Here is a 41,143-nt window from a genome sequence, read left to right as displayed (position 1 = left end):
GAAACCGAGCTTGGTGTCGTGGACCTTCTGGAAGACGTCGCGGTACTGCGCGCGCAGCGCCATCACCGCGCTCATGTCCACCTCGTTGTAGGTGGTCAGCATCGCCGCGGTCTGCTGCGCCTGGACCAGGCGCTTGGCGATGGTCTGGCGCAGCCGGCTCATCGGCACGCGCTGCTCCGGACGTGCGCCCTCGAACACCGGCGCGGCGGGCGCCGCCGCGGGCTTGGCCGCCACAGGCGCCGCCCCCTTCTTCGCCGAGCCGGATTCCACCGCGGCGAGCACGTCCTGCTTCAGTACCACGCCGCTCTTGCCGCTGCCGTGGAGCTTCTCGATGTCGAGATCGTGCTCGGCGGCCAGCTTGCGCGCGGCCGGCGAGAGCCACTTGCTGCCGACCTGCTGGGCCTCGTCTTCCTCGGCCGCGGCCGGCTCGTCGCCGGCGGCCTGGGCGGGAGCCGCTGCCGCCCCGCCTTCTGAGAACAGTGCCAGCACCTCTTCCGAGGCGACCTGGGCGCCCTCCTCGACCTTGATCTCGCTGAGCGTGCCGTCGGCGGGAGCGACGACCTCGAGCACTACCTTGTCGGTTTCGATATCGACCAGCAGCTCGTCACGCTTGACCGGCTCTCCCGGCTTCTTGTGCCAGGTGGAGACGGTGCCCTCGGCGACCGACTCGGGGAAGCTGGGGGCTTTTATCTGGATTGCCATGTGGTTTTCCTTGCACGGTTTCTTGCCGCCGATCTCGGCGATGAATCTGACTGCCCACCGCGTCCACCGGGGCGGGGCGCCCGGTGGACGTCGTGGACTGGGCTTCCCGGCCTCAGCCCTCGAAAGCCGCAGCGACCAGAGCCTTCTGCTGCTCGACGTGAACCGCCATGTAGCCCGCCGCCGGTGCCGCCGCTGCGTCACGTCCGGCGTAAGCGAGTCGCGCGCCGAGCCCGGAGCGATGCCCTTCGAGGACCTGCCGCAGGGTGCTCTTTATCGCGTACCAAGCCCCTTGGTTGCGCGGCTCTTCCTGGCACCAGCACACCGACGCGAGTTGATCGAAGGGCGCCAAGGCCGCGGCCAGGCTCTGCTCGGGGAAGGGATAGAGCTGCTCGACACGGATGATCGCCACATCGTCGCGCTTTTGCTCCTGCCGATAGGCGGCAAGGTCGTAATAGACCTTTCCAGCGCAGAGAATCACCTGCTTGACCGCGGAGGGTGAACGCTCGCCCTGGTCGGGAATGACCATTTGGAAACGCCCCTCGGCCAGCTCCGACATCGTCGAGGTCGCGTCCTTGTGGCGCAGCAGGCTCTTCGGCTGCATCACCACCAGCGGCTTGCGCAGCGGGCGCACCACCTGGCGGCGCAGCAGGTGGAACATCTGCGCCGGCGTGGTTGGCGCCACTACCTGCATGTTCTCCTCGGCGCACAATTGCAAAAAGCGCTCGAGTCGCGCCGAGGAGTGCTCCGGTCCCTGGCCTTCGTAGCCATGCGGCATCAGCAGGACCAACCCACACAGCCGGCCCCATTTGCTCTCGCCGGAGGAGACGAACTGGTCGATCACCACCTGGGCGCCGTTGGCGAAGTCGCCGAACTGCGCCTCCCATGCCACCAGCGCATTGGGCGTGGTGGTGGCGTAGCCATATTCGAATGCCATGATCCCCTCCTCGGCGAGAAAGGAGTCATGGATGGTGAATGTCGGCTGCCCTTGCTCGAGGTGCTGCAGCGGCACCCAGGTGCTGGCGTCGGTCTGGCTATGGATCACCGCGTGGCGGTGGGAGAAGGTGCCGCGCCCGCAATCCTGCCCGGTGATCCTGACCGGATGGCCCTGGTCGATCAGCGTGGCGTAGGCCAGCGTCTCGGCGAAGCCCCAGTTGATCGGCACCTGCCCAGTGATCATCTGGCGCCGGTCTTCATAGACCTTGGCCACCTGGCGCTGCATCACGATCGGCTCCGGCACCGTGCACATCTTGGTGGCGAGCTCGGCCAGCCGCTTGGCATCGAACGAGGTGTCGTAATCGCCCGACCACTCGTGGCCCAGATAGGGCTTCCAGTCGACGAACAGCGATGGATTCGGCTGCTGGACCAGTGAGTTGACCACATGGCTGCCGCTGTCCAGGTGGCCTCGATAGTCGTCGGTCAGCCGCTGCGCGTCGGCTTCGGAGATCACTCCGGCCGCGATCAGCTGCTCGGCATAGAGCTCGCGGGTGGTCTTGTGCTGCTTGATCTCGGCATACATCAGCGGCTGGGTGCCGAACGGCTCGTCGGCTTCGTTATGCCCGTGCCGGCGATAGCAGACCAAGTCCACGACCACGTCCTTGTGGAACCGCTGGCGATAGTCGAGCGCGACCTGGGAGACATAGAGCGCCGCTTCGGGATCGTCGCCGTTGACGTGGAAGATCGGCGCCTGGACCATCTTGGCGATATCGGTGCAGTACTCGGAGGAGCGTGCGTCGTCGGGGCGCGAGGTGGTGAAGCCGACCTGGTTGTTGATCACGATGTGCACGGTGCCGCCGGTCCGGTAGGCACGCGTCTGCGACATCTGGAAGGTTTCCATCACCACGCCCTGGCCGGCGAAGGCGGCATCGCCGTGCACCAGTATCGGCAGCACCTGGTCGCCGCTGGCGTCGCCCCGGCGATCCTGGCGGGCGCGCACCGACCCCTCCACCACCGGCGAGGCGATCTCGAGGTGCGAGGGGTTGAAGGCGAGCGCGAGGTGGATCTCGCCCCCCGGGGTCATCACGTTGGAACTGAAGCCCTTGTGATACTTCACGTCGCCCGAGCCACGGGCGAGCACCTGCTTGCCGTCGAACTCGTCGATCAGCTCGGCCGGGCTCTTGCCGAGCACGTTGACCAGCAGGTTGAGGCGGCCGCGGTGGGCCATGCCGATCGCCACCTCTTCGACGCCGTAGCCACCAGCGCGCTGGATCACCTCGTCGAGCATGGGGATGAACGACTCGCCGCCCTCGAGGCCGAAGCGCTTGGTGCCCGGGTACTTGCTCGCCAGATAGCTTTCCAGCCCCTCGGCGGCCGAGAGCCGCTCGAGAATGTGCTGGCGCACCTCGGCGGAGTAGTCCGGCTTGCCGCGCACCGACTCGAAGCGCTGCTGCAGCCAGCGTTTCTCCTCGGTGTTGACGATGTGCATGAACTCACAACCGATCGAGCGGCAGTAGGTCCGTTCGAGCGCCTCGACAATCTCCGCGAGCTTGGCCTTGTCCTTGCCGATGAACAGCGAGCCGGTCTGGAACTCGGTGTCCATGTCCGCTTTGGACAGCTGGTGGAAGGAGAGATCGAGATCGGGCACCGGCTCCGGCTTGCGCAGGCCGAGCGGGTCGATGTCGGCGCGCTGGTGGCCGCGGAAGCGGTAGGCGTTGATCAGCTGGAGTACGCGTACCTGACGCTTGGCGTCGTCTTCTCCCTGGGCGCCGATGGGACGCGGGCCGAGGCGCCCGAGCTGCTCGAACTGCCCGCGCACCGGGGCGAGCGGAACGTCATGACTGGGGCTGCCATCATAGCGCGGGAGGGTATCGAAGTAGCCGCGCCACTCGCCGGGAATCGAATCGGGATCGACGAGGTAGCGCTCGTAGAGTGCTTCGATGTAGTGCGTATTCTCCCCATTGAGATAGGAGGTACCGGACAGGTATTTGAGTTTGCCTTCTTCCATCTTGAGTCACCCGTGACGATGTAAATGACGATCGGATCCGGCCGTTTTGGTTCAAGCCGCGGCGATGCTCCAAGGACGCAGAGCGACGCGCATGCCAACCGGACCCGCAACGATCTATCGAGTGGAATCGCTCAGATCCACCCCAACCAGTGCCAGTAGGTCAGCGCGAGCAGCAGCATCAGCGCGTAGCCGATCAGCGTCAGGTAGATGCCCGTATGAATGAACTGCCGGCTGGTGAAGGTCTCGGTGCCGATGCAGACCATGTTCTGCGGCGCATTGATCGGCAGGATGAAACCGAAGCTGAGGACGAAGCCGAGCAGCATGCTCATGCCCAGTACATTGATGTCGCCACCGATGTGGCTGAGTACCGCGATCATGATCGGCAGCATCGCCGAAGCCAGGGCGGTGGCGCTGGCGAAGCCAAGGTGGATGATGACCAGGAAGGCGGAAAGCGCGGTGAACACCATGAACGGAGACATCTGTTCCATGCCGAGGCTTGAGACCAGCAGCTGTGCCAGCCAAGCGCCCGCCTGGGTGGTCAGCATCGCGGTGCCGAGGCTGATCCCCGCGCCGAAGACCAGCACCGTGCCCCAGGGGATCTTGAGCTGCACGTCGCGCCAGCTCATCACCCCGATGCCCGGCATCATCAGAATGGCCAGCCCGACCAGGGTGGTAGACGAGGTGTCGAACGGATGGAGCTTGCCGCCGGTCGACCAGACCACCAGAAGGCACAGCATGACGCTGAGCAGGAACTTCTCCGAGCGCGACAGCGGGCCCAGCTCGGCCAGCTGGCGCTTGACCGTGTCGGTACCGCCTTCGATGGTTTCGGCCTCGGGGGGCATGACCCGAAGAATCACGAAGTAGACCACCACCGTCATCAGGACGCTCCAGGGAGCCCCCGCCACCAGCCAGTCGGTCCAGGTCACCGACTCACCGATGATGTTCTGCATGAAGCCGATGGTGAGCAGGTTCTGCGCCGCAGCGGTCATGATCCCAACGTTCCAGACGCTGGTCGCCTGGGCGACCAGGATCATCAGCCCCCCGGCAAGCTTCGAGCGCTTATCGACGCCGAAGGCGGCGACCGCACCCAGCATGATCGGCACCACGCAAGCCACGCGGGCGGTGGCGCTCGGGACCAGGAGGCTCAACACGATGGTGACCGCCAGCGCCGCCAGCAGCACACGCTTTGGGCGGGCACCGAAGCGCGAGAGGGTGATCAGCGCGATGCGCCGGTCGAGGCCGGTATGGGTCATCGCAACGGCAATGAACAAAGCGACGGCTACCAGCAGCAAGGCGGGACTGGCAAAGCCGGTGAGGCCCATGCCCAAGGCCCTGCTGGTGCCGATGATCACGCTCGGGTCATCGATCGACGGCGCCAGGCCGATCAAAAAAGCGATCATCGCAATGATCGTCAACGCACTCACCTCATAGGAGAGCGACTCGCTGATCCACACGATCACCGCGAAGACCAGGATGGCGAGCATTCGCTGACCTGCGACCGGCAGCCCCTCTTGCTCGGGAAGCAAGATGATCACCAGCGCGGCGATGATGGCCAGGCATAGCCCCCATGGCACTTTTCGCAGGAAACTGTCTGATTGTCTTGCAGTGTCGGTATTCACGGCGGGATCCCTTATTGGCGATTTCTCATTTCGCTCAGCGAATGGACGTGTCTTATTGGATAATAAGAGTCGATGCTCAAGATGGCGGCAATGTGACAAAACCGCACACATCGTACGGATTATGTTTTCATTCAGCTACCGCTTATGATTCTTTAGGTAAAAAAACCACAAAAAACATTTAACATCCCGTTAATGCAGAGAATGTCAGCATTTTTTTGGTTTTTTTACTACGTAAAATCAAAGAAGATCTCCGTGACTGGACAAGCACGTCGCGCGCATTCGAATGCCGTGCTTCAGCGCAGCCCTTGGTCGCCATGGTCTCGATGTGATCGGTGACGCAGAGGTCCTAACCGCGGGATTAATCCCGCTAATTCGCGCGAAGGAATCATGCCTCACCGGCAGCCTCATGGGGAGTATCAATGGATTCTCAGATAGACAATATGGGGAATCGATGGCTTGCCATCTCGGTTTTTTGGCAGGTACATCGGAATACCTGACGCCAAAGCCTTCGAGACACTATAGGATCGAATACCGACTTTCTTTGATCTGGCTCAATTTTTAATTTACCTCGACCATCCACAAGAAAACATCACCACTGCCACATACACTGCCTCCTGCTTTTCTCGATCATATCGATGAACAACGGACATAATTCCCCCGTGTTCTCCCTATGTGGATGCAATCGCGCTGATACCCATCTACCCAGGCGTAATGAAACGAGCCGATGGACGAACGACATCCCCGCGCCGGCGGCGGGAATGCGGATCGTGTTCAGGGTCCAGTTGGAGCGAGTCGGTGAGCGGATGGTGAGCGGATGGTGAGCGGACCGGTCGAGATCACTGCTTCCCGGTCGCCGGGCAAGCGCTGAGGCAATGCCAATATCCGGCCATCGCCTCAGCCCGGTACGCCGCCGCTAGGAGTCGCCGGTCAGCTTGTCCTGCGTGCTGGTTTCGAAGTCGGAGGCGGCATGGCGCTCATGCAGCTGGCTCGAGGGCTCGCCAAAGACCCGGTTGACCATACGTCCACGCTGGACGGCCGGACGTTCACCGACGGCTCGGGCCCAGCGCTGAACGTGCTCGTAATCCTGGGTGGAGAGAAACTCGGCCGCCTCGTACAGCCAGCCGTTGACCAGGCCGCCGTACCACGGCCAGATGGCGATATCGGCAATCGTGTACTCACTGCCGGCTACGTACTCGTTGTCGGCGAGCCGCTTGTCGAGCACATCGAGCTGACGCTTCACTTCCATCGCGAAGCGGTCGATCGCATATTCGATCTTGACCGGCGCATAGGCATAGAAATGGCCGAAGCCTCCGCCCAGATAGGGCGCGCTGCCCATCTGCCAGAAAAGCCACGACAGGCATTCGGCGCGTGCGCCGGCCTCGGTCGGCAGGAATGCCCCGAACTTCTCTGCCAGATACAGCAAGATCGCCCCGGATTCGAAGACCCTGATCGGCTGCGCGCCGCTGCGATCCATCAATGCGGGGATCTTGGAGTTCGGATTCACCGCGACGAAGCCACTGCCGAACTGGTCTCCTTCACCGATGTTTATCAGCCAGGCATCGTACTCCGCGCCGCCATGACCGAGGGACAACAGCTCCTCGAGCATCACTGTGACCTTGACGCCATTCGGCGTGGCCAGCGAATAGAGCTGCAGGGGATGGCGCCCGACGGGAAGCTCCTTGTCGTGGGTCGCACCAGAGATCGGTCGGTTGATGTTGGCAAAGCGACCACCGCTCGCCTTGTTCCAGGTCCACACCTTCGGCGGCACGTAGTCGAATGAATCGGTCATCGTTGGCTCTCCTCGCACTCAAGGGATCGTGCCCAAGGGGGATGGCGGCAATCAGCGCCGGCTCATCCAAGGCTCCGGGTCGAGGCTCGCATTTAAACGGTACGAATTCCAGGCTGCTCGAACATAGCGAAAGGCTTACCGCTCTTTGCATCGTTTTATGCATCGCCCGATGGACGAGCGAACGAGCGGCGAGCCATTCTTCGAGCGCGCTTTCTGCAGATCGGCCTCAGACACGCCAATCGGTACCGCGGTGCATCGCCCCGACCAGGAGATCGCGCATCGCCTTGGCGGGCCCGGAGAGCTCCCTCTCCCTGGCCCACGCCACGCCGACCTCCATGTCCGGAACAGGATCGATCAGATCGATCTGCTCGACCCGCTGCCCCTCCAGAGACCAGGGCCGGTAGACCATGTCGGAGAGCACCGCGACGCCGGCGCCGCTGGCGACCATGCTGCGCACGGCTTCCACCGACGAGGTGCTGAAGATCGTCCTCGGCTTGAGCCCGGCCTGCACCCAGTAGCGCATCGCCGTCTTCTCGGCCTCATCGACGTTGAGCATCACGTAGGGATGACCGGCCACCTCCGCCAGGCTGACCTGGTCACGCTCAAGCAACGGATGGTGGGCGCCGACCCAGAGCCGCCGGCGCGATCGCAGCAGTGAGTGGTGGTCTAGACTGGCCTGGCGGCCGAGATTCGAGGTCAGCACGATGGCGAGGCCGAAGACCCCGTCGACCAGTCCGGCCTGGATGGTGAGCCTCGGGGCCTCGTGAAGACGCACTTCGATCTCGGGATAGCGGCGGCGAAAACGCGCCAGCAGCGGCGGAAAGAAATAGCCCGCGACGGTGTAGCTCATCGCGAGTTCGAGGCGTCCGGTGACCGTGCTCGGCATTTCCGGCCCGAGGTCGAGCGCTTCGGCGGCTGCCTGCAGCACCCGCTGGGCCTGGCGCAGGAACCGCTCACCGTGCAGGGTCAGCTGCATCCCCTGGGCGCTACGGCGAAACAGCCGGACCCCGAGCTGCTGTTCGAGCTCGCGCACGGCGGTGGTGATCGAGGACTGGGAGACGTTGAGGTCCACCGCCGCCTGGCTGCCCTTGCCGCTTTCGGCGAGGCCGACGAAGTAGCGAAGCTTGCGCAGGGTCAACTCATTCTGCATCCGGCCACCTTTTTCGGATTTTCCGAAAACACGAAACAAAAGCTAATTATACAAAACACCTCCATGGCGGCGCATAACTTCCCCATCGACCGGATGGAGAGCCCCATGGGAGCCCAAATCGACCTCAACGCCGACATCGGCGAACGCTTCGGCCACTGGCACCTTGGAGACGATGTGGACGCCGAGCTGATGGCGCTGATCACTTCCGCCAACCTGGCCGCCGGCTTCCACGCAGGCGACCCCAGCGTCATCGATGCAAGCCTGGTGCTGGCCCAGCGCCACGGCGTCGCCGTCGGCGTCCATCCAGGCTTCGGCGATCTGGTCGGCTTCGGCCGACGCCACATCGACGCCAGCGCCGCCGAGCTGGTCAACGACGTGCTCTACCAACTCGGCGCAGTAGCCGCCCTGGCCGCGCGGCGCGGACTGGCCCTGCACCATCTCAAGCTGCATGGGGCGCTGTTCATGCATGCGGCCCGCGACCAGCCGTTCGCCGAGCTGCTGGTCGAGGCGCTGCTGCAGGCGGCGCCGGGGCTCCCGCTCTACTGCCTGCCGGATTCAGCGCTGACCCGCGCGGCGCGCACAGGCGGCGTCAAGGTGGTGCGGGAGTTCTACGCCGATCGAGATTACTCCCGCGACGGCTCGATCGTATTCGTCCGCAGGGTACCGCGGCTCGATCCCGAAGCCGTGGCCGACAAAGTGCTCACCGCCTGCAGCGAAGGCGTAGTCGCCAGCGTCGATGGCGAGCGGGTCGAGGTCGAGTTCGAGTCCATCTGCCTGCATAGCGACACGCCCGGCGCGCTCGAGATCGCCCGCGCGGTCCATCGACGGCTCACCGCTGCCGGTATTCGCCTGGCGGCGGTCTGATCGACGCCTTGCATCGCTGATCCCGCTTGACCCCATTCCAATACCAACGACCAGGAGTCGAAGAGCTATGTCCCGCATACCCGTGCAAGCCCCCTTCCCCGGCGTGTTCTATCGCCGCCCCTCGCCAGAAGCGGCGCCGTTCGCCGAACCGGGCGAATCATTGGGCCCGCAGAGCGTGATCGGCCTGCTCGAGGTGATGAAGCAGTTCGCCGAGATCACCGCAGGCGACCACGGCAGGCTGGTGCAGTTCGAGGTCGAGGATGGCGCAGTGGTGGAGGCAGGCCAGGTCATCGCGGTGCTGGAAGGCGGGGATGCGTGATGATCGAGCGTCTGCTGATCTGCAACCGCGGGGAGATCGCCGTACGCATCGTTCGCGCCGCGCGCGAGCTCGGCATCCATAGCATCGTCGCCCACAGCGAGGCGGACGCCGACGGACTCGCGGTAAAGCTCGCTGACCAGGCGGTCTGCATCGGGCCGGCGCAGGCGGCGCTCAGCTATCTCAACGTCGAGGCGATCATCGCCGCCGCCGCCCTGACCCAAGCCGACGCCGTCCACCCGGGCTACGGATTTCTCGCCGAGAGCGCCGAGCTGGCGGCCGCGGTAGCCAAGGCGGGACTGTGTTTCATCGGACCGGACGCAAAGACGATCGCACGCATGGGCGACAAGGCCTGCGCTCGGCACGAGGCGAGCCTTGCCGGGGTGCCTGTCGTCCCCGGCTCGCAGCCACTCGATGACGATCTGGACCAGGCCGTGCGCATCGCCGGGGAGATCGGCTACCCGCTGTTGATCAAGGCGAGCGCGGGCGGCGGCGGCCGTGGCATTCGCAAGGTCGAGAACGCCGAAGAGCTGGTCCGCCAGCTGCCCCTCGCCCGGGCCGAGGCCCGCACGGCGTTCAAGGATGAGCGTGTCTATCTCGAAAAAGCGATCGATCGCGCTCGTCACATCGAAGTGCAGATTCTCGCCGACGGCGAACGCGCGGTGCACCTGTTCGAGCGCGAGTGCTCATTGCAAAGACGACGCCAGAAGATCCTCGAGGAGGCGCCCTGCGCCGTCCTCGACGAGGAGCGACGCCAAGCGCTCTGCGCGAGCGCGGTGAGGCTCGCCGAGCGGATCGGCTATCGCGGCGCGGGGACGCTCGAGTACCTGTTCGATGAAGCCACCGGCGATTTCTTCTTCATCGAGATGAACACCCGCATCCAGGTCGAGCATCCGGTGACCGAGCTGATCACCGGCATCGACCTGGTCCGCGAGATGATCGAGATCTGCGCCGGCCGGCCGCTCGGCTTCACTCAAGCCGAGGTCCAGCGCCGCGGCTGGGCGATCGAGATGCGGATCAACGCCGAGGACCCCGACCGCGGATTCTTCCCCTCCCCAGGTCGGGTGGAGCGTCTCACCTGGCCCGCTGGCCCGGGTATCAGGATCGACAGCGCGCTCTATCCCGGCTACCGGATTCCGCCCTTCTATGACTCGCTGGCGGCCAAGCTGATCGTCCACGCCGAGCATCGCGATGCCGCCCTGGCCCGCGCTCGGCGGGCTCTCGACGAGTTCGAGCTCGAGGGCTTCGCCACCACCGCCGGGCTCCATCGTCGCCTGCTCGACGACCCGCGGGTCCGCGAAGCGCGATTCGATACGCAGTATCTCGAGGCCTGGCTCGCCGGCACCACTGATCAGGAGACCCTCGCATGAGCGCACGCTACAGTTTCGCTGGCGACGAATTCCTCTTCGTCGAGCTCAGCGAGGAGATGAAGCTCGAAGCCTTCTTTCGCAGCATCTCGATCACCGACCGCCTGCGCCGGGAAGCCGTCGACGGGGTGATCGAGATCTGCCCGGCCAATGCCTCCTACCAGGTCCGTTATGATCCCGACCGGCTCGATGGGAACCGGCTCAAGGCGCTGCTCGAACGCTTCGACACCGAGCTCGCCGGCAACCGCCAGCGCACGCTCCATACCCGGGTGATCGAGGTGCCGGTGTTCTATGACGACCCCTGGACCCGCGAGACCTTGATGCGCTTTCGCGACCGCCACCAGCAGCCCGACGCGACCGATCTCGAGTACGCGGCGAGGATCAATGGCTACGACGACACCGCCGCTTTCATCGAGGCGCACAGCGCGACGCCGTGGTTCGTCTCGATGGTCGGCTTCGTCGCCGGCCTGCCGTTCATGTACCAGATGGCCCCGCGCGAGCGGCAAATCCAGGTGCCGAAGTATCTTCGGCCCCGCACCGACACGCCGCGACAGACGGTCGGCTACGGCGGCTGCTTCAGCTGCATCTATTCAGTGCGCGGCGCGGGTGGCTACCAGATGTTCGGCATCACCCCGATGCCGATCTACGACCCCGCCGGCGCCCAGCCGCACATCGATGCCTCGATGATCTACTTCCGCCCCGGCGACGTGGTCAAGTTCACCCCGATCGACGACGCGCGCTACGAGGTGCTCGACGCCCAGGCCGCGCGCGGCGAGTTCGTTCCCCGCGTCATGCCCTACGTCTTCGATCTCGACGGCTATGAGCGCGATCCGATCGGTTACGCAGCCAGGGTCAAGGAGGTTTTCGCATGAGCATCGAAGTACTCAAGCCGGGGCTGCACACCTCGATCCAGGACCTTGGCCGGGTCGGCCACTACCATCTCGGTATTCCGCCCTCGGGCGCGATGGACCAGCTGTCGCTGCGCGCCGCCAACCTGCTGGTCGGCAACCCCTCCGGCGCCGCCGCCTTGGAGTGCGCGCTGATGGGACCTGAGCTTCGGTTCACCGAAGCCTGCCGGGTCGCCGCCTGCGGGGCCGAGATGGTGCCCAAGCTCGACGGCGAGCGGCTGCCGCTCAACGAGGCCTTCATCGCGCCCAAGGGCAGCGTACTGAGCTTCGACTTCGTTCGCGCCGGGGCCCGGCTCTACCTCGCTTTCGGCGGCGGTATCGATGTACCCGAGCGGCTCGGTAGCCGCAGCACCTATGCGCTGGGAGGCCTCGGCGGCCTGGACGGACGCGCGCTGCGCGCCGGCGACCGCCTGGCGCTGCTGCCTTGCTCCTCCCGCATCCCGCTGCGCCAGCTGCCCGAGCAGTGGCGGCCGCGCTTCGACGCCGAGCACGTGCTGCGCGTGGTCCCCGGGCTCTACGAGCATCGACTCAGCCCCGCCGGGCGCGAGCGCTTCTACGCCGAGACCTGGCGGGTCGCCTCCGAGGCCGACCGGATCGGCTATCGCTTCAAGGGCGACCAGCCGCTCGAGTTCGTACCCCGCGAGCCGCCTTTCGGCGCTGGCAGCGATCCATCGAACATCGTCGACGCCTGCTACCCGATCGGATCGATCCAGATTCCCGGCGGCGCCGAGCCGATCATCCTCCATCGCGATGCGGTCTCAGGCGGAGGCTACGCCACCATCGCCACGGTGATCAGCGCCGACATGGATCTGATCGGCCAGCTCCAGCCACACCGCAAGGTGCGCTTCGAGGCGGTCGACCTGCCCACCGCGCTGGAAGCGCGAGGCGCATATCGAAAGCGTATCGCCGCGCTCGAGCGCCACTTCGCGCCTGACTAGTCCCACGCCGGCCGCTCGGGCCGGCTCGTTCCTGCGTGTCCAACCACAAAAACCTCGCAAGGAGTCATCCATGGCCGGCAAAATCTCTGCCCCCGCAGATCCAACCAACGCCCCCGATCATCCCCGCCTCCCCCGGACCAAGCTGATGATGGCCTGGTGGGCGGTATGCAGCGCGATCTTCTACATCGTCGTCGCCGCCGCCATGGCCCGCGCCTATGGCACCGTCAACGCCCTGATCGGCGTGGTGCTCAGCGTGCTCTGCTATACCCTGGTCAATCGCGTGCTGTGCCGCTATGCGATCGCCTCCGGGCTCGACGTGGCGCGCTTCTCGCAGCGCCTGTTCGGCGCCCTGGGCGCACCGCTCGCGACCCTGATCTTCTTCGCCACCGCGCTCTACTATGCGGTGTTCGAAGGCCACGTCATGGCGCTGGCGCTGACCGCGTGGAGCGACGGCGCCCTGCCGATGCCGGTCTCCGCAGTGCTGGTGACGCTGCTTGGGATCGTATTGATCGGCGGCGGAGTCCAGCGCTGGCTGGACAAGTTCAACGGCGTGCTGCTGCCGATCTATGTAGTCGGCATGGTCGCCGCGGTGGCGGTCGCCTTCATCGTTTATGGCTATCCCCAGGGCTGGCTCACCCGGGAGCCCGCGGGCGGCGCCTCAAACTGGGGCTGGCTCAACACCTTCGCGTTCTACATGGGCGTCTGGGTATTGATGATGTTCACCTTCGACTACGCCCGCTTCGGTCGCGAAGAGGACGCCGACTTCCACGCCAAGGTGACCTTCGGCCTGCCGTTCTACCTGATGACGTTCCTGTTCAGCGCGATCATCGGCATCCTGCTCGATGCCACCCTGCCGAACGAGGGCATCTCCGAAGCCTCGCTGGTCACCGGCCTGCTCGAGTTGATGGGTGGCTGGGGGCTGCTGCTGGTGTGGGTGACCCAGAGCCGAATCAATACCGCCAACTTCTATCTGGCCGCGAGCAACCTCGACCACCTGATCGGCGGCGCGCAGCGGCGCTGGAGCAAGCCGGTGAGCATCCTGCTGGTCGGCATCCTCGCCTACCTGCTGATGCTCTCGGATGTGTTCGCCTATCTGCTCCAGGCCTTGGCCTACCAAGGGGTGTTCGTGGTCGCCTGGGTAGGCGTCGCCATCGCCTGGTTGATTTCACCGAGCCGCGGTATGCCCGCGCCCTCGGTCACCCCGCGCCTGGAGCGAAGCGGACTGATCGCCTGGCTGGGCGCGACGGCGATCGGTATCGCGCTGATGTACGCAGGCCCCCTCGCCGTGCTCTCCGCGCCGCTGACCTTCGTCAGTGCGCTACTGCTCCATACCGCCGCCACGCTGTTCTTCCCGCACCGCGTTGCGATCTGAGCGAGACTTCCCGCTTCGGTGCAATACCGGAGCGGGCCAACTCGGACCAGCCGGATCCCCGACTCATATCCCTGGCAGGTGGGCCTGGATATGTCTTGCGAAGGCGTCTACCAGCGGCGAATGGGTCTCCCGGGCAAACTCCACGGTGATCCCGAAGCTGGGCAAGGCAGGCAGGTCCGCCCCGGTAGCCAGTATCTGCAGGTCTCCCGGTACCGCGGTCCGTGTCATCACCGCGATCGCCTGGCCTGAGCGCGCCAGCGCGATCAAACCCGCCAGACTGCTGCTGGCGTAGGCGACATGGTGAGCACGCCCACAGTCGATCAGCGCCTGGCGAGCCCAGGCATGATCCAGATTGTCCGCGTGAGAAAGCGCCAAGGGGAGCGACTCGGATTCCATCACCGGGCAGCCGGGACACCCTACCCAAACGAGCTGCTCGCGACGAATCACCGATGCCGAACGCTCTCCATCCGGCACGGAAACCAGCGCCAGATCGATGGCGTGTCTGGCGAGCTGCTCACGCAGGAGAGAGGTCGGCGCACAGTTCACCTCTACCGAAGCGTGGGGATGGCGGTGGGCGAATCCACGCAGCAGGACGGGCAGGAACACCGCGGCATAATCGTCCGGGCAGCCGAAGCGCAGGGTACCGGCAAACCCCTGGCCCGAGAGCTCGGCCAAGGCCTCGTCATGACAGCGGAGGATGCGCTGGGCATGCACCAGCAGCTGGTCGCCGTGCGCGGTCAGCAGTACGCCACGCCCAGTGCGCTGCAGCAGCGGCTGCCCGACCGCCTCCTCCAACCGCTTCATCTGCTGACTCAGCGCCGCTTGGGTGCGGCCCACGCGGTCGGCTGCACGGCTGAGGGCCTTGGTTTCGGTGATCACGACGAACGAGCGCAGCAGGTCGATATCCAAAGATGGCCGCAAGATATAAGCATTCCTTTATGCTTGCATAAGAACTATTCGTTTTGATGAAACCCCAGGCTCCTCTATCGTGCAAGCACAACGTCACAGCGCCGGCGAGGAAGAGATATGTCGAGGAATCAAGAACCGATCTTCTGGGAAAATGCACGCAGTCACCTGATCCGCTACGGCGGTGATTTCGAGCCACTGATCATCGAACGGGCCGCCGGCAGTTTCGTCTATGACGCTGACGACCGGCCGATCCTGGACTTCACCTCCGGGCAGATGAGCGCAGTGCTGGGCCACTGCCATGCCGATATCGCCGCAGTGATCCGCGACCATGCCAGCCGCCTGGATCACCTGTTCAGCGGCATGCTTTCACGCCCGGTGGTGGATCTGGCCAAGGGCTTGGCCGATCTGGCGCCCGGAGAGCTGAGCCGAGCGCTGCTGCTGAGCACCGGTGCCGAGTCGAATGAAGCAGCCATCCGTATGGCCAAACTGGTGACCGGTGGCTACGAGGTGGTCGGCTTCGCCCAGTCCTGGCACGGGATGACGGGAGCCGCCGCCTCGGCCACCTACAGCGCCGGCCGGCGCGGCATTGGCCCGCCCGCGGTGGGCTCCTTCGCCATCCCGGCACCCAATGGCTATCGACCGCGATTCGGCAGTGGTGATCACTACGGCTGGCGAGCCGAGCTCGACTATGGCTTCGAGCTGATCGACCGCCAATCGAGCGGAAGCCTGGCGGCGTTCATCGCCGAGCCGATCCTCAGCTCCGGCGGCATCATCGAGCTGCCCGATGGCTACATGGCGGCACTCAAAGCCAAGTGCGAAGAGCGAGGCATGCTGCTGATCCTCGACGAGGCCCAGACCGGCATCGGCCGCACCGGCTGGCTGTTCGCCTGCCAGCGCGAAGGTGTCACTCCAGACATCCTCACCCTGTCCAAGACGCTCGGCGCCGGCCTGCCCCTGGCAGCGGTACTGACCACCCCATCGATCGAGGAGCGCGCCCACGAGCGCGGCTACCTGTTCTACACCACCCACGTATCGGACCCGTTGCCCGCGGCGGTGGGACTCAAGGTGCTGGAGGTGGTCGAGCGCGATGGCCTGGTCATGCGTGCCCGGCAGGCCGGGCAGCGCTTGAAGTCCGGCCTGCAGGCGCTCATGGCCAAACATGATTGCATCGGAGACGTGCGAGGACAGGGCCTGCTCCTCGGCGTGGAGGTGGTCAAGAGTCGCCGGACGAAGGAACCCGCCATCGATCTGGGCGTTGCGATCAATCGTGAATGCATGGACCTTGGACTGAGCATGAACATCGCCCGGCTGCCGGGCATGGGAAGCGTATTCCGAATCGCGCCACCGCTGACCGTGAGCGATGAGGAGATCGATCTGGGATTGGCGCTGTTGGACCGAGCCGTTACCCAAGCGCGAGTATGACGCCATGCCAGGATGAACATGTGAGTGGCGTTGTTACGGCCTTTCCCCATGCCTTGCCATATACTCGAAAGCTGAATGTTCCAGGCGGACCGAACGCATGCCGACTCACCAAAAGCTCCGGACTCGTATCCCCGTCACGCTGCTGGTCGGATTTCTGGGCGCAGGCAAGACCACGCTGCTCAGGCGGTTGCTGTCGGATCCACAGGGGGTACGCTTCGGGGTTCTGATCAATGACTTCGGCGCGGTCGACATAGATTCCGAGCTTGTCGTCGAAAGCAGCTCCGATACCGTTTCGCTCTCCAATGGCTGCGTTTGCTGCTCGCTCAGCACCGATCTCGTCGATGCGATGAGGCGTCTTCTCGATAGCCAGCCGACGCCTGAGCACATCATCATCGAGGCGAGCGGCATTTCGCGCCCGCTCCCGCTCTTGGAGGCGCTGGAGGTCGAGGCGCTCGAGCAGCGGATCATCCTGGATGGCGTCTTCTGCTTGGTCGATGGCGCGGCTTTCGACCAGCTCGATTTCGAATCGACTGAGCTAGCCCTGGAGCAGGCGACCGGCGCCGATCTGGTCATCGTCACCAAGTCAGACCTCGCCACGCCGGAGCAGCTGCGGGCGACCGAGGACACTCTGCGTTATGCGCTGCCGAGGATGCGTATGATCCGGGCCAGCGGCGGTGACCTGCCGCGAGATATCCTGTTCGCTAAGGCGGATCACCTCTCGGATTCCATTCGGGCATCCACGCTGAACGAGCGTCATCGAGTCTGCAGCCATGCAGACGATGATCAACGCAATGAACACCGACATGACCATGAACACGATCACGGGCATACCGATCGGTTCGAATCCTGGCATTGGCAGACCACGCAGAGAATCGACGAAGACAAGCTGCGCCTGGCGATCAAGCGCCTGCCCCCCGGGCTTTTGCGCGTCAAGGGCATCTTCCATACGCCGGGCAGGCCCGACGGGCGTCTGATCCTGCAGCTGGTCGGCAAGCGATCGGAACTCACCTACGAACTCAGCGATGCGCCAAAGAGAAGTGCGGCCGTCGCCATCGGCGTCAAGGGTTCGTTCGATCCAGACGTGCTCGAGGAGGTCCTATCGAGCTGCGTCATCGATGAGCGCGCGCTCTGAATCAGTTGCGGAAACCTTGCCTCGTGACCAGGCTCGCCACTACCGTGAGCAGCAGCGTGGTTGCCATCAGAACGAAGGCGATGGCGGCCGCGAGCGGCCAGTTATTCATCTGGAATTGACCGTAAACCAACGGTGCCAGCATACGGAACTCAGGCCCGCCGAGCAGCACGGGGGTTGCATAGGCATTCATCGCCAGGATGAAGGTCAGGATGGTCCCCGCGGCAATTCCCGGCATGGAGAGCGGCCAGAGCACGCGACGAAACATCGTCAGCGGCGGCGCGCCGAGGGAGAAGGCCGCCTCCTCGAGATTTCTATTCACGCTTTCCAGCACGCTCTGCAAGGTCAAGACCATGTAGGGCAGGTTGACGGCGATGATGCCGATGACTACCGCCGTCTCACTGAACATGATCTCGGTCATCGTCGAGGTGATACCAAGATCCATCAAGGTAACGCTGAGGAAACCCTGGCTTCCGAGCAGTGTCATCCATCCCGCCGCGCGCACGGCGTTGCCGACGAATAGAGGAATGACGACGGCGATGATCATCAGGTTCTTGAAACGCGACTGGGTGCGCGCCAACACATAGGCCAGCGGAAACCCCAGCAGGATGCAGGCCAGCGTACAGACGACCGAGATGCGCACGGTGGTAAAGAAAGCGCCAAGGAAATAGGGGTCGGTGAAGAAGTCGACATAGTTGGCCGGGGTAAAGGCCTCCACCATCAGAAGGCGCGGGTCATATTCGTTGAACGAGTAGCGCAAGAGAAACAGCAGCGGCACGATCACCCCGAGCGCCACGAGGATGGTCGCCGGGCCGATCAGGCTGGAGGCGCTGATGACCGTGCCTGAGCGGAGCTGCGAGGATGTATCCACGAGACGTCTCCTATCGATCTGATCGATCCGTTTCTGGCTGATTCATCATCGAGAGGCTTCTGGGCGGAAGCATGCATGCGCTCAAGCTTTGAACACGCGGTCCCACCAAGTCTTCATTTCATTGTCATGGTCGAGCAGGAAACCATAGTCGATGTTCTTGAACAGGGAGACTTCCTGCTCGGTGAAGCCGATCCGCGCACTCAGCTCAGCCGGGACATCGGCGTTGGTGACCACCGGGTTGTACCCCATGTCTTCGGCAAACGCCCTTTGGGCAGCCGGATCGAGCATGGCGTTGAGATAGGCATAGGCGCCATCCAGATGCTGAGCATTCTGAGGAATGGAAAAGCCGGAAACATAAGGGATGGCGCCCTCGCTCGGAACCACCGAGGCCACCTTGATACCGGACTCCTGCCACTGGACGGTCCTGGCTTTCCACATGATGCCGACGTCGATCTCGCCAGCGGAGAGGCCCTGTGCGAAAGCCTCATTGGTCGGATAGATTCGCGCGCCGGCCCTGCGCGCCTCGAGCAGCAGCTCCTTGCCCGGCTCGATATCGGTAATGGCACCGCCAGCCGCCAGCGCGGCTGCCGAAATGGTGTATTGATACTGGATGTCGATGAAACCGAGCCGATTGCCATGTGAAGGATCGAAAGCTTTTGCATAGCTATCGGGTGCATCCACGGCGTCCGGATTGTAGTTCACCACCATCGCCGAATAGATGTGCGGAACGCAGTAATCGAATCGAAAGCCCGGCTGCAGGTTCTGTGCATTCGGAATCCGGCTGTAGTCGATCTCCTGGGTCAATCCAAGTTCATAGACTTGGTACATGTTGGGACCATTGAGCCCTTGGATATCCGTCGACCCACGCGGCAGCCGGCGCTCGGCGATCATCTTGGCCCGACGCTCGGGATCGCCCGCCTGGTCCTGGATGACACGCCACCCCTGGGATATCAAAAAGGGCTGCTCGACATTCTGGTTGAGAAGCTGGGCATAGTCGCCTCCCCAGGTGCCGACGACGACGGTGCCAGCCGCCTGGGCGCGGGTGATCGAAGGCATGGCGAGGGCAGCGACGCCCGCTGCGGCACCGGTGAGCAAGCGACGGCGGTCGATCAGCAATCTATTCATGTGAGCTCTCCGTGCGTTATTGGATTGATTGTCAGTGCACTGCTTCCGGTTGCTTCTCACGCGGCACAGCGAAGATCGCGGCGTTGGATGACCAAGCGACATGGACGCGATTTCCGACCTCAGGCAGACGGACGCCTTCGCCGTTGGCGATCTGGGCGATGATGCGATCAGAAGGCGAAATGCGCACGTGAACGTCGGTAAGGCCTCCCATATAGGAGACGATCTCGACCTCGCCGATGAAAACGTTATCGAAACCCGCTGGGGGTTCGGCCGTCAGTGTGACGCGCTCGGGCCGCAGAGCGAGTACCGCATCGCCTACGAGGCGCCGGCCACAGCGAACGCTCAATCCGCTCTCGAGCACGAGCACGTCCGCCTTCATGCGCCCTCGCAGAAAGGTGGAGCGACCAACGAAACCGGCGACGAAAGGCGTGGCTGGACGCTCGTAGAGGTCGCGCTGGGTGCCGACCTGCTGGATCCGGCCTTCGGCCATCACCACCAGGCGGTCCGCCATGGTCAACGCCTCTTCCTGGTCGTGCGTGACCATGACGGTGGTAATACCCAGGCGCTGCTGGAGATTTCTGATCTCAAGGCGGACCTCCTGACGCAGCTTGGCGTCGAGGTTCGACAGCGGCTCGTCGAGCAGCAGCACGTCCGGCTGGAAGGCCAGCGCGCGTGCCAGCGCCACGCGCTGCTGCTGCCCGCCCGAAAGCTGGCGCGGCAGCCGATCGGCCAGATGCTCCAGCCGCACCAGCCTCAGCGCTTCCAGGATCTTAGGTTCACGCTGCGCCTTGGCGACGCCACGCATCTCCAACCCGAAGCCGACGTTCTGGGCCACGCTCATATGCGGGAAGAGCGCGTAGTTCTGGAACACGAGCCCGGTATTGCGCCGCCACGGCGGCAGCTCCGTGACTTCGCGCTCGCCGATATGGATCATCCCGGAGGTCGGCTCCACGAAGCCGGCGACCATGCGAAGGGTCGTGGTCTTACCGCAGCCCGATGGACCGAGCAGCGTCAGGAACTCGCCGTCCGCGATGTCGAGCGAGACATCCTGAGCGGCATAGAAGTCTCCATAGCGCTTGGAGAGGGTGTCGAGCTGTAGACGAGCCATTTAGACCACCCTGGAAATTTTGACGAAACGGTCGGTGAACAACATCGCGGCCACGACGATGACGATCTGGATTACCGAGACCGCAGCGATGGTCGGATCGATCCGCCATTGCAGATATTGCAGGATCGAGATCGGCAGCGTCGTACGCCCCGGACCGACGAGGAACAGGCTCATCTCCAGATTGCCGAAGGAGGAGACGAATCCGAACAGCGCACCCGCGACTACCCCCGGCAGGATGGCTGGCACCGTGATTCGCCGGAAGGTAGTGAAGCGGTTCGCGCCCAGGTTCATCGCGGCTTCCTCCTGCGCGCGATCCATGCCTTCGAGGCTGGCGACGATGAGGCGCACGATCCATGGAATGGTCAGCAGCACATGCCCCCAGACGAGCCCCCAGAACGACCCGATCACCGGCAAGCCGCTGCGAATCTCGATCTCTACCTGGAAGACGTAGAGGGCAAAACCGAGCACGATACCGGGGACGATGAGTGGCATCAGGAGGATGTTGCTGACGAGCGCGCGACCGCGAAAGCGCACGCGTACCAGGCCGAGCGCAGCGGGAAGCGCAAGCAGCAGACCAATCGCGGTGGCGATCACCCCAAGCTGGGCGGACAGCACGAAAGCGTCGATGAACTGCTGGTTGGTCGCCGCCTGCGAGTACCAGCGAAGCGAATAGCCCTGGGGTGGGTAGGATGGGATCGATTGCAAGTAGAAAGACAGCCAGGTGACGAAGACCAGCGGCGTCAATATGTAGAGAAACGCGATCAGCGCTACCCCATTCAGCACGATGGATCCCAGGCGTCGGCGCCTGGTTCGCGTCCGCAGCGCCTCCCGGGGTGCTCGACGCACCGTGCTCACGCAACCTCCAAGGCGTTCTTGTGGAAACGTCCACCCTTCATGATCACCGACATGTGTCGCCCCTGCCCTTCCAGGAGAGAGACGTCGCGTGTCGGGTCGCCGTCCACCACGATGAGATCCGCCCAGGCTTCCGCCGCGATCGTGCCGAGCCGCCCGGGTCGACGCACGACCTCGGCCGCAATGGTGGTAGCGGAGCGGATCACCTCGATCGGTGCCTGCACCTCGGCACGGATGCTGAACTCACGACTCTGGTCCATGGCCAGCGCGCCGAGCAGATCGGATCCATAAGCGACCTTGACCCCAGCCGCGCCGCACAGCTCGAGCGAGCGGTAACCACCCTCCAGCACCAACTCGTTTTTTTCCAGCATCTCGGCCGGCATGCCGTACTCGGCAGCGCGCTCCTTCATCGCCACATAGGCCACCAGATTGGCCACCAGATAGGCCCCGCGCTCAGCCATGAGAGCCGCTGCCGCCTCGTCTATCAGGTTGCCATGCTCGATGGTGCGCACCCCGTTGGAGACCGCGCGGGTGATCGCCTCGGCCGAATAGGCATGGGCACAGACATAGCGCCCGAAGGCTTCCGCCTCCTCGACCGCCGCCAGTATCTCGTCGGTGGAAAACTGCAGCGAATCCAGCGGGTCATAGGGCGACGCGACGCCGCCCGACACCATGATCTTCACCTGGTCACAGCCCTGGCGCATCTGCTCGCGCACCGCCTTGCGGACGGCGTCCTCGCCGTCGGCCACGAGGCGCAGATAGGCCATTCCGTTGCAGCACGGGCAAGCATAGCCAGGGTTGGTACGTGAGCGTCCGTCACTGTGGCCGCCCGTCGGGCCGATCGAACGGCCGGCAATGAAAAGGCGCGGGCCTGGGATTAGCCCTTTGTCCACCGCCGCTTTCATCCCCCAGTCCGTGCCGCCGGTATCCCGCACGGTGGTGAATCCGCGATCGAGCATCTCACGTAGCCGCCGCGCTCCCCGGGCGGCCGCCAAGGTCAGCGGAACGTCCTCCATCCGCCGCATGTAGACTTCGCTGTGCATCGAATGGACGTGGCAGTCGATCAGACCGGGCATCAGCACCCGACCGCCACAGTCGACGACGTGGGCCGACGAGGTCTCGATCGGGCGATCGGACACTTCGCGGATCCTTTCGCCCTCGACGAGGACCTCGTAGCCACCCCGAGGCTCGTCGAAGGCAGGATCGAGCAGTCGCAGATTCCTGAACAGCAATGCTTGCGCGGTCATGGTGATAGGGCCGTCCGTCAGTCGGATATGCAATCAGTGCAGCCTATTCTTGTACAGCCGCCCGTTTTTCATTATCAGCGGCATGTACCGCCCTTGCCCTTCGAGGAGCCCGAGGTTACGCAGCGGATCCCCGTCTACGACGATCAAATCGGCGAAAGCGCCTGGCGCGATGCATCCAAGCTTGCCCTCCTGACGCAGGACCCTGGCGGCGATGCTGGTCGCAGAGCGCACGATATCGATGGGCGAGAGGACTTCCGCGCGGATACGGAACTCCCGGGACTGGTCCACCTGGAGCTGGCCGAGCAGATCGGACCCATAGGCGACAGGCACGCCGGCGCGCTTGCAGATCTCCAGCGAGCGCAGGCCGCCCTCGATGACGAGATCGTTCTTCTCCAGCATCTCGCCATTCATACCGTACTCGGCCGCGCGCTCTTTCATCGCCACATAGGCGACGAGATTGGCGACGAGGAACATCTCCTTCTCGGCCATCAGGGCGGCCGAGGCCTCGTCGATCAGATTGCCGTGCTCGATCGTGCGCACCCCCGCTCGGGCCGCGCGAGCTATCGCCTCGGCCGAATACGCGTGGGCGCAGACGTATCGACCGAAGGCCGTGGCCTCCTCCACCGCCGCGCGCACCTCGCCCTCGGAGAACTGCAGCGAATCGAGAGGATCGTAGGGCGATGCCACCCCTCCCGACATCATGATCTTCACGTGGTCGCAGCCCTGTCGCATCTCTTCGCGCACCACCTTGCGCACCTCCGATACACCGTCCGCCCGCCCCATGGCGAAGGCCAGCGCGTCACAGCACGGGCAACGCGTCCCAGGGTCGGTGCGACGCCGGCTATCGCTGTGCCCGCCCGTGGGGCCGATCGCGCGTCCGGCGACGAAGATACGGGGGCCATCGATCAGCCCCTCCTCGACCGCAGTGCGAATTCCCCAGTCCGCCCCGCCGGTGTCACGAACGGAGGTGAAGCCACGATCGAGCATGCCGCGTAGCGACTGCATCGCATGCGCGGTCATCAGCGTCAGCGGGATGCTCTCGAGCTTGCCGATCACCACCTCGCTGAGCACGACGTGCACATGGCAGTCGATCAGACCGGGCATCAGCGTTCCTCCACGGCAATCGATCACCTCGGCCGTGTCCGCTTTGATCGGGCGCTCCGACACCTCCCTGATCGTGCAACCCTCGACCAGGAGTTCGTATCCGTCGACGACTTCGTCACCCTCGGGATCGAGCAAGCCGAAATTCCTGAATAGAAGCTGGCCCATGCTATCTCCATGTCCTGGTGTGCCGAGAGCGCTCGTCACTCCGCTAAACGAGCAGCGTTACCTCGGCGCTCGACGCTCGTATCCGAACGGGTCGCCCACGCTCGCACAGGGTTCGGTGAACCAGCGCGGCCCCTCCTCGGTCATGTAGGCACAGTCTTCCAACCGCACGCCGAACTCACCGTAGATGCAGATCATCGGCTCGACGGAGAAGCACATGCCGGAGGCCATGCTGCGCTGGTTGCCCTTCACCATGTAGGTTTCTTCATGCACTTCGAGACCGATGCCATGGCCGGTGCGATGGGGCAGCCCCGGTACCACGTACCCGGGGCCGAAGCCGGCGGTCTCGATGACACGGCGCGCAGCCGCATCGACCTCCTCGCAAGGGTTGCCGAGCACGGCGGCCGCGAAGCCGGCCGCCTGCGCACGCTTTTCGAGCTCCCAAACCTCGCGCTGGCGCGCGTTCGGCTCACCGAAGACATAGGTGCGGGTCATATCGGAGCGATAGCCGCCAACGAAGGCGCCCAGGTCCATCAGCACCATATCGCCATCCTCGAGGGTCTGTGGGTAGTCGACACCATGCGGATAGGCGGTCGCCTCTGCGAACAAGACGATGGGGGCCCCGGCAGGGAGCGTCGCCCCGAGGCGACGATGCGCTTCAACGACGAAATTTTTAACCTCGCCGGTGCTGATTCCCTTGCGCAGGATTCGAGCGGCTGCCTTATGGACTTCGAGCGTGATCGCGTTGGCGATCTTCATCAGTGCAATTTCAGCGTGCGACTTGATCGTCCGGCAGGCAGCCGTGATCGATGCGCCATTGACGAAGTCGAAGCGGCTTCCAGCCCGGTGCGAAAAACCATCGAAAGTGAAGAAGCGAGTTGCCGGATCGACAGCGACGGTGCTTCCCGGCGGCAGGCCCAGGTCCATCAGCGTATCGATGACGAGTACCGACGGGTCCTCGTGTTCCTCCCATACGCGGATGTCGTCGCCGAACTCGAGCATGGATCGGGTTTTGGGCTCCTCGAAGGCCGGGCTCAGGTAGATGATCGCGCCGTCGGCCGGCAGAATCGCGCCGTGCAAACGCTCGCTCGGCTTGAGATCGATTCCAGTGAAATAGAAAAGGTTAGGAGAGGTATCCAGGTAGAGCGCCCCGATCCCCTGTTCGCGCATCAGCGCCTGGGCTCGGACGATGCGCTGTGAATAGTCCTTGCACCCGATAGGCACCGCATCGCCTACCATGCTGGACATCCGCGAAAGCTCCGCCTCGGCGTTCGATCCCCCCACTCCCACAGTCATCGACAGCGCTCCTCTTGGTTGGCGAAGCCACTGGATAGCGGCCACACCATTTCTTTTGCGTCGCTTGCCGTTCACTGCGTATCGCTCGCAGCAGCGCCGTCAACTGCGCACAGGCGGGCCGTAAAGCAGCAGAACATGACGTCTTCTTACTACTCTGCCCGGTCAGCGCGGCATTGGCTTGTGCCGCTTCGTCGCCAAATGCGACGAAATCGGCACAGTCATGACCCGCTGCGATTTCTATGCGGAGGCGATGAATCGTAAGCGCTCCATAACCCCCATCTTCATCTGAGCTATCCGCTAGCGGATGCTGGGCTCCCGTTTTCCCAGTGGAGCCCCGTCATGATGCGTCCGGACACCAAGGTCAAAACCGTCTACCTCTATCCAAAGCCCGTGGATTTCCGTAAATCCATCGATGGTCTGGCGGCCTTGGTGGAGTTGGATATCAAGGTGGCGGTCTTCGACCCCGTGCTGTTCGTCTTCCTCAACAAAACACGTAACCGGGTGAAGATCCTTTACTGGGAACGCAACGGCTTCTGCCTGTGGCTCAAGCGCCTGCAGGCCGAGCGTTTCAAGACCAAGCCCAATGGGCAGGAGCCCTATGCCTGGCTGCGTTGTATCCTCGAACGCCTGCCGTCGGCCAACAGCGTCGAAGACTTCGAAGCCCTGCTGCCGTGGAATTGTCTGACGGCCAGCGCATCCTGATCACAAGGCATCGTCAAAGGAAGACGGGGGTTGTGGAGCGCTTACAGAGGATCTTCAAAAAGAAGACGATTTATTTTTATTGAGCATGTGTTGGCAGCCTTCTTTAGGGCAGGACCGTTGATATAGGCGAGGACGTACTAGTTGCGTGCTCGTCGGTCAGATGAACTGGGATGTCTTAGTAAGTACTTCTAGGTTCAAGGCAGGCATTCTGGTACCACCGGCCCTTCTTCACATGCCGAGGGGTTGCTTGCCGTGCGGCGGCAGAACTCAACGTCCTTCTTGGCCTGGCAATAATTGCTATCCAGGCGCCGCTCGACGCTTCGCGAGGTGGGAGCCGCATCGGGTTGGCAAGTAGCCAGATGAGGTTGTGCTGCGCACATACGATGGCTCGGCTGGGGGGCCTTGAAGCCTGCTGCCTGCATGCAATTCTCTGCTGCTGCTAATTGTTCGGGTGTGCGCGGATCCAGTGGTGGTCGTGCCGGTGAGCTGGGGCTGGCCATGCCGCACTCCAGCAGGGCTTTCTTCACCTCGAGTTGGGAGGCGCCTGGCTTTGCCCAGAGCAGATAAGAGTCCGGTACAGGTTGGAAGGGAGGAGTACTGCCGCAGGCTGTCAGGCTGATGGCGCAGAATAGGCCTGCAAATAGAAGTCGCATAACGAGCCTCTCGCTGAGGATGGTCATATTGGTATTTGTGGATGGGTACTTTCTCGTCATTGAAGATGCCGTTGACACCAATGCGAATCCGGCCGTCCGGACCAGCTTTGAGCGCGAGTTTCTCCTCATCGCTAAGCAGGCGTAGTACGGGCTTATCATTCTCCAACTTGACGCTGCCGTCTTCATTCAGCATCACCTCGTACATCGGGTGTTCCTTGACGAACATGGTGCGGTAGGCGTCGTCGCTGAACTTGAAGGCTTCCACTGCCACGGCATTCTTGATGATGCGTTCTGCCTCGGCCTGCTTTCTTTTCCAGCTCCTTGGGATCGAGGCGCTCGACACCATTGTGGCTACCCGCAACGTCACGGTTGAGGGTGGCGATGGTCTCTTCGCTGCTCTGCCCGGTCTTGTCGAGCTGCCCCTGTTCGTCACAATCTCGAGGGTGCCCGCACTGACTGCAGCGAGTGTGCGTCCGTTGTCGCTTTCACGGGCGTCACCATTGTTCAGCGCTGTACCGATAACCGCCTTGCTCAAGCCGTACTTGCCCTGGATGAGCATATCGCTGCTGAGGTCGATACCGCTGCTGCGGGCGCTGGCACTGGCATCGATGGCCGCCTGGGTGCTGGCGATGACGGCGCCCTTGAGATCGGTATTGCCTTGCACATCGAGGTCGAAGCCACCATCACCGGCGCGGATACCGCTCTGTTCGACCACGCTGGCGTAATCGCCATTGGCCTTAGATCTGGCCAGGCTCAGATTACCGCTCACGATGAATCGGACATCGGCGAGGCGTATTTCGAGGCGATCGGGAGGGAGTAGGCAATCAACGCCCGGCACGGCAGACGCGACCACCGGCATGAATCATCAGAGCGAATCATCGGCGCAAGTCATTGAAGTGACGCGCATGGGGCAACTTCGCTCGAGGTCGAATGGAGCGAGTGTCAGGAGACTTTCTGGGAGGTGTGGAAGGCGAGCGAGGAGCATGCCTTGAATTCGGTCAAGCAAATGGCCCCGTGCTCAGCGGCACGAGACAGGCATCGATCAGAAACTAACGATACTGATGTTAGACCGCTGATATGTCAGGTCGGGGATGGCGCGCCCGAGAGGATTCGAACCTCTGACCCCTTGATTCGTAGTCAAGTACTCTATCCAGCTGAGCTACGGGCGCGTGTCTTACAGTGCTTACATCCATGGCAGCGTGAGAACCGCTAGCGGCTGCCGTGCTCCGGTCGTTTGGCGGAGAGGGAGGGATTCGAACCCTCGATAGAGCTTTTGACCCTATACTCCCTTAGCAGGGGAGCGCCTTCAGCCACTCGGCCACCTCTCCTCGAGCACGGCGCGTATGTTATCCAGTCCTGGCTTAGCTGTCCACCCCAGCCCATATTTTTTTCTAGAAAAACCGTTGTAATTCAAAAACGACCGTCGACATGGAAAGGAATCTGGAAGACACCCGGTCGGTTCAGGCATCGCGGCCCAAACGCTGGAGACGATGCATCTCTTCGGTGTTGGAATCGCCCTCAACCGTAACCCACGGTCAAACGCCCGCCACTACTCCTTTTCAGAGTCGACATCGTTACGCTCGAGCTGGATTCGCTGATAGATCTCTTCGCGGTGTACGGAGACATTCTTGGGGGCATTCACACCAATACGAACCTGGTTGCCCTTCACCCCGAGCACCGTCACGGTGACTTCGTCACCAATCATCAGAGTCTCGCCTACCCGGCGAGTGAGGATGAGCATATGACCTCCTTATCGCAATGAACATCCAGTGCCGACCGCAACGGCTCGCCGCCCGTCAGCGCCTCCGCCCTGACGGGGAGAGCCATTATGCATTTCCAGGCGGGAACGACCAAGCGGTCAACCAACGGCACTTGACGAACTATAGAAGATTTTGTCCAGGCCGAAAGCAAAAGGCACCTCCGTCGAGGTGCCCTGCGTCTCATCCTTCTTGATTCACGTCTTCGCGGTCGAGGCCGAATGCGGTGTGCAGGGCGCGCACCGCCAGCTCCATGAACTTCTCGTCGATCACCACCGAGATCTTGATTTCGGAGGTCGAGACCATGCGAATGTTGATGCCTTCGTTGCCCAGCACCTGGAACATCCTGTTCGCGACCCCGGCGTGCGAGCGCATTCCCACGCCGACCAGCGAGACCTTGGCGATCTGGTCGTCGCCCTTGATCTCGCCCCCGAGCTCGGGGATCACTTTCTGCTCGAGCAGCCGATAGGTCTGCTTGTAGTCGTTCTTGGCGACGGTGAAGGTGAAATCGGTACGGTCGCCGACTGGAGCGACGTTCTGGATGATCATGTCGACTTCGATATTGGCATCGGCGATCGGACCGAGGATCTTCGACGCCACCCCAGGGATATCGGGCGTATTGAGTACGGTCAGCTTGGCTTCATTGATGCTGAAGGCGATGCCGGATATCAGCGGCTCTTCCATGTGAGACGACAAGGGTTCTTCCTCCGCGACGATCAGGGTGCCGGGGCCATCCTCGAACGAGGAGAGCACGCGCAGCGGAACATTGTACTTGCCTGCGAACTCGACCGAGCGAATCTGCAGGACCTTGGAGCCGAGGCTGGCCAGTTCGAGCATCTCCTCGACGGTGATGGTTTCGAGCCGCCGCGCGCGCGAACAGACGCGCGGATCGGTGGTGTAGACCCCATCGACGTCGGTGTAGATCTGGCACTCGTCGGCCTTCAGCGCAGCGGCGAGCGCCACCGCAGTGGTATCCGATCCTCCACGCCCGAGCGTGGTGATGTTGCCATCGGCGTCCACCCCTTGGAAGCCGGCGACCACCACCACCCGCCCCGCGCCGAGATCCTGGCGCAGCTCATCGGTATCGATCTGCTGGATACGCGCACGGGTGTGGGCGCTGTCGGTACGAATACCGACCTGGGCACCGGTGTAGGACGTGGCGGGCACACCGATCGCATGCAGCGCCATCGCCAGCAGGGAGATGGTGACCTGCTCGCCGGTGGAGACCAGCATGTCGATCTCACGCGGATGGGGCTCGTCACTGACTTCGTTGGCCAGGCCGATCAACCGGTTGGTCTCGCCGCTCATCGCCGAGACCACGACCACGATCTCGTGGCCTTGATCGCAAAAGCCCTTGACCTTCTCGGCCACCGCCTTGATTCGCTCGACCGAGCCGACCGAGGTCCCACCGAACTTCTGAACGTATAGCGCCATGATTGTCCTTCTTCGGGTCGAGGCATCGACCGTTTGAACGTTCGACGAAGCGCGACGAACGCGCTTCGTCATGACCGGCGCATGGCATCGACCGCCACACGCCCAGGCGTTTCGCAGCCAAGGTCCGCGCGAGCGTCTGGCCGCCCGACCTCGACGGCGGCCTGCGGACGCTTCTAGGCCAGCTGGCCCTCGAGCCAGCCGGGGACGCTCGCCAAAGCCGCATCGAGGTCATTCGGCCGGCTGCCGCCGGCCTGGGCCATGTCCGGACGCCCACCGCCCTTGCCACCGACCTGGTGGGCGACATGATTGACCAGTTCGCCCGCCTTGAACCGGGAGGTGAGATCCTGGGTCACCCCAGCGATCAGGCCGACTTTGTCCTCACCCTCAACCGTCGCCAGCACGATCACCCCGGAACCGAGGCGATTCTTGAGCTGATCGAGCAGCCCGCGCAGGTCCTTGCTCGAGACGTCCTCGAGGCGCTTGACCAGCAGCGGTACGCCGCCGACCTGCTTCACCTCGTCGAGCATGTCGCCGCCGACCCGGCTGGTGAGCTTGGCCTTGAGCCGCTCCACTTCGCGCTCGAGTTCACGGTTGCGCTCGAGCAGCGCGCCAAGGCGGCTCTCGAGCTGTTCCGGCCTGCTCTTGAGCTCGGCGGCGATGCGTCCGAGCACCTGTTCGGCGCCGCGCAGCTCTTCCAGCGCCGCCTCTCCGCTCAGTGCCTCGATACGGCGCACTCCTGCGGCGACCCCGCTCTCGGCGACGATATGGCAAAGCCCGATATCGCCGGTGCGCGGTACGTGGGTCCCGCCGCACAGCTCGATCGAGAAATCGCCGGTGCCCATGGTCAGCACCCGTACCGCCTCACCATACTTGGCCTCGAACAGCGCCCGGGCGCCCAGCGCCTTGGCTTCGTCCAGGCTCATCAGCCGGGTGGTGACCTCGGTATTGGCGCGAATCTCGGCATTGACCAGACGCTCGATCTCCTCGAGCTGCGCCGGCGTTATCGCCTCGAAATGGCTGAAATCGAAACGCAGGCGCTCCTCATTGACCAACGAGCCTTTCTGCTGCACGTGCTCGCCGAGCACCCTTCGCAGGGCCTCGTGGAGCAGGTGGGTCGCCGAGTGGTTGCGCATGATCCGCTGGCGACGGCCGTCGTCGACCTCGGCCTCTACCTCCGCGCCGACCGCCAGCGAGCCTTCGACCAGCACCCCTTGGTGGAGATAGTGCCCGTCGCGCTTCTGGGTATCGGTGACCTGGAATCGGCCATGCTCGGTGGCAAGCCAGCCGCTATCGCCTACCTGGCCACCCGATTCGGCATAGAAGGGCGTGCGGTCGAGCACCACGGTGGCATGCTGGCCCGCGGCGAGCAGCTCGATCGACGCGTTCTGGTCATCGAGCAGCGCGACGACGCGGCCACGGTCGCGAAGGTTGCCGTAGCCGGTGAACTCGGTCTTGCCTTCGAGCTCGAGCGCCGCGCCGTACTCGACGCCGAAGTTGCTTGCCGCCCGCGCCCGCTCGCGCTGTGCATTGAGCTCGCGCTGGAAGCCCACTTCGTCGAGATGCAGGCCCCGCTCGCGGGCGATGTCGGCGGTGAGGTCGAAAGGAAAGCCATAGGTGTCGTAGAGCTTGAACACCGTCTCGCCGTCGAGGGTGTCCCCTTCCAGGCTGCCGATGGCCTCTTCGAGCAGCCGCATGCCGTTGTCGAGGGTGCGCGCGAACTGCTCCTCTTCCTTGAGCAGCACCTTCTCGATCTGCCCGCGCGCGCGACGCAGTTCGGGATAGGCATCGCCCATCTCGTCGTCGAGCGCTGCCACCAGCTTGTGGAAGAACGGGTCACGCGCACCGAGCTTGTGGCCATGGCGCACCGCACGGCGGATGATCCGCCGCAGCACGTAGCCGCGCCCCTCGTTGCTCGGCATCACGCCATCGCTGATCAAGAACGCGCAGGAGCGGATATGGTCGGCGATCACCCGCAGCGAGGCCTGGTTCAGGTCGCGCTGGCCGGTAAGCTCGGCCGCCGCCGCGAGCAGGTGCTGGAACAGGTCGATCTCGTAGTTGGAGTGGACGCCCTGCATCACCGCGGAGATCCGCTCAAGCCCCATGCCGGTGTCGATCGAGGGATTCGGCAACGCATTGAGGTTGCCCTGGGCATCCTTCTCGAACTGCATGAACACCAGGTTCCAGATCTCGATGTAGCGATCGCCATCCTCGTCGGGAGAGCCGGGAGGCCCTCCCGCCACCTCGGGCCCATGATCGTAGAAGATCTCCGAGCAAGGGCCGCAGGGGCCGGTATCGCCCATCTGCCAGAAGTTGTCCTCGTCGAGCCGCGCCAGACGCTCAGCCGGCACGCCGATCTCGTCGATCCAGATCGCGGCGGCTTCGTCATCGGTGTGGTGGACGGTGACCCAGAGGCGCTCCTTGGGCAGCTTCAGCTCCTCGGTGAGGAAGCGCCAGGCGAGATCGATCGCGTCGCGCTTGAAGTAGTCACCGAAGCTGAAATTACCGAGCATTTCGAAGAAGGTATGGTGGCGCGCGGTATAGCCGACGTTGTCGAGGTCATTGTGCTTGCCGCCTGCGCGAACGCAGCGCTGGGCCGAGGTAGCACGCACGTAGGGGCGCTTGTCGCGGCCGAGGAAGACGTCCTTGAACGGCACCATGCCCGCATTGGTGAACAAAAGCGTCGGGTCATTGTCGGGTACCAGCGAGCTCGAAGGCACCCGGGTGTGGCCGTTGCGCTCGAAGAAGCTCAGGAACGCCTGTCGTATGTCTGCGCTTTTCATCGTCATTCCATGGTTGTTCCGAATAGCCGTTATCGTGCGCGAGACCGTGGTTGAACCGGATGCGGACAGAGGGGCATGCGAGGATGCGCAACGCGGCAGGTATCGAGCCCCCCACGTGCGAAACACCGATCGACACGATAAAGAGGCGCCTAGTATACCGCTTGGCGAGACGGCATAAAGAGCGGCGGGAAGCAACGCAGCGGGCGCAAGCCTCGCGGCAGCGGTGGTCAATCCTCCCAGGCATGCGCCATCGCGCGTCGGCTCTGCTCACCGTCGAAGCCTCGCCCGGCGAGAAAGCGCTGGCGCTGGGCGTACTCCCGCGGGTCGCGGCCGGGGCCATCGAAACGCCGCGCCAGCGCCTGGGAGGCCTGCGTCTCCCAGTCGATCCCGGCTCCCTCCAGCGCGGCCGCGATCAGGCCCGGCGCGATACCGCGTTCGCGCAGCTCCGCCTCGATCTTCCTCGGTCCCTGGAGCCGCTGCACCCTGGCACGCACGAAAGCCTCGCAGAAACGCTCATCGGACTGGAGACCGAGGCTTTCGAGCTCATCGAGCGCCTGGTTCACCTCCTCGTCCTGGTAGCCGTCGCGCCGCAGCCGCAGCGCTATCTCGGCGCGGGAATGCTCACGCCGCGCGAGCATCGCGACGGCGCGTTCATAGGCGGGGATTTCGCCGCCATCGGCGCGGGTCGTCCTCATTGCAGGCTCCTCGGGGGCGGCGCGTGCAGATGGCCAATGACCGCGCCGTAGCGGAAAAAGATCCGGGGCCCAAGAGGGCCCCGGCAGGGAAAAGCATCATCGCCTGCGCCGCGACGGCGCCACGCGCTGGGTCAGAGCAGGTCGTCCTGGTCATCCTCGAGTACGGCGGCGGCGGGTGCCGCCTCTTCCTCCTCGCTGGCCTTCGGCGTACCGAGCAGCTGGGCGCGGATCTGCGCCTCGATCTCTTCCATCATCGTCGGGTTGTCGACCAGGAACTGCGCCGCGTTGGCTTTACCCTGGCCGATCTTGCTGCCCTTGTAGCTGTACCAGGCACCCGCCTTGTCGACCAGGTTGCACTGGACGCCCAGGTCGATCACCTCGCCGGCGTGGTAGATCCCCTGGCCATAGAGAATCTGGAACTCGGTCTGGCGGAACGGCGGCGCGACCTTGTTCTTCACCACCTTGACCCGGGTTTCGTTACCGATCACCTCGTCGCCCTGCTTGACCGAACCGATGCGGCGGATGTCGAGACGCACGCTGGCGTAGAACTTCAGCGCATTGCCCCCGGTAGTGGTCTCGGGGCTGCCGAACATCACGCCGATCTTCATCCGGATCTGGTTGACGAACATCACCAGGCAGTTGGCGTTCTTGATGTGGCCGGTGACCTTGCGCAGCGCCTGGGACATCAAGCGCGCCTGCAGGCCGACGTGGGAGTCACCCATCTCGCCTTCGATCTCGGCGCGCGGCGTGAGGGCCGCGACCGAGTCGACGATGATCACGTCGACGCCGCCGGAGCGCACCAGCATGTCGCAGATCTCGAGCGCCTGCTCGCCGGTATCCGGCTGGGAGACCAGCAGGTCGTCGAGGTTGACGCCGAGCTTCTCGGCATAGCTCGGGTCGAGGGCGTGCTCCGCATCGATGAAGGCGCAGGTCTTGCCCTGCTTCTGCGCCTGGGCGATCACCGAGAGGGTGATGGTAGTCTTGCCCGAGGACTCGGGCCCGTAGATCTCGACGATCCGGCCGTAGGGCAGGCCACCGATGCCGAGCGCGATGTCGAGGCCGAGCGAGCCGGTCGACACCGAGGGGATCGCCACCCGCGGTGTTTCACCCATGCGCATCACCGCGCCTTTACCGAACTGCCGCTCGATCTGAGAGAGCGCTGCGTTGAGCGCCTTGGTACGGTTGTCGTCCTGAGCCATTGAAGGTTGTCCCGATCCTGTTTGCAGTTGGAGCCGGGGCCAGCGCCCCGATGGACGAAGATGCACCGGCGCTGTAGCCAGCCGACGATCTGTTCATATATACAGCATTATAGCCGATTCTCTAAACGCTCGCTACGCCTACCCGCGAACCGCCAGCCGAGCCGCCAGACCCTCCAGCGCGAGCGCCACGGCCTGCAGGCGAACCGCCGCCCGATCACCGTCGAGACGATGGAGCTCGGCCTCCTGCGCGGCCGCGTCGCCCCAGCCGAGCCACACCGTGCCCACCGGCTTCTCCGCGCTGCCTCCGCCCGGTCCGGCGACGCCGCTGATCGCCACGCCCAGCGCCGCGCCGCTGTCGCGGCAGGCGCCGGCCACCATTTCGCGCACGACTTCGGCGCTGACCGCGCCATGGCGCTCGAGGGTGCCGGCGCAGACCCCCAGCATTCGCTGCTTGGCGGCGTTCGAATAGGTGACGTAGCCGCTCTCGAACCATTCTGAACTACCGCTGATCGCGGTGATCAGCTGCGCTACGCCGCCGCCGGTGCAGGACTCCGCAGTGGTGATCTGCAGGCCACGATGCTGCGCCAAGCGACCGACGCGCTCGGCGAGCACCAGCAGCGCCTCCTGACTAGGTAGATCGGCCATCGGATCCTCTCCTGAAGGGGGATTGCGGGCTTCATGATCCAAGTCGAAGGCCCGGTGAGCAAGTCTTGCGCATCCTGATACGACGATGCCCGGGGCCGAAGTCCCAGGCATGCGAGCGAAACCGCGCCGGCGCCTCGATCGACGTAGTCGAGATACACCGTCTTGTTGCGTACGTAGGTCGCGTAGCGCTGCTCGCTACCCTTCCCACGACCTCGGCGTCTACGGCAGGAGCGATCTCTACTTCGCCTGGCGCAAGGCGCAGCTCGCACCCTGCGCCCGGCAGCTGGTCGCACTCGGTGCGCAAAGATCGTTCGAGACGAACCGAAACGGGGACTAGGGCTCCTCTCCCCGCCACCAGCGCAGCAGCACCTCGGGAGCGCGCTCTTCGGGCACGTCGAGCACGGTCTCATCGTCCGCGCGCTCGGCTGCGCTGCGCAGTTCGATACGGAAGTAGCGCTGGTCGCTGCGCCCGGCGTCTGCCGAGCTCTCCTGCGCGCAGCGCTCGAGCATCTCACGCAGCCGCTGGCGAAGCGCCTCGTCGCCGTCGGAGAGACGCAGAAGCCGCGGGCGCGACAGGGCCTTGATCGCAGCCAGGCCGCCCTGGCGAGAGATCCGCACCACGCTGTAGCGATCGAGATCGAACGAACCCTTCATGACCATCCTCCTCTATCAGAAGCGTCCTCAGAGGCATCGACTCGCGCAGCGTTCAAAGCACGCCAACGCCGCGCCAGGCGTCGTCGACCGCGCGCGCCTCGGAGCTCCCGGCGCCGAAACGGCCCTCGGCGTGCTCGATGGTGAGTCGGGCGAAGGCGTCGAAGTCGGCGTCGTTGGCCAGCCGGCGATCGCACAGGGTGTCGTACCACACCGGGCCGACCGTTTCCCAGGCGAGACCGCCGATCGCCACCGCCGCCAGCTGGAAGGCGCGGTTGGGGATGCCGGAATTGATATGCACGCCGCCGTTGTCGTCGCGGGTGACGACGAACTCGCGCATGTGCCCGGGCTGTGGGTCGCGCCCGACCAGCGGATCGTCATAGGCGCTGCCGGGCTCGGCCATCGAGCGTAGGCCACGCCCCTCGATCCGCGCGGTGAAAAGGCCGGCGCCGATGATCCAGTCCGACTCGGTGGCGCTCTGGCCGAGATGGAACTGCTTGGCGAGGATGCCGAAGACATCGGCGATCGATTCGTTGAGCGCACCCGGCTGGTTGGCGTAGACCAGCGCCGCCTCGTGCTCGATCACGCCATGGGAAAGCTCGTGGGCGACGACGTCGAGGGCGATGGTGAAGCGGTTGAACAGCTCGCCGTCACCATCGCCGAATACCATCTGCCGCCCATTCCAGAAGGCGTTCTGGTAGTCCTGGCCGTAGTGCACCGTACCGAGCAGCGCCATGCCATCGCCGTCGATCGAATCGCGGCCGAGTACCTGGGAGAAAAACCGATGCGTAATGCCGAGATGGTCATAGGCCTCGTCGACCGCGGCCTGATTGCTCGGCGGCTGGCCTTCGGCGCGCACCAGCTCGCCGGGCAGCTCCATGCGCTGCTGGGCGTCGAAGATGCTCCGGTCCAGCATCATCGACGCCGCTCGGGTCCCGCCCGTTCGCCTGGGGGCCTGCGCCGGCAGCGGATTGGCGAGCAGGCTGCGCACGTGGACGAGCGTGCTCGACGCGCACGAGCGCTGGCGCACGCTGCCGTGGTCGATGATCCGCGACAGCAGGTAGGGCGGGATGAAACCGGGGCGATATGAAGTGGCGCTCATGGCGTCGCCTCCTCAATCAGCGAAGTGAAACGGCCGGTATCCCAAGACCCGGCCTCGTGCCTTCAAGCATAGTGCCTATCCACCGGATACGTTCGACCCGGGCACTTTCGGCGTATCGCCTCCGCCGGAGCGCGGGTCGGGCGCGTTCTCATCCAGCCAGGTGCCGCACAATTTGCAGTAGCGCGCATCGGCTTCGTGCTTTTCGTGCCCGCAGCCCGGACAGACTTCGTCCGAGTAGCGCTCGAAGTGAATCGAGCGCATCACTTCGGCGGAGAATACTCCGGTGGGCACGGCGAGGATCGAATAGCCCAGCACCATCACCAGCGAGGAGATGACCTGGCCGAGCGGAGTGACCGGTGAGATATCGCCATAGCCGACCGTGGTCAGCGTCACCACCGCCCAGTAGATCGAGCGCGGAATGCTGGTGAACCCCGCGCTGGCCGGCTCCACCAGGAAGATGATCGAACCGAAGATCGACACCAGCGAGAGCACGGTGAAGAGGAACAACAGGATCTTGTGCCGGCTGCGCACCAGGGCTCCCTGGAGCAGCTGGCCTTCGTTGACGAAGCGCGTGAGCCTGAGCACTCGGAATATCCTCAGGATACGCAGGAAGCGGATCACCAGCAGCGCCTGCCCGCCGGGCAGTACCAGGCTGAGCCAGCTGGGCAGCAGCGCGGCCAGGTCGATCAGGCCCCAGAAGCTGAGTACGTAGTTCTTCGGCCGTTCCAGGCAGTAGATCCGCAGCAGGTACTCGAAGGTGAACAGCAGCGTGAATCCCCACTCGAGCCAGAAGAACAGCACGCCGTAGCGTTCATGCAGCGAGGCGACCGTATCCAGCATGATCGTCAATACGCTGAGCACGATGGCGCTGATCACCGCTATATCGAACGCCCTGGCGGGCCGGGAATCGGACTCGAAGACGATATGGAACAGCCTGGCACGCAGGCTCGAGGAACTGCTCGACGGCTTCATTCGACGTTTCTCCTACCAGTGCGGCTTTAGCGTCGCCGTCACCAGCATAGCCAACCAGGCGGATGGAATCGGGCGCAAACAGCGCCAGGGTACCGCCGGCCGCCGCGCTCAGTCGCGGCAGTAGCCCTCTTTTCCTGGCACCACGATCAAGCAGTCCTGCTTGTCGGCCAGCCATTTGAAGCCGGTCTCGGCGCCGCTGCCCGGGCGGATCGTTTCGACCACGCCGTGGCGCAAGAAGCGCAGCGTCTGGCCCTGGATCTCGACCCGGTAGTCGGCTTGGCTGTCGAGGTTATCCTTCAGCGTCATACGCATCTGGCCCGGCCCGCCGCTGGGAAAGAGCTCGAGAAAGATGCCCTCGGGGCCATTCCAGCGACCAACCCACGCCTGCGTATCGGCTGTGGAAAACTGCGGCACGCCCGGGTCCGGTTTCGAGCTGCAAGCGCTGAGGGCGATCGCTGCGAGGAGCAGGATGGGGCCAGGCAATCGACGCAGTTCGGCTGAGGACATCGCACTTCTCCCGTGCACGCTCAGAACAATCCGAGCTGTCGATCGATGAGCGTGGCGAAGTCATCCTGCACGAACGGCAGGATGGCGTCCGCCACCGGCTGCAGCTGGCGTGAAAGATAGTGATCGTAATCGATCGCCGCGCGCCGGACCTCCAACGGCTCAGGCCCTGCGACCGTGATCACGTAGCTGATCCAGCCACCGCGCTGGTACTGGCGCGGGCGGCCCTGCTGGTCGTTGTACTCATCGGCGATGCGAGCCGCGCGCACGTGGGGCGGTACGTTGCGCTGGTAGTCGTCCAGCCTGCGGCGCAGCCGCTTGCGGTAGACCAGCAGCTCATCGAGCTCCCCGGCAAGCAAGCGATGCACGAAGTCACGCACGTACTGCCGGTAGGGCTGGCGGAGGAAGATACGCTGATAGAGCGCCTGCTGGAACTGCTGGGCCAACGGCGACCAGTCGCTGCGCACGGTTTCAAGCCCCTTGAACACCATTTCCTCACTGCCGTCCGCGCGCATCGCCAAGCCAGCGTAGCGCTTCTTGCTCCCCTCCTCGGCGCCCCGGATGGTCGGCATCAGGAAACGACGGAAGTGGGTCTCGAACTGCAGTTCGAGCGCACTGTCCAGACCGTATTCGCGCGTCAGGTGCTCACGCCACCACTGGTTGACCCGCCGCGCCAGCGCCTGGCCGATACGCTCGGCCTCCTCCCATGCATGGGCGCGCTTGAGCCACACGAAGGTGGAGTCGGTATCGCCATAGATCACCACATGGCCCTCGGCCTCGATCAGCTCCCGCGTTCGCCGCATGATCTCGTGGCCGCGCAGAGTGATCGACGAGGCCAGGCGCGGGTCGTAGAAGCGACAGCCGCTGGAGCCGAGCACGCCATAGAAGGCGTTCATGATGATCTTCAGCGCTTGGGAAAGCGGCCGGTTGCCTTCACGCTTGGCCGCTTCACGACCCTGCCAGACCCGCGCCACGATCGACGGCAGGCAGTGCCCGGTCCGCGAGAATCGCGCCCCGCGAAAGCCAGGGACCGACTCGCCGTCATCCGGATACCGCAGGCCTTCGATCAGCCCCACCGGATCGATCAAAAAGGTCCGGATGATCGACGGATACAGGCTCTTGTAGTCGAGCACCAGCACCGAGTCGTAGAGCCCGGGGCGCGAGTCCATCACGAAACCGCCGGGGCTCGCCTCCGGCGGCCGCTGGCCCAGGTTCGGCGCCACGAAGCCCTGGCGGTGCATCAAGGGTATGTAGAGATGGGAGAAAGCGGCGACCGAACCGCCGCTGCGGTCGGCTTCGAGGCCGGTGACTGTGGCACGCTCGAGCAGGAAGGTCAGAAGCTCGGTAGCGGCGAAGATCCGCGTCACCAGTTCGCAGTCCTTGAGGTTGTAGCGCGCCAGCGCGGGCTTGTCCTCGGCGAACATCCGCTGGATCTCGTCCAAGCGCTGATACGGGGTATCGATCGCCTTGCCCTCGCCGAGCAGCGTCTGCGCGACGTGTTCGAGGCTGAACGAGGCGAAGCTCCAGGTAGCGGAGCGCAGCGCCTCGATGCCATCGATGATCAGCCGTCCAGCGGCGCCGGCGAAGAAATGGCTGCCGCGGCCGGCATGCTCACGCCAAGTCATCGCCGAGCCGTCGCGACCAAGCCGCAGCGCCACCCCCAGGCGCTGAGCATGCTCGTGCAGCACGCGCAGGTCGAACTGGACCAGGTTCCAACCGATGATCGCATCGGGATCGTGGCATGCCAGCCACTGGTTCAGGCACTCGAGGAGCTCTGCACGGGTGTCGCAGTAGTCGAGCCGGAAATCGAGCGCATCATCGCTGCCGTTCGGCGGTCCGAGCATGTAGACCTGGCGCTCGCCGCAGCCTTCGAGCGCGATCGAATGGAGCTCGCCACGCGCGCTGGTTTCGATATCGAGCGAGACCAGCCTGAGTCGAGGACGATAGTCCGGCGCCGGCTTCATCTGCGCATCTGCCAGTGTGCCGCTTGGATCCGGGGTAGCGCTGAACGCGACCGGCGCAGTGATGAACCGCTCCATCAGATAGCGCTCCGGCGGGCGGATATCGGCTTCGAAGACATCGATACCCGCCGACCTCAGCCGCTTGTCCAGCTGCAGCAGCTGGCGATACTGCCGGCAATAGAGACCGAGCATCGGGCGATGGTCGAAATCGCGCAGATCCAGCGCACGAAGCTCGACGTCGCGCTCGCCGTGCAGCAGTTGCTCCGCCTGCTGGCGCTGCGCCGCAGGAACGAACGCCACGCACCGCTGGCGAAGCAGGCGAAGACGCCGGGGCCCATCGTCGGTCGCCAGCCAGAACTCGACCTCAGTGCCCTCGGCCGTGTCGTACCAATGGCGGGTCAGCACGAACCCCTGCCGTAGCTCCACCGCAGCGACCCCCGACATCCGTTTCATCCCCCTATTCTACTGGCCATCGTCCGGTACGGCGCAGATGATCTGCGCGAGTGGGTTGGCGCAAGAGCACGTGCCCCCCAATTTCCGCTCGTGGTGAGCCGGTGAGGAACGAACTAGCCACCCCCGCTCGTGGTGAGCCTCCTGTGCCATCGCGATGGCACTGCGCATGGACCTTGAACCCGAGTAGCATGGCTATGTTGCCGCAAGCAGCGTGGCCGCATGTCTTTTGGTGCCGGGTGCCCGGTGGTGAGAATGGCTCTGGTCGTGGGCTGCTGCGCATTTTGGTGAGCCTGGCTTCCCGTTGGAAAGATTTGTCTTCCCAGAACACGACCGGGCTTGCGGTAACCCCTTCTCCATCGACCCGTTCCCAGGAGCTATGAGATGGCCCACTTACCGGTATTGGATCCATTGGCAGCCTTCGTGGATGTTGGCAGCGAGCAGATG

Annotated in this window: 34 protein-coding genes and 2 tRNA genes; 9 read left to right on the top strand and 27 right to left on the bottom strand. The window is 64.1% G+C overall.

Annotated elements, in window-relative coordinates; translation table 11 throughout:
* The 5 genes from Q376_RS21995 to Q376_RS21985 all read right to left on the bottom strand — a co-directional run.
* On the bottom strand, nucleotides 1–702 hold a 702-nt coding region (locus Q376_RS21995), incomplete at its 3' end, for a biotin/lipoyl-containing protein (protein ID WP_211266633.1).
* Nucleotides 703–814: 112 nt separating this feature from the next.
* The gene (locus Q376_RS21990) at nucleotides 815–3,643 is read right to left on the bottom strand and encodes a 2-oxoglutarate dehydrogenase E1 component (RefSeq protein WP_043447033.1); all 2,829 of its coding nucleotides are present in this window, start codon (nucleotides 3,641–3,643) and stop codon (nucleotides 815–817) included.
* A 131-nt stretch (nucleotides 3,644–3,774) separates the two neighbouring features.
* The gene (locus Q376_RS0109040) at nucleotides 3,775–5,262 is read right to left on the bottom strand and encodes a DASS family sodium-coupled anion symporter (RefSeq protein ID WP_052365098.1); all 1,488 of its coding nucleotides are present in this window, start codon (nucleotides 5,260–5,262) and stop codon (nucleotides 3,775–3,777) included.
* Between the two features lie 913 nt (nucleotides 5,263–6,175).
* Entirely contained in the window at nucleotides 6,176–7,051 is an 876-nt protein-coding gene (gene yghU, locus Q376_RS0109035) for a glutathione-dependent disulfide-bond oxidoreductase (protein ID WP_027350047.1), read from the bottom strand.
* A 226-nt stretch (nucleotides 7,052–7,277) separates the two neighbouring features.
* Nucleotides 7,278–8,201, bottom strand: a complete 924-nt coding sequence (locus Q376_RS21985) for a LysR family transcriptional regulator (RefSeq protein ID WP_043447029.1) — start codon at nucleotides 8,199–8,201, stop codon at nucleotides 7,278–7,280.
* Between the two features lie 105 nt (nucleotides 8,202–8,306).
* On the opposite strand from Q376_RS21985, the gene pxpA reads away from it, so the two are divergent.
* The 6 genes from pxpA (at nucleotide 8,307) to Q376_RS21980 (ending at nucleotide 13,966) form a co-directional block, all read left to right on the top strand.
* Nucleotides 8,307–9,065 carry a 5-oxoprolinase subunit PxpA gene (gene pxpA, locus Q376_RS0109025; protein ID WP_052365097.1) on the top strand — a complete coding sequence of 253 codons (759 nt, stop codon included), beginning with the start codon at nucleotides 8,307–8,309 and terminating at the stop codon, nucleotides 9,063–9,065.
* 67 nt (nucleotides 9,066–9,132) lie between these two features.
* A complete protein-coding gene (locus tag Q376_RS0109020) occupies nucleotides 9,133–9,384 on the top strand; it encodes an acetyl-CoA carboxylase (RefSeq protein ID WP_027350045.1) in 252 nt (83 codons plus the stop codon).
* Complete coding sequence (locus Q376_RS0109015; protein WP_027350044.1) at nucleotides 9,384–10,751, top strand: acetyl-CoA carboxylase biotin carboxylase subunit; 1,368 nt, start codon at nucleotides 9,384–9,386, stop codon at nucleotides 10,749–10,751. The genes Q376_RS0109020 and Q376_RS0109015 overlap by 1 nt, the downstream gene beginning before the upstream one ends.
* Nucleotides 10,748–11,620, top strand: a complete 873-nt coding sequence (locus tag Q376_RS0109010) for a 5-oxoprolinase subunit B family protein (RefSeq protein WP_027350043.1) — start codon at nucleotides 10,748–10,750, stop codon at nucleotides 11,618–11,620. Before Q376_RS0109015 ends, Q376_RS0109010 begins: the two co-directional genes overlap by 4 nt.
* Nucleotides 11,617–12,594 carry a 5-oxoprolinase subunit C family protein gene (locus Q376_RS0109005; protein ID WP_027350042.1) on the top strand — a complete coding sequence of 326 codons (978 nt, stop codon included), beginning with the start codon at nucleotides 11,617–11,619 and terminating at the stop codon, nucleotides 12,592–12,594. The genes Q376_RS0109010 and Q376_RS0109005 overlap by 4 nt, the downstream gene beginning before the upstream one ends.
* 70 nt (nucleotides 12,595–12,664) lie before the next feature.
* Complete coding sequence (locus Q376_RS21980) at nucleotides 12,665–13,966, top strand: purine-cytosine permease family protein (protein WP_052365096.1); 1,302 nt, start codon at nucleotides 12,665–12,667, stop codon at nucleotides 13,964–13,966.
* Nucleotides 13,967–14,029: 63 nt separating this feature from the next.
* On the opposite strand, the gene Q376_RS0108995 is transcribed toward Q376_RS21980, so the two are convergent.
* Nucleotides 14,030–14,887 (bottom strand): LysR family transcriptional regulator, encoded by an 858-nt coding sequence (locus Q376_RS0108995; protein ID WP_043447023.1) that lies wholly within the window; start codon nucleotides 14,885–14,887, stop codon nucleotides 14,030–14,032.
* Between the two features lie 105 nt (nucleotides 14,888–14,992).
* On the opposite strand from Q376_RS0108995, the gene Q376_RS0108990 reads away from it, so the two are divergent.
* Both Q376_RS0108990 and Q376_RS0108985 read left to right on the top strand, forming a co-directional pair.
* Entirely contained in the window at nucleotides 14,993–16,297 is a 1,305-nt protein-coding gene (locus Q376_RS0108990) for an aspartate aminotransferase family protein (RefSeq protein WP_027350040.1), read from the top strand.
* Nucleotides 16,298–16,394: 97 nt separating this feature from the next.
* Nucleotides 16,395–17,429 (top strand): CobW family GTP-binding protein, encoded by a 1,035-nt coding sequence (locus Q376_RS0108985; RefSeq protein ID WP_027350039.1) that lies wholly within the window; start codon nucleotides 16,395–16,397, stop codon nucleotides 17,427–17,429.
* A 1-nt stretch (nucleotide 17,430) separates the two neighbouring features.
* Here the strand turns inward: Q376_RS0108985 and Q376_RS0108980 are convergent, their stop codons facing one another.
* The 7 genes from Q376_RS0108980 to Q376_RS0108950 form a co-directional block, all read right to left on the bottom strand.
* The gene (locus tag Q376_RS0108980; RefSeq protein ID WP_052365095.1) at nucleotides 17,431–18,297 is read right to left on the bottom strand and encodes an ABC transporter permease; all 867 of its coding nucleotides are present in this window, start codon (nucleotides 18,295–18,297) and stop codon (nucleotides 17,431–17,433) included.
* 81 nt (nucleotides 18,298–18,378) lie between these two features.
* Nucleotides 18,379–19,524 (bottom strand): ABC transporter substrate-binding protein, encoded by a 1,146-nt coding sequence (locus tag Q376_RS0108975; protein WP_081803466.1) that lies wholly within the window; start codon nucleotides 19,522–19,524, stop codon nucleotides 18,379–18,381.
* Entirely contained in the window at nucleotides 19,454–20,530 is a 1,077-nt protein-coding gene (locus tag Q376_RS0108970) for an ABC transporter ATP-binding protein (protein ID WP_027350036.1), read from the bottom strand. Before Q376_RS0108970 ends, Q376_RS0108975 begins: the two co-directional genes overlap by 71 nt.
* Nucleotides 20,531–21,313, bottom strand: coding sequence for an ABC transporter permease (locus Q376_RS0108965; RefSeq protein WP_211266632.1), 783 nt, complete (start codon nucleotides 21,311–21,313; stop codon nucleotides 20,531–20,533).
* A gap of 68 nt (nucleotides 21,314–21,381) precedes the next feature.
* The gene (locus tag Q376_RS0108960; protein ID WP_043447048.1) at nucleotides 21,382–22,629 is read right to left on the bottom strand and encodes a metal-dependent hydrolase family protein; all 1,248 of its coding nucleotides are present in this window, start codon (nucleotides 22,627–22,629) and stop codon (nucleotides 21,382–21,384) included.
* A 33-nt stretch (nucleotides 22,630–22,662) separates the two neighbouring features.
* Entirely contained in the window at nucleotides 22,663–23,898 is a 1,236-nt protein-coding gene (locus Q376_RS0108955) for a metal-dependent hydrolase family protein (protein ID WP_027350033.1), read from the bottom strand.
* A gap of 57 nt (nucleotides 23,899–23,955) precedes the next feature.
* A complete protein-coding gene (locus Q376_RS0108950; protein ID WP_027350032.1) occupies nucleotides 23,956–25,191 on the bottom strand; it encodes a M24 family metallopeptidase in 1,236 nt (411 codons plus the stop codon).
* 339 nt (nucleotides 25,192–25,530) lie between these two features.
* Between Q376_RS0108950 and tnpB the strand changes: the two genes are divergently transcribed.
* Complete coding sequence (gene tnpB, locus Q376_RS25530; RefSeq protein WP_081803464.1) at nucleotides 25,531–25,893, top strand: IS66 family insertion sequence element accessory protein TnpB; 363 nt, start codon at nucleotides 25,531–25,533, stop codon at nucleotides 25,891–25,893.
* Between the two features lie 297 nt (nucleotides 25,894–26,190).
* Here tnpB and Q376_RS24735 read toward each other — a convergent pair whose 3' ends face one another.
* From Q376_RS24735 to Q376_RS0108870, 14 genes are all read right to left on the bottom strand, one after another.
* Nucleotides 26,191–27,315, bottom strand: a complete 1,125-nt coding sequence (locus tag Q376_RS24735; protein ID WP_155834240.1) for a hypothetical protein — start codon at nucleotides 27,313–27,315, stop codon at nucleotides 26,191–26,193.
* A gap of 323 nt (nucleotides 27,316–27,638) precedes the next feature.
* Nucleotides 27,639–27,715 (bottom strand) — tRNA-Arg (locus Q376_RS0108930).
* A gap of 66 nt (nucleotides 27,716–27,781) precedes the next feature.
* Nucleotides 27,782–27,874 (bottom strand) — tRNA-Ser (locus Q376_RS0108925).
* Between the two features lie 221 nt (nucleotides 27,875–28,095).
* Complete coding sequence (csrA, locus tag Q376_RS0108920; RefSeq protein WP_027350031.1) at nucleotides 28,096–28,287, bottom strand: carbon storage regulator CsrA; 192 nt, start codon at nucleotides 28,285–28,287, stop codon at nucleotides 28,096–28,098.
* A 199-nt stretch (nucleotides 28,288–28,486) separates the two neighbouring features.
* Nucleotides 28,487–29,737 (bottom strand): aspartate kinase, encoded by a 1,251-nt coding sequence (locus Q376_RS0108915; RefSeq protein ID WP_027350030.1) that lies wholly within the window; start codon nucleotides 29,735–29,737, stop codon nucleotides 28,487–28,489.
* A 173-nt stretch (nucleotides 29,738–29,910) separates the two neighbouring features.
* The gene (alaS, locus tag Q376_RS0108910; RefSeq protein WP_027350029.1) at nucleotides 29,911–32,517 is read right to left on the bottom strand and encodes an alanine--tRNA ligase; all 2,607 of its coding nucleotides are present in this window, start codon (nucleotides 32,515–32,517) and stop codon (nucleotides 29,911–29,913) included.
* A 227-nt stretch (nucleotides 32,518–32,744) separates the two neighbouring features.
* On the bottom strand, nucleotides 32,745–33,212 hold the full coding sequence (locus tag Q376_RS0108905; RefSeq protein WP_052365094.1) for a regulatory protein RecX: 468 nt from the start codon (nucleotides 33,210–33,212) through the stop codon (nucleotides 32,745–32,747).
* 131 nt (nucleotides 33,213–33,343) lie between these two features.
* On the bottom strand, nucleotides 33,344–34,411 hold the full coding sequence (recA, locus tag Q376_RS0108900) for a recombinase RecA (protein ID WP_027350027.1): 1,068 nt from the start codon (nucleotides 34,409–34,411) through the stop codon (nucleotides 33,344–33,346).
* Between the two features lie 138 nt (nucleotides 34,412–34,549).
* Nucleotides 34,550–35,056, bottom strand: a complete 507-nt coding sequence (locus Q376_RS0108895; protein WP_027350026.1) for a CinA family protein — start codon at nucleotides 35,054–35,056, stop codon at nucleotides 34,550–34,552.
* 333 nt (nucleotides 35,057–35,389) lie between these two features.
* Nucleotides 35,390–35,710: a protealysin inhibitor emfourin gene (locus Q376_RS0108890; protein ID WP_027350025.1), complete on the bottom strand. Its 321-nt coding sequence runs from the start codon at nucleotides 35,708–35,710 to the stop codon at nucleotides 35,390–35,392.
* Between the two features lie 52 nt (nucleotides 35,711–35,762).
* On the bottom strand, nucleotides 35,763–36,809 hold the full coding sequence (locus Q376_RS0108885) for a M4 family metallopeptidase (RefSeq protein ID WP_027350024.1): 1,047 nt from the start codon (nucleotides 36,807–36,809) through the stop codon (nucleotides 35,763–35,765).
* Nucleotides 36,810–36,884: 75 nt separating this feature from the next.
* A complete protein-coding gene (locus Q376_RS21970) occupies nucleotides 36,885–37,781 on the bottom strand; it encodes an ion transporter (RefSeq protein ID WP_052365093.1) in 897 nt (298 codons plus the stop codon).
* Nucleotides 37,782–37,889: 108 nt separating this feature from the next.
* Nucleotides 37,890–38,288, bottom strand: a complete 399-nt coding sequence (locus Q376_RS0108875; RefSeq protein WP_081803463.1) for a hypothetical protein — start codon at nucleotides 38,286–38,288, stop codon at nucleotides 37,890–37,892.
* 20 nt (nucleotides 38,289–38,308) lie between these two features.
* Nucleotides 38,309–40,699 (bottom strand): DNA polymerase II, encoded by a 2,391-nt coding sequence (locus tag Q376_RS0108870; RefSeq protein WP_245598929.1) that lies wholly within the window; start codon nucleotides 40,697–40,699, stop codon nucleotides 38,309–38,311.
* Nucleotides 40,700–41,143: the final 444 nt, after the last annotated feature.

Origin of the sequence: Halotalea alkalilenta DSM 17697 (assembly GCF_000621205.1) — a bacterium.
In the GTDB taxonomy this organism is placed as follows: domain Bacteria; phylum Pseudomonadota; class Gammaproteobacteria; order Pseudomonadales; family Halomonadaceae; genus Halotalea; species Halotalea alkalilenta.
Note: the sequence above shows the minus strand (reverse complement) of the source record. Positions and strands in the feature narration are given on the sequence as shown.

Bases quoted from the DNA above. Each gene is read 5' to 3' on its own strand.
- Q376_RS21990 (WP_043447033.1), bottom strand. From the start codon at position 3,643: ATGGAAGAAGGCAAACTCAAATACCTGTCCGGTACCTCCTATCTCAAT.
- yghU (WP_027350047.1), bottom strand. From the start codon at position 7,051: ATGACCGATTCATTCGACTACGTGCCGCCGAAGGTGTGGACCTGGAAC.
- Q376_RS21985 (WP_043447029.1), bottom strand. From the start codon at position 8,201: ATGCAGAATGAGTTGACCCTGCGCAAGCTTCGCTACTTCGTCGGCCTC.
- pxpA (WP_052365097.1), top strand. From the start codon at position 8,307: ATGGGAGCCCAAATCGACCTCAACGCCGACATCGGCGAACGCTTCGGC.
- Q376_RS0109020 (WP_027350045.1), top strand. From the start codon at position 9,133: ATGTCCCGCATACCCGTGCAAGCCCCCTTCCCCGGCGTGTTCTATCGC.
- Q376_RS0109015 (WP_027350044.1), top strand. From the start codon at position 9,384: ATGATCGAGCGTCTGCTGATCTGCAACCGCGGGGAGATCGCCGTACGC.
- Q376_RS0109010 (WP_027350043.1), top strand. From the start codon at position 10,748: ATGAGCGCACGCTACAGTTTCGCTGGCGACGAATTCCTCTTCGTCGAG.
- Q376_RS0109005 (WP_027350042.1), top strand. From the start codon at position 11,617: ATGAGCATCGAAGTACTCAAGCCGGGGCTGCACACCTCGATCCAGGAC.
- Q376_RS21980 (WP_052365096.1), top strand. From the start codon at position 12,665: ATGGCCGGCAAAATCTCTGCCCCCGCAGATCCAACCAACGCCCCCGAT.
- Q376_RS0108990 (WP_027350040.1), top strand. From the start codon at position 14,993: ATGTCGAGGAATCAAGAACCGATCTTCTGGGAAAATGCACGCAGTCAC.
- Q376_RS0108985 (WP_027350039.1), top strand. From the start codon at position 16,395: ATGCCGACTCACCAAAAGCTCCGGACTCGTATCCCCGTCACGCTGCTG.
- Q376_RS0108975 (WP_081803466.1), bottom strand. From the start codon at position 19,524: ATGTCGCTTGGTCATCCAACGCCGCGATCTTCGCTGTGCCGCGTGAGA.
- Q376_RS0108970 (WP_027350036.1), bottom strand. From the start codon at position 20,530: ATGGCTCGTCTACAGCTCGACACCCTCTCCAAGCGCTATGGAGACTTC.
- Q376_RS0108960 (WP_043447048.1), bottom strand. From the start codon at position 22,629: ATGACCGCGCAAGCATTGCTGTTCAGGAATCTGCGACTGCTCGATCCT.
- Q376_RS0108955 (WP_027350033.1), bottom strand. From the start codon at position 23,898: ATGGGCCAGCTTCTATTCAGGAATTTCGGCTTGCTCGATCCCGAGGGT.
- Q376_RS0108950 (WP_027350032.1), bottom strand. From the start codon at position 25,191: ATGACTGTGGGAGTGGGGGGATCGAACGCCGAGGCGGAGCTTTCGCGG.
- tnpB (WP_081803464.1), top strand. From the start codon at position 25,531: ATGATGCGTCCGGACACCAAGGTCAAAACCGTCTACCTCTATCCAAAG.
- csrA (WP_027350031.1), bottom strand. From the start codon at position 28,287: ATGCTCATCCTCACTCGCCGGGTAGGCGAGACTCTGATGATTGGTGAC.
- Q376_RS0108915 (WP_027350030.1), bottom strand. From the start codon at position 29,737: ATGGCGCTATACGTTCAGAAGTTCGGTGGGACCTCGGTCGGCTCGGTC.
- alaS (WP_027350029.1), bottom strand. From the start codon at position 32,517: ATGAAAAGCGCAGACATACGACAGGCGTTCCTGAGCTTCTTCGAGCGC.
- Q376_RS0108905 (WP_052365094.1), bottom strand. From the start codon at position 33,212: ATGAGGACGACCCGCGCCGATGGCGGCGAAATCCCCGCCTATGAACGC.
- recA (WP_027350027.1), bottom strand. From the start codon at position 34,411: ATGGCTCAGGACGACAACCGTACCAAGGCGCTCAACGCAGCGCTCTCT.
- Q376_RS0108895 (WP_027350026.1), bottom strand. From the start codon at position 35,056: ATGGCCGATCTACCTAGTCAGGAGGCGCTGCTGGTGCTCGCCGAGCGC.
- Q376_RS0108890 (WP_027350025.1), bottom strand. From the start codon at position 35,710: ATGAAGGGTTCGTTCGATCTCGATCGCTACAGCGTGGTGCGGATCTCT.
- Q376_RS0108885 (WP_027350024.1), bottom strand. From the start codon at position 36,809: ATGAGCGCCACTTCATATCGCCCCGGTTTCATCCCGCCCTACCTGCTG.
- Q376_RS21970 (WP_052365093.1), bottom strand. From the start codon at position 37,781: ATGAAGCCGTCGAGCAGTTCCTCGAGCCTGCGTGCCAGGCTGTTCCAT.
- Q376_RS0108875 (WP_081803463.1), bottom strand. From the start codon at position 38,288: ATGTCCTCAGCCGAACTGCGTCGATTGCCTGGCCCCATCCTGCTCCTC.
- Q376_RS0108870 (WP_245598929.1), bottom strand. From the start codon at position 40,699: ATGAAACGGATGTCGGGGGTCGCTGCGGTGGAGCTACGGCAGGGGTTC.